At 63.0% G+C, this 42,763-nt stretch carries 30 protein-coding genes, 2 tRNA genes and 1 pseudogene; 24 read left to right on the top strand and 9 right to left on the bottom strand.

Features of this window, described 5'->3' with window-relative positions:
• Positions 1–103: 103 nt before the first annotated feature.
• Positions 104–1,720, bottom strand: a complete 1,617-nt coding sequence (locus tag A7A08_RS15165) for an OpgD/OpgG family glucan biosynthesis protein (protein ID WP_069096302.1) — start codon at positions 1,718–1,720, stop codon at positions 104–106.
• Positions 1,721–2,161: 441 nt separating this feature from the next.
• On the opposite strand from A7A08_RS15165, the gene A7A08_RS15160 reads away from it, so the two are divergent.
• On the top strand, positions 2,162–2,872 hold the full coding sequence (locus A7A08_RS15160; protein ID WP_208430656.1) for a hypothetical protein: 711 nt from the start codon (positions 2,162–2,164) through the stop codon (positions 2,870–2,872).
• Between the two features lie 36 nt (positions 2,873–2,908).
• Here A7A08_RS15160 and A7A08_RS15765 read toward each other — a convergent pair whose 3' ends face one another.
• Positions 2,909–3,247, bottom strand: coding sequence for a Crp/Fnr family transcriptional regulator (locus tag A7A08_RS15765; RefSeq protein WP_169823034.1), 339 nt, complete (start codon positions 3,245–3,247; stop codon positions 2,909–2,911).
• The gene (locus tag A7A08_RS17680) at positions 3,160–3,585 is read right to left on the bottom strand and encodes a cyclic nucleotide-binding domain-containing protein (protein WP_425349039.1); all 426 of its coding nucleotides are present in this window, start codon (positions 3,583–3,585) and stop codon (positions 3,160–3,162) included. Before A7A08_RS17680 ends, A7A08_RS15765 begins: the two co-directional genes overlap by 88 nt.
• A gap of 192 nt (positions 3,586–3,777) precedes the next feature.
• Between A7A08_RS17680 and A7A08_RS15150 the strand changes: the two genes are divergently transcribed.
• From A7A08_RS15150 to A7A08_RS15140, 3 genes are all read left to right on the top strand, one after another.
• Positions 3,778–5,172, top strand: coding sequence for a sensor histidine kinase (locus tag A7A08_RS15150; protein ID WP_069096301.1), 1,395 nt, complete (start codon positions 3,778–3,780; stop codon positions 5,170–5,172).
• Positions 5,173–5,307: 135 nt separating this feature from the next.
• Positions 5,308–6,288, top strand: a complete 981-nt coding sequence (locus A7A08_RS15145; RefSeq protein ID WP_069096300.1) for a sulfite exporter TauE/SafE family protein — start codon at positions 5,308–5,310, stop codon at positions 6,286–6,288.
• 55 nt (positions 6,289–6,343) lie between these two features.
• Complete coding sequence (locus tag A7A08_RS15140; protein WP_069096299.1) at positions 6,344–7,777, top strand: Glu/Leu/Phe/Val family dehydrogenase; 1,434 nt, start codon at positions 6,344–6,346, stop codon at positions 7,775–7,777.
• Positions 7,778–7,846: 69 nt separating this feature from the next.
• On the opposite strand, the gene A7A08_RS15135 is transcribed toward A7A08_RS15140, so the two are convergent.
• Positions 7,847–7,923, bottom strand: a tRNA-Pro gene (locus A7A08_RS15135).
• Positions 7,924–8,160: 237 nt separating this feature from the next.
• On the opposite strand from A7A08_RS15135, the gene A7A08_RS15130 reads away from it, so the two are divergent.
• The 9 genes and pseudogenes from A7A08_RS15130 to A7A08_RS17225 all read left to right on the top strand — a co-directional run bounded on the left by A7A08_RS15130 (position 8,161) and on the right by A7A08_RS17225 (position 16,191).
• Positions 8,161–8,233 (top strand) — tRNA-Gln (locus tag A7A08_RS15130).
• A gap of 123 nt (positions 8,234–8,356) precedes the next feature.
• Positions 8,357–8,812 (top strand): RrF2 family transcriptional regulator, encoded by a 456-nt coding sequence (locus tag A7A08_RS15125; RefSeq protein ID WP_069096298.1) that lies wholly within the window; start codon positions 8,357–8,359, stop codon positions 8,810–8,812.
• A 155-nt stretch (positions 8,813–8,967) separates the two neighbouring features.
• A complete protein-coding gene (locus tag A7A08_RS15120) occupies positions 8,968–10,008 on the top strand; it encodes a sulfate ABC transporter substrate-binding protein (protein WP_069096297.1) in 1,041 nt (346 codons plus the stop codon).
• Positions 10,009–10,011: 3 nt separating this feature from the next.
• A complete protein-coding gene (gene cysT / locus A7A08_RS15115) occupies positions 10,012–10,869 on the top strand; it encodes a sulfate ABC transporter permease subunit CysT (RefSeq protein WP_069096296.1) in 858 nt (285 codons plus the stop codon).
• A gap of 34 nt (positions 10,870–10,903) precedes the next feature.
• Positions 10,904–11,781: pseudogene (gene cysW, locus A7A08_RS15110) on the top strand (sulfate ABC transporter permease subunit CysW).
• A 78-nt stretch (positions 11,782–11,859) separates the two neighbouring features.
• A complete protein-coding gene (locus A7A08_RS15105) occupies positions 11,860–12,897 on the top strand; it encodes a sulfate/molybdate ABC transporter ATP-binding protein (protein WP_069096304.1) in 1,038 nt (345 codons plus the stop codon).
• Positions 12,898–12,954: 57 nt separating this feature from the next.
• Entirely contained in the window at positions 12,955–14,691 is a 1,737-nt protein-coding gene (locus tag A7A08_RS15100) for an SLC13 family permease (RefSeq protein WP_069096295.1), read from the top strand.
• Positions 14,692–14,833: 142 nt separating this feature from the next.
• Entirely contained in the window at positions 14,834–15,895 is a 1,062-nt protein-coding gene (locus tag A7A08_RS15095) for an OprO/OprP family phosphate-selective porin (protein ID WP_083226848.1), read from the top strand.
• Positions 15,880–16,191, top strand: a complete 312-nt coding sequence (locus A7A08_RS17225; protein WP_083226847.1) for a porin — start codon at positions 15,880–15,882, stop codon at positions 16,189–16,191. Before A7A08_RS15095 ends, A7A08_RS17225 begins: the two co-directional genes overlap by 16 nt.
• 91 nt (positions 16,192–16,282) lie before the next feature.
• Here A7A08_RS17225 and A7A08_RS15085 read toward each other — a convergent pair whose 3' ends face one another.
• Both A7A08_RS15085 and A7A08_RS15080 read right to left on the bottom strand, forming a co-directional pair.
• Entirely contained in the window at positions 16,283–17,623 is a 1,341-nt protein-coding gene (locus tag A7A08_RS15085; RefSeq protein ID WP_083226846.1) for an ATP-binding protein, read from the bottom strand.
• A complete protein-coding gene (locus tag A7A08_RS15080) occupies positions 17,623–18,285 on the bottom strand; it encodes a winged helix-turn-helix domain-containing protein (RefSeq protein ID WP_069096291.1) in 663 nt (220 codons plus the stop codon). The genes A7A08_RS15085 and A7A08_RS15080 overlap by 1 nt, the downstream gene beginning before the upstream one ends.
• A 143-nt stretch (positions 18,286–18,428) precedes the next feature.
• Here A7A08_RS15080 and dsbD point away from each other — a divergent pair, with 143 nt between their 5' ends.
• From dsbD to A7A08_RS15060, 4 genes are all read left to right on the top strand, one after another.
• Complete coding sequence (gene dsbD / locus A7A08_RS15075) at positions 18,429–20,306, top strand: protein-disulfide reductase DsbD (protein WP_169823033.1); 1,878 nt, start codon at positions 18,429–18,431, stop codon at positions 20,304–20,306.
• A gap of 11 nt (positions 20,307–20,317) precedes the next feature.
• Positions 20,318–20,938 carry a DsbA family protein gene (locus tag A7A08_RS15070; protein ID WP_069096289.1) on the top strand — a complete coding sequence of 207 codons (621 nt, stop codon included), beginning with the start codon at positions 20,318–20,320 and terminating at the stop codon, positions 20,936–20,938.
• 99 nt (positions 20,939–21,037) lie between these two features.
• The gene (locus A7A08_RS15065; RefSeq protein ID WP_208430655.1) at positions 21,038–21,595 is read left to right on the top strand and encodes a DsrE family protein; all 558 of its coding nucleotides are present in this window, start codon (positions 21,038–21,040) and stop codon (positions 21,593–21,595) included.
• 119 nt (positions 21,596–21,714) lie between these two features.
• The gene (locus A7A08_RS15060; RefSeq protein ID WP_169823032.1) at positions 21,715–22,620 is read left to right on the top strand and encodes a TQO small subunit DoxD; all 906 of its coding nucleotides are present in this window, start codon (positions 21,715–21,717) and stop codon (positions 22,618–22,620) included.
• A 103-nt stretch (positions 22,621–22,723) separates the two neighbouring features.
• On the opposite strand, the gene A7A08_RS15055 is transcribed toward A7A08_RS15060, so the two are convergent.
• A complete protein-coding gene (locus A7A08_RS15055) occupies positions 22,724–23,890 on the bottom strand; it encodes a helix-turn-helix transcriptional regulator (protein ID WP_069096287.1) in 1,167 nt (388 codons plus the stop codon).
• A 617-nt stretch (positions 23,891–24,507) separates the two neighbouring features.
• On the opposite strand from A7A08_RS15055, the gene A7A08_RS15050 reads away from it, so the two are divergent.
• Complete coding sequence (locus A7A08_RS15050) at positions 24,508–25,191, top strand: response regulator (RefSeq protein WP_069096286.1); 684 nt, start codon at positions 24,508–24,510, stop codon at positions 25,189–25,191.
• 24 nt (positions 25,192–25,215) lie between these two features.
• Here the strand turns inward: A7A08_RS15050 and A7A08_RS15045 are convergent, their stop codons facing one another.
• Positions 25,216–26,553, bottom strand: a complete 1,338-nt coding sequence (locus A7A08_RS15045) for a sensor histidine kinase (RefSeq protein ID WP_069096285.1) — start codon at positions 26,551–26,553, stop codon at positions 25,216–25,218.
• A 340-nt stretch (positions 26,554–26,893) separates the two neighbouring features.
• On the opposite strand from A7A08_RS15045, the gene A7A08_RS15040 reads away from it, so the two are divergent.
• The 6 genes from A7A08_RS15040 (at position 26,894) to A7A08_RS15015 (ending at position 41,462) form a co-directional block, all read left to right on the top strand.
• Entirely contained in the window at positions 26,894–34,774 is a 7,881-nt protein-coding gene (locus A7A08_RS15040) for a peroxidase family protein (RefSeq protein WP_069096284.1), read from the top strand.
• Positions 34,774–35,634, top strand: coding sequence for a calcium-binding protein (locus A7A08_RS17505; RefSeq protein ID WP_069096283.1), 861 nt, complete (start codon positions 34,774–34,776; stop codon positions 35,632–35,634). Before A7A08_RS15040 ends, A7A08_RS17505 begins: the two co-directional genes overlap by 1 nt.
• Positions 35,635–35,729: 95 nt before the next feature.
• Entirely contained in the window at positions 35,730–37,616 is a 1,887-nt protein-coding gene (locus tag A7A08_RS15030) for a type I secretion system permease/ATPase (protein WP_083226844.1), read from the top strand.
• Positions 37,613–39,712, top strand: a complete 2,100-nt coding sequence (locus tag A7A08_RS15025; protein WP_069096282.1) for a calcium-binding protein — start codon at positions 37,613–37,615, stop codon at positions 39,710–39,712. Before A7A08_RS15030 ends, A7A08_RS15025 begins: the two co-directional genes overlap by 4 nt.
• A 35-nt stretch (positions 39,713–39,747) precedes the next feature.
• Positions 39,748–41,061: an HlyD family type I secretion periplasmic adaptor subunit gene (locus tag A7A08_RS15020; RefSeq protein WP_069096281.1), complete on the top strand. Its 1,314-nt coding sequence runs from the start codon at positions 39,748–39,750 to the stop codon at positions 41,059–41,061.
• A gap of 68 nt (positions 41,062–41,129) precedes the next feature.
• Positions 41,130–41,462, top strand: a complete 333-nt coding sequence (locus A7A08_RS15015) for a hypothetical protein (RefSeq protein WP_069096280.1) — start codon at positions 41,130–41,132, stop codon at positions 41,460–41,462.
• A gap of 121 nt (positions 41,463–41,583) precedes the next feature.
• Here A7A08_RS15015 and A7A08_RS15010 read toward each other — a convergent pair whose 3' ends face one another.
• Positions 41,584–42,516 (bottom strand): LysR family transcriptional regulator, encoded by a 933-nt coding sequence (locus tag A7A08_RS15010; protein ID WP_069096279.1) that lies wholly within the window; start codon positions 42,514–42,516, stop codon positions 41,584–41,586.
• Positions 42,517–42,763 lie beyond the last annotated feature (247 nt).

Raw genomic sequence — 42,763 nt, 5'->3', positions numbered from 1 at the left:
TCGTCACACTCTCACACTACGACCCAAAGAAAACACGCGTCAGAGACGTCCAACCGGAATAGCCGGCCACGCCCCGCACCAGGGGCGTGGTGGGGTGAGGGAGCTAAGACCGCTGAACGGGCGGGGCGGCTGCCGGCAGGTACTGGTAGAGCCAGGTCTCCGTCAGGGTTTCGCCCTCAAGGGTCAAATAGAGGCGGAGCTCCACCGGCTCCTCGCCATCGACCTCGAGGTCGAAGATCGCCCGCCAGCGGTCCGTGCCGACGACCTTGATGGCGAAAGGATTGTCGACAGTCCCGCGGGACGCATCGACAACCGCCTCCACATCGAAGCGCTGCTTGAGCTTCGTAAGCGGCCCGCCTTCGAAATCGACCACGAACTTCTTCACATTGTCCGGCCGTTCCTGGCCGGGCGTGCCGCCCTGGCCCAGACGCGTCGCGACGACCCGGCCCACATGGGGCGGGTAGGGCTCTTCCGCCACCCAGTGAAGCTTGTACTCGAAGGTATGGGCGCTGCCCGCCGTGATCGGCTCCGCCGGTTTCCAATAGGCCGCGATATTGTCGTAGATCTCGTCGTCGGTCGGGATCTCGAGCAGCTGCACCTCGCCCTTGCCCCAATCGCCCACGGGCTCGATCCAAACCCCCGGCCGCTTCTCGTAGAACGCACCGTCGTCCTGATACTCGGCGAAATCCCGGTCCCGCTGCAGCAATCCGAACCCTCTCGGGTTGTCGTCGGTGAAGCTGCTTGTCCGGGTGACTTCCGGATTGTTCAGCGGCCGCCAAAGCCGCTCTCCGGCCCCCGTCCACATGGCGAGCCCGTCGCTGTCATGCACCTCGGGCCGCCAATCCTTGTTCGGCCGCGGCGTGGTCTCGCCATACCAGTACATGCTGGTCAGCGGCGCGATGCCGAGCCGCTCGATATCCTTGCGCATGTAGAGATTGGCCGTGATGTCCATCACGATCGTCGTCGGCCCGGAGATCACGAACCGGTAGGCGCCGGTGCAGCTCTCGCTCTCCAGCAGCGCATCGACGATCATCGATGTCGCGCCCGCCTCCGGCCGGTGCAGCCAGAAGCCGGAGAAATGCGGAAACTCTTCCGGACGGGCCAGGCCTGTGTCGATGGCGAGCCCGCGCGCCGACATCCCATATTGACCGTCGGGACCGGCCGACCGGAAATAGCTCGCACCGAGAAAGGCCAGCCAATCCGCCTTGCCGCCGGGCTCCATCAGCCGGAAGCCGGCATAGCCAAGATCCGCCGGCAGCTTCTTCCGCATGGCCGCGTCTTTGAAGCTGAACGCATCCGGAGTGTAGCCGATCGGCTGCTCAGCGCCGTTCTCAACGACATGCATTTCGACCGGCGCCTTGAAGTAGCGTCCGAGATGGAAAAGCTGCGCCGAGAAAGGCATGTCCTGGCTCGGCCACAAGGCCATTTCCGGCTTGAAGGCGATCTTCTGATAGGCGTCGAAATCGACCGTCTCGAGAATGTCGGCGGCCTTCGGCGGCGTGTCCTTGTAGGGCTCGGAGGCAAGCTTCTCCGCCCGCGCCTTCAGGATTTCGAACGAATAGGGTTCGGCCTTGCCAAGGGGAAGCGAGGTCTTGTCGCTCGAGGTGGCAGCCGCGGCCTGGGCGAAAGCCGGAAAGGGCAGGGACGCTCCGGCGCAAAGGGCTGCGAGACCGGCAATGACGTCGCGACGGTTCGTCTCGACACTCCGGGAAGAGGCCATGGTCACCTTCCTTCGAAAAGACTCGGCAATATGAATTTGCCCCGAATTCGTGGGGGGCCGATTGGTCGAAAAGAAATGCGGCTACCCGGCGATAACCTTGGTGTCAAGTTGTCGCACCGGGAAAGGTAATCGCTGCGTTGCATGGGTCCGGGACGCCGCTCGTGGGACGCCAGCCTTGAGGATCGGCTTGCGCAGCGCTCGAAGTTGTCCACACAAGTTTGCGCACCCGGCCAATCGCAGCATCCGCCCCGCCGTTTCGGTGATAAGATTGCCCGCTAAGATTCGGACTAACCTGCGATAGGGCTTGAAGAATTTGCGCACCCTCAAGCATCATCGAGGTGGAGGCGGTGCCACCAAATTCGGCTGCCTCACGCTCGTCATGGCGGGGATCCTCGCAGCCGGTCCGGCCGCGGCGACGATAGTGCCGATCTTGCAGAGCAGTTGGCCAATCCCATCGCCAACCTCATCAGCGTCCCTTTCCAGTATAATTTCGATTGTTGCTTCGGGCCGTCCGACGGCGAGCACAGCACGCTCAACATCCAGCCGGTGATCCCGGTCAGCATTTCGGAGGATTGGAACCTCATCACCCGCACCATCGTGCCGGTGCTCGATTTCCAAGCCGCGGCCCCAGGGCTCGATAACGAGTTCGGCCTCGGCGACACTCTTCAGAGCTTCTTCCTCTCGCCGAAATCCACCAAGAGCGGGGTAATCTGGGGCGTAGGGCCGGCCTTTCTCTGGCCCACCGCGACCGACCGCGATCTCGGCACCGGAAAGTGGGCCGTGGGCCCCACGGTGGTGATCCTCAAGCAGCAATCGGGCTGGACCTACGGCGCTCTCGCCAATCAGGTCTGGTCCTATGCCGACACCTCGGGCGGCGAGTTCAGGCCGGAGGTGAACCAGGGCTACCTGCAGCCCTTCATCACCTATACGTGGAAGGACTCGACCAGCCTGACCTTCGACATGGAGGCGACTTTCGATTGGGAGGCGAACGAGCAGAGCATCCCCCTCAATCTCGTGGTCAGCCATATCTACCATCTCGGCAACCAGCCCGTGCAGCTGGGCGTCGGCGGCCGTGCCTATCTCGACAGTCCCGACGGCGGTCCCGACTGGGGCATGCGCGCCGTGGCGACCTTCCTGTTTCCGACGAAGTAGGGCGGCAAACGCTCTATTGCAGGATGAACAAGCGCTCTATTGAGGAATGAAGGTGCCCGGCAGCAGGTCCTCGAAGCGGTCACGGACGATGCGGTAGCAATCGCAGGACACGTTCTCCAGACCCTCGCGGTCGACGATCCGCAGCGACCCGCGCTTGACCTGCAGATAGGCCGCCTGCTGCAGGGTGCCGAGTGTGAGCGAAACGCTCGAGCGGTGCACCGAAAGGATCTCCGCCAGAAATTCCTGGGTCAGCGCCAGCTCGTCGCTGTCGCTTCGGTCCCGCATCATCAGAATCCAGCGGCAGCACCGCGCTTCCACCGGGTGCATGGCGTTGCAGGCGACCGACTGCATGATCTGGCATTGCAGCGCCTCCATGTAGCAGATCGTGGCCTGCCGGAAGCCTGGCTCTGATCGAAGGCGGCCTCGAACGCGGAGGCCGGACATTGCAGCGCGCGGCCCGGCACCTGCGCGACCCACTGGCTGAACGTGGTGCCGCTGCCGATTGCCGAGACACAGCCGGCAATCCCCTCCCGCCCGATGCTCGCAAGCTCCGGAACCCGGCCATCGCTCGCCGGTGAGACGAGTGAAAGAACGGCCGACTCCGGGAAATAGACATCGGTGATCGTATCGCCCGGATTGAGGATTGGCTGCTGCGGACCCCAATCGATCCGCTGGAGATGCGGTCTGAGAATATCCACTGCGCTCTCCGACATGTTGCGGAGGATCCGGTTCGCAAATTCGTTTGATCCAGCCATTCACCTATCCAATCAGTTGAGGTGGAGGGGACCTAGCACTTTCTCCCTCGGCCGAATGTCGGGTGTCCGACAGACGGGGCCCGAATCAACGCGCATATTCCTTTCCATGAGTGGCAGCGGCTTATTTGCTTGTCGTGCGGAGTACCGTGGATGAGCCTGACATATCCGGATCGCTTCAAAGAAGTGCGGTCCGCTGGGGATATCAAGAGCACGCTGCTCACCCTGCTCCCCTGGGCGGGTCTGATTCTGGTTGTCGCCGCCTTTCTCGCCGAGCTTCTGCTTCCGCTGCGAGGCGGTCTCGGGGCCTGCTACGTCCTCGCGGTCCTCACCACCTTCGGCCACTCCAAACGATACGCGACCCTCGCCATGTGCGGCCTGGCGACAGCTTTGGCCGTCGGCGCTCTCCTCGGCTCCGCGGCCACGGGGGAGCCGGTCTGGGCGATCGCCATCAACCGCGCCGTCACCGTGGCCGCCATTTGGGCGACCGGCGCCTGCCTGGTCGCCTTTTCCCGGCTTGCCGAGCAGCTTCGCAGTATGGAGATGGCCGCCGAGGCACGGCAGGCTTGGCTTGCCCAGACCCTCGCCAGCATCGGTGACGGCGTCATCGCGAGCGATGCGGATGGCCGCGTGGAATTCATGAACGACGTTGCGGAAAGGCTCACCGGCTGGTCCGAGGCCGAGGCCGTCGACCGCCCGATCGAGGACGTGTTCGACCTCCGCCACGAGGAAAGCGGGGAGGCTTTGGAGAGTCCCGTGCGCCGGGCGCTCTCGGCGGGTCACATCGTGGTGCTGACGGAGACGGCGGTCCTCAGATGCCGGGACGGCGGGACTCGGCCTCTCGACGACAGCGCAGCGCCGATCCGCAACGACAATGGCGACATCATCGGCGCGGTCATGGTCTTCCGCGATGTCAGCCAGCGCCGTAAGGACGAGCAGCAGATGCAGCTGCGCCTGAACGAGGCGGGGCACCGGATCCGGAATGTGTTCGCCAATGTCCGTGCCATCATGAGCTTGTGCGAGCGCGCGGCCAGCTCGCCGGCAGAACTGGTGAACTGTGTCGATACGCGGATGAACTGCCTGCTGCGCTCCACCGATCGGCTGATGTACGCTTCCGAGGAGGGGAGCTCGGCACGAGAGATCATCATCGATGAGATCGAGCCGTATCTCGAGACCAGCGCAGAGGACCGGCTGCATTTCGCCGGTGTAGACGCGCTTCTTGACGCCAGCGCCTCCGTTTCTCTCGGCATGATCGTCCACGAGCTCGCCAACAACGCATCGAAATACGGTTCGCTCTCGGTGCAGAGCGGGCGCGTCCTGATCCGCTGCCACTGGCAGGATGACGAGACCTTTTCGATCCAGTGGAAGGAGAGCGGCGGGCCGTCGGCGACGGAGCCAACCCGAACCGGCCTCGGCACACAGATCATCGGGGGTCTGGTGCGGTCTCAGTTCCGGGGAAGCTGGGAGCCCGTCTACGGGCCGGAAGGCTTCGCTTGCCATATCGCCCTGCCCATCAAAGGCAGAGCGAAGCCTGCGGGCGGGACCTGAGCCCCGGGGCGCGCCGGGCTTGCCGACTCCGAAACCGCTGGCACGTCTCGGGACTTCCCGGCATCATCCCGGTGCCGGCGGCGTGTTTCGATCCCTTCCTGACGCTTGCCACCGCCGGGCAGTGGCCCGCGCCTCATGTTCTTTCAAAGCTGGATCTTCCGCGCCTGGTACGGCGGCATGATGCTGCTGTGGCTTGCGCTGTTCGGTTGGCTGAGCAGCCTCTCCTTTCTGCTCGACCATTGGTTCTATCCCGCCATCATGGTGCTCGGCGCCTTCGTCGCCGGCCTGACGCCCGAGGGCGGCGGCGCTGTCGCCTTCCCCGTTCTCAGCGTCTTCCTCGATATCGACCGGGCGACGGCGCGCGACTTCAGCCTGATGATCCAGAGCGTCGGCATGACCTCCGCCAGCGTCTGGATCCTATCGCGAAAGGGGGCGGACCTGGCAGCCTACGCCCCGGTTCTGTGGTTCGTGCCCGTCGCCTTTATCGGCTTCGTCGTCGGTATGCTCCTGCTGCAGGAGATCCCAACCTTCATCATCCAGGCGCTCTTCCTCAGCCTGATCCTGACCTTCGCGCTTGCCTACGCCTGGAGCCGTCACCGCGGCACTCGCACCCGGCTGCACGTCTCGGATCTCACCGACCGGGTCGCACTGCTTCTCGTGCTTTTCGCCGGCGGCCTCTGCGCAAGCCTGTTCGGCACGGGCGCCGACATCGTCCTCTATACGCTCCTTGTCACGCGCTTCCGCATGAACGAGAAGATCGCCACCCAGCAGAGCATCTTGCTTATGGCAGCGGTCAGCGTGGCCGGCTCGCTCTATCGCGCTCTCTGGGACGCCGGTCTCACCGGCGAGCAGGTGCAGACCTGGCTGTGCGCCTATCCGGTGGTGCTGATCATGGCGCCGCTTGGAAGCTATGCCCTGAGCCGGGTCCGTACCGACTGGATGCTCTGGGGACTTGTGGCCCTGAACCTCTTCCAGATGGCCTATTTCAATCTGAAGGCGCCGAGCCTGGAGAAAGCACTCGTCTCGGGCTGCTTCTCGTTGATTTTGTTCGCCGTTTTCTGGGTTACCCTCGCGCGCATGGCCGGATCGGAGCCGCGCCGGTCGGACCGGCGATAAACCCGGTCCAGCCGGCGGCGTTTGGGATGTGGCTCCCGTCAGGGTAGTGTGCCCGATGGACTCGATTCGGAATCCCTCGGAGAGAATTGTCCATCGCGGCTTCTTGGCGGATGTGGACGCCATGTTCCTGCGCGCCGCCGAGCTTGTGCCGATGCAGACGGGACTCTCGGAGAAGATCCGCATCTGCAACGAGACATACATCACCCGTTTCGGGGTCCGCCTGCGCGGCAGGATGTACACCTTCGAAGGCTGGCGCGCCGTCCACACGAACCATCCCGCACCGGCCAAGGGCGGCATCCGCTATGCGCCGAGCGTCGACCAGGAGGAGGTCGAGGCGCTGGCGGCGCTGATGAGCTACAAATGCGCGCTGATGGAGCTGCCCTTCGCCGGCTCCAAGGGCGCCCTCAAGATCGACGTCACCGATTGGAGCGATGCCGAGCTGGAGCGCATCACGCGCCGCTTCACCCAGGAGCTCGCCCGCCAGAACTTCATCAGCCCCGCCCTCAACGTTCCGGCCCCCGACGTAGGCACGTCGGAACGGACCATGGTTTGGATGGCGAACGAATATCTGCGCATGAACCCCCAGGACATCAACGCTTCGGCCTGCGTGACGGGCAAGCCCGTCGCGGCCGGCGGCATCGATGGCCGTATCGAGGCGACAGGGCGCGGCGTCTATTATGCCATCCGCGAGTTCTTCAACACCGAGCGCGAGCTGAGCCGCACCAAGCTCCCGAAGACCGTCGAAGAGTGCCGGGTGATCGTCCAGGGCTTGGGCAATGTCGGCTATCACGCCGCCAAGTTCCTCGCAGCCGATGGCTGTAAGATCGTCGCGGTGATCGAGCGCGACGGCGTCGTCAGGCGGGAAAAGGGACTCGATATCGAGTCCCTGAAGAGGCATTTCGATTCTGAAGGCAAGGTGGAGGGCTTCCCCGACGGCAGCTATTCCGAAGACGGAAGCGCCGCCCTGGAGGAGACCTGCGATATCCTCATCCCAGCCGCCCTGGAGAGCGTGATCAATCACGACAACGCCGAACGGATCGACGCAAAGCTCATCGTCGAGGCGGCCAACGGTCCGGTCACCTACGAAGCCGACCGGATCCTAAACGAGCGCGGCATCGTCATCATTCCCGATCTCTACGCCAATGCCGGCGGCGTGACCGTGAGCTACTTCGAGTGGGTGAAGAATATCGGCCATATCCCCTTCGGCCTCATGCAGCGCCGTCAGCGCGAGCACGAGCAGGCCTGTCTGGTGGAAGGTCTGGAGGATGCGCTCGGCCGGAAATTCACGCCGGAGCAGAAGGCGAGCTTCGCCACCGGCGGGACCGAGCTCGATCTCGTCCGGTCCGGCCTTGAGGAGAAGATGCGCTCGGCCTTCGCCAACATGTCCGAGCTGCGTGCGGAACGCGCCGATATCGGCGATCTGCGCACGGCGGCCTACGTTCTGGCCATCACGCGAATCAAGGGAATGTACGAGGCGATCGGCATCTGACCATCGGCGCACCGATCGTCTGTTGCCGTCCAGCGAGCCGCCAGGCGCGGCCATTTTCGGGAATCCCCATGGTCGGAGTGGCAGGATTTGAACCTGCGACCCCCTCGTCCCGAACGAGGTGCGCTACCAGGCTGCGCTACACTCCGTATCCGTGAGAAGCGTCCGTATATAGACGGTTGCCTTTGGCCCTGCAAGGCGTGTGAGAGCGCGCTGTAAGGGGAAGGTGAAAGGCGATTCCGGAAAGCGTTTCACCCCGTTGCGAGCGTCTGTCTCAGCCTGTATGGTCCGCTCCTTCCGTAAGCGCACCGCGATGCTCCGCATCGGGAAGCGCCGCCCGCCGGTCGCCCGGCCGGCTCCCTGCGGAAGCCGCTTTCGAAAAGCGATGGGGCGTGGCCAAGTGGTAAGGCAACGGGTTTTGGTCTCGTGATCCCAGGTTCGAATCCTGCGCCCCAGCCACCCAAGTCTCCTTCCCATTCTGCCCGAGCTCTCGCTCGAGGCTCAGGCTTTCCTGTGTGCGGAAATAGCGTCACGCCCGCGATATTGTCTTCGGCTGCTAACTCGAGTAACTAGATAGAGATTATGATCTCTCAAAAGGCACGATATGCGCTCCGCGCGCTCCTCGCTCTGGCGGGGGGAAGCTCGCCGACCATCGGGGAGATCGCCGAAGGCCAGAAGATCCCGCGGAAATTCCTCGAACAGATTCTGCTCGACCTGAAATATCAGGGGCTGGTCGCCAGCCGACGCGGACGTTCGGGCGGCTACGAACTCCGTATGCCCGCCGATCAGATCACCTTCGGCCGGGTGTTGCGGATCATCGACGGACCGATCGCGCCGCTGCCTTGCCTGAGTCGCACGGCCTACAAAGCCTGTAACGACTGTAAAGACGAGAAAACCTGTGAAATTCGCCAGGTGTTCGCGCGCGTGGCAGAAAGCGCACGCGACGTGCTCGACAGAGTGACCATCGCCGAGGCGCTCCAGCAGCCGGGTCTTGGCGTAATAGCCGATGATGGCGTCTCAGAAGCGAAGAGCGCCTAGACCGGGCGCCAAGCCCGCGAAACGAATTTTCTCAAATCCCGAACATCAAAGCACCGTCCGCATTGTCGGTCTGCGCCAAATTGGTATTTGGCCGACTTGTGAAACTCGACTAGGTTAGTAGTGTTTAATCTCCAACTCGGACAGGAGAGAGAAACATGAACGCCTACCGATCGAACGTGAAGATAAGCCGGCTCCGAACGAGCCTGGCCGCAGCCGGGATCCTCGCTCTGGCAAGCCTTGGGGCGGGCGCCGCCCAGGCCCAGTCGACGTTGCTCAACGTGTCGTACGACCCGACCCGCGAGCTTTATAAGAAGTTCAACGAAGCCTTCGCCGAGCATTGGAAGGCGGAGACCGGCGAGGAGGTCACAATCAAGCAGTCCCATGGCGGCTCGGGCAAGCAGGCCCGTGCGGTGATCGATGGGCTCGAAGCCGATGTCGTCACCCTGGCCCTGGACGCCGATATCGATGCCATCGCCGAGAAGACCGGCAAGATCCCGGCCGATTGGCGCTCCCGCCTTCCCGACAATAGTGCGCCCTACACTTCGACGATCGTGTTCCTCGTCCGCAAGGGCAACCCCAAGGGCATCAAGGACTGGCCGGATCTCGTGAAGGACGGCGTCGAGGTCATCACCCCGAACCCGAAGACCTCCGGCGGAGCGCGCTGGAACTTCCTGGCGGCCTGGGCCTATGGCGAGAAGGCCGGCGGCAACGAGAAGAAAGCGAAGGAGTATGTCTCCAAGCTCTTCCAGCATGTGCCGGTGCTCGATACGGGCGCGCGCGGTGCGACCACCACCTTCGTGCAGCGGGGCATAGGCGATGTGCTTCTCGCCTGGGAGAACGAGGCGTTCCTCGCCCTCCAGGAGCTGGGGCCCGACCAGTTCGAGATCGTCGTGCCAACGCTCTCCATCAAGGCGGAACCGCCGGTCGCCGTGGTCGACGGCAATGCCAAGGCCCATGGCACCGAAAAGGTCGCCAACGCGTATTTGGAATTCCTCTACAGCAAGGAAGGCCAGGGGCTGGCGGCGAAGAATTATTACCGCCCCTCGAAGCCCGCGCTGGCCGATGCGGCGGACCTGAAGCGCTTCCCCAAGCTCGATCTGGTCACCATCGACGCCTTCGGCGGCTGGAAGGAGGCGCAGCCTCGCTTCTTCGATGACGGCGGCATCTTCGACCAGATCTATAAGAAGGGCAGCTAGACCATGAGCCTTGCCGTCTCCACAGGCGGATGGCGATGGAAGGAGCCGAGTGTCATTCCGGGTTTCGGTCTGACTCTCGGCTTCAGCCTCGTCTATCTCGGTCTGATCGTCCTGCTGCCGCTGGCAGCCCTGGTGCTCAGCGCCGCCAGCCTCGGCTGGGGCGGCTTCTGGAGCATCGTGCTCGAGCCGCGGACCTTGGCGGCCCTCCGCCTCAGCTTCCTGACGGCACTGTTCGCGGCATCGGTGAATGCGGTGTTCGGCCTGATCATCGCCTGGGCTTTCGTGCGCTATTCCTTCCCCGGGCGCCGCATCCTCGATGCGCTGGTCGATCTGCCGTTCGCGCTACCCACGGCCGTCGCGGGCATAGCCCTGACGGCGCTCTATGCGCCCAACGGCCCCATCGGCAGCCTGCTGGCGCCCCTCGGTATCAAGGTGGCCTATACGCCCATCGGCATCGTTATCGCGCTCATTTTCGTCGGCCTTCCCTTCGTGGTCCGAACCGTGCAGCCCGTGCTGGAGGATTTCGACCGCGAACTGGAGGAAGCGGCCGCAACTCTCGGTGCAAGCCGGGTACGCACCATCGCGCGGGTGATGCTGCCGGCGCTCACGCCCGCCATTCTCACCGGCTTCACCCTCGCTCTGGCCCGTGCCGTCGGCGAGTACGGCTCGGTCATCTTCATCGCCGGCAACATTCCCTACGTGTCGGAGATTGCCCCGCTGCTCATTGTCATCCGGCTGGAGGAGTTCAACTACGCGGGCGCGACCGGCATCGGTGCGGCCATGCTGCTGATCTCCTTTTCGCTGCTGCTGTTCATTCATCTGATCCAGCTTTGGCAGCGCCGGAGGCTGACCCATGTCTGATGCAATGTCCGAAATCGCCTATGCCGACGGCCGCATGGCCGCGATCGCGCCCTTGCTGCCCGGCAGGGGGAGCCAGCGACGCGCAACGGACGAATCCGGTGCGGCGCGATGGGCGCTCATCGCCATCGCGGCGGCCTTCCTCGGGCTGTTCGTCCTGCTGCCTCTGGGCGCGGTGTTCACCGAGGCCTTCCGCGCCGGCACGGCTGCCTTCTGGGAGGCCATCTCCGAGCCCGACGCCGTCGCCGCGCTCAAGCTCACCTTGCTCGCTGCGGGCATCGCAGTGCCGGCCAACCTCGTCTTCGGCGTCGCCGCGTCATGGGCCATCGCCAAACACGAGTTCCGCGGCAAGAGCCTGCTCAATACACTGATCGATCTGCCGTTCTCGATCTCGCCGGTCATCTCAGGCCTGATCTATATCCTGCTGTTCGGTGCTCAGAGCGCTCTCGGTCCCTGCTGCGCCAATACGGCATCGAAATCGTCTTCGCGCTCCCGGGCATCGTGCTCGCGACCATCTTCGTCACCTTTCCCTTCATCGCCCGTGAGCTCGTTCCGCTCATGCAGGAGCAGGGCACCGACGAGGAGGAAGCCGCCCTGACCCTCGGCGCCAGCGGCTGGCAGACCTTCTGGCATGTCACCCTGCCAAACATCCGGTGGGCGCTCCTATACGGCGTGATCCTCTGCAACGCCCGCGCCATGGGCGAGTTCGGCGCCGTCTCCGTGGTCTCGGGCCATATCCGCGGCGAGACCAACACCATGCCGCTGCATGTCGAGATTCTCTACAACGAGTACAATTTCGCGGCCGCCTTCGCCGTCGCATCGCTGCTGGCGCTGCTGGCCCTTTTCACCCTCATCATCAAGCTCGTGCTGGAATGGCTCTACGCCGACCAGATCGCGGGCGTTCGCCGTCACTAGGAGGTGGTCATGGATGCCTTGGTAACCCCGACACGAGAGAAGGCCACCGCGGATCTGGCCCGCGGCTGGAGCGATCCGGTGGACGTGACGATCGACCGTGTCTCGAAGACATTCGGCACCACGGCGGCGCTGCACGAAACGTCCCTCAAGATCGATGGCGGCGAGTTGGTCGCGCTGCTTGGACCGTCGGGCTCCGGCAAGACCACGCTGCTGCGCATCCTCGCCGGGCTGGAATTCCCCGATACGGGACGGATTCTTTTCGACGAGGAGGACACATCGAAGCTCCGGGTACAGGACCGCAATATCGGCTTCGTGTTTCAGAACTACGCGTTGTTCCGTCATATGACCGTGCTCGACAATATCGCATTCGGCCTAAGCGCCAGGCCCTATGCCCGCCGCCCCAGCCGCGGGGCCATTCGGGAGCGGGCCGAATCCCTGCTGGATCTGGTGCAGCTCGCCGACCTCGGCCGCCGCTATCCGAACCAGCTTTCCGGCGGACAGCGCCAACGGGTCGCCTTTGCCCGGGCGCTCGCCATCGAGCCCCGTGTGCTCTTGCTCGACGAGCCCTTCGGCGCCCTCGACGCCAAGGTGCGCAAGGAGCTCCGCAGGTGGTTGCGGGACATCCACGACGAGACCGGGCATACGACCTTGTTCGTTACCCACGATCAGGAGGAGGCCATGGAGCTCGCCGACCGCGTCGTGGTCATGAGCCAGGGCCGCATCGAGCAGGTTGGCACACCCGACGATATCTACGACCGGCCGAGCTCGCCCTTCGTCTTTTCCTTCATCGGCGAGTCGAGCGTCGTGCCAGTAGCTGTCGCCGCTGGCCGAATCTATCTTGGGTCCGAGGCACTGAATCTCCCGGCCTGCAGCCTCCCGCAGGGAAGAGGGCAACTTTATTTCCGACCCGACGATGTGGATTTCCTGGGCGTTCCGGACGGCACCATCCACGGCACCATCATGGTCATCCGGCGCAGCGGACGCGCCCGGTTGGCCGAGGTCTGGCTGGAGGGCGTGGCACGCAATATCGAGATTGAGCTACCCGCCAATTCCCGGCACAAATTGGGAGACAGCATCTCGGTCTTGCCGCGGCGTTGGCGCTTCTTCCCCGCTTAGCCGAGCGAAGGACCCGGCGCGCCGGCGCGAGCTGGAACGCGGAAATCGGCAGAGGCCATGAGCCCAGAGCAAATCATCTTGCTCCTGCTCCTTGCAGGGCTCCTGTGCGCCTTCGCGGTCGACCGCTTCCGGATCGAGCTGGTGGCGCTGAGCGGGCTCGCCGCCGCACTGTTGCTCGGTCTCGTCCCGCTGACCTCCGCCTTCTCCGGCTTCGCAAACCAGGCGGTAATCACACTCGCCGAGCTGCTGATCCTCACACGGCTCATTTCCCGCTCCCGCCTCATGGACGGAATCACGCGGCGGCTCGCAACCATCACCGAAAGCGAGCCGGTTCTGCTGGCCACGATCTGCGGCCTAGCGGCGCTCACTTCGGTCTTCATCAACAACATCGGCGCGCTCGCACTCTGGCTCCCCGTGGCGTTGGCGCTCTGCAAGCCAGGCGAAACGAAACCGGCACGGCTGCTGATGCCGCTTTCCTTCGCCACGCTCCTCGGCGGCACCTGCTCCTTGATCGGAACACCGGCGAATCTCGTAGTCGCGAGCTTTGACCAATCGTCCACCGGCACGTCGCTTGGCTTCTTCGACATTGCAATCGGCGGCCTACCCGCAACGCTTGTGGGTCTCGCTTTTCTGGTCTTGGCGGGGCCCCGCATCCTAGGGCGGTCCTCCAAGGGAACCGAGAAGGAGACGGGTGCGAACGAATCCGCTTACGTCACTGAACTCCGTATTCCGACGGGCTCGAGCCTGTGTGGCCGCAGCTTCGCCGAAGCCGAAAACGATGGTTGGCAGATCCACAGCCATCTCCGCGACGGGCGCCATGTCTTCGGACATCGCGAGAGGATGCGAATTGAGCCGGGCGATGTTCTCCTCGTTGAAGCCCCCGCAGCCGCGATCGAAGCTCTGACGGTCTCTGGCGACACCGAGTTCAATTCTGCGCCATCGGGAAGCGGTGACGTCATCGAGGCGATCGTGCTCCCCCAGAGCATGATTGTCGGATCGACTCCTGACACTGTTGCGGCCTTCTCAAGTCGCAATATTGCTTTGGTCGCCATCGCGACGCGACATCAAAGAATCGAGGGACGCCTCAGCGATGTGCAGTTCCGGCCGAGTGATATCGTGATGCTCCACGGTGAACCCGACGCAATCGCGGCCGCTCTCTATGAAACGGATTGCCTGCCCCTCGCACCCCAGAGCTTCGAATCCCCGGCGAAAGGAAGTTGGGTTTCCCTCGCCGCCTTTGCCGTCGCCGTGCTACTGGCCGCCACCAATCTGCTGCCGCCGGAGATCGCCTTCGGTGGCGCGATCCTGGCGCTCTCCTTGTTTGGCGCGGCGAACCTTCGCGATCTGGTGGCCGACCTGAATTGGCCGATCCTGATCATGCTCGCCGCTATGATCCCCATCGGGGAGGCAGTGGCGACCACTGGCCTGGCCAACGCTTCGGCCGAAGCGGTCATCGACATGATTGGCTCCGACCATCCCACGCTGCTTCTCGCAAGCCTGCTGTTCTGTGCCGTGGTGCTCACGCCCTTCGTCAATAACGTCTCGGCAGCGGTCGCGCTGGCGCCCATCGCTATTGCGGTAGCGAAAGGGGCGGGAGTCGACCCTGAGCCCTATCTGATTGCGGTCGCGATCGGTGTTTCCCTCGACTTCCTCACCCCCTTCGGTCACCACAACAACGCCCTGGTGATGAGCGTCGGCGGCTACCGCTTCCTCGACTTTCCGCGTCTCGGAGTGCCACTCGTGCTGCTCGCCGGCGGGGCGGCGATTCTGGGTATTCACATCGTCTATTTCTAAGCTGCGCACGGTCCGGCCTGCGCCGTCCGGCGCCCGCGCAAATCCGTTTCCGAAAGCCCGGCGAGAAAGGAAAATCCTCATATTGTAAAACTCTACTCATTAGGTAGTCTTTTAGTGTCTACTTTAGAAGGAGAACAAGAAAATGGGGGCGAATTCAGCAACTTACCTGGCCGCAGGGCTGGGCGCGATGCTGCTGGCCAGCGGCTTTCCCAGTTATGCGAAGGCTCAATCGGCGGCGGAGCTTCAAGCCCAGATCCAGGCGCTGCAGTCCCAGCTGCAGATGCTGCAAAGCCAGGTCAATCAGGCGCAGGCGGCAACGGCACGCGCGGAAGCCAACGCAGCAGCAGCGCGGAGCGCGGCGGCGTCTGCCGCGCCAGCGGCCGATGACGGCAACGACATCTCGGTGAAGTGGAAGGGCGCGCCGGAGATCTCGAGCAAGGACGGGGACTTCAAGTTCAAGGTCCGCGGCCGGGTCTTTGCCGACTACACCAATGCCGATCAGGATGAGACCATCACCGGCGCGCCGGACGTCAACGCCACGGAAATCCGTCAGGCGCGGCTCGGCGTGGATGGCGTGATGTTCTCCGACGTCAAATACCGTTTCGAGATGAACTTCGCCGACGGGGCGGAGATCTACGACGCCTGGGTCAGCTACACGGGACTTCCCGTGGACCTCACCCTGGGCCAGTTCAAGACCTACAACTCGCTCGAGGAGCTGATGAGTTCCAGCTACACGACCTTCATGGAGCGGGCGGCCATCACCGATGCGTTTGGCCTCGAGCGCCAGGTGGGTGCCGGTGCCGATATCAAGCGCGAGCAATGGACCCTCGGTGCTGGCATCTTCGGCGCCAACGCGGCCGACTCCGCCTTCGACGAGGGAAGCACGTACGCTGCTCGCGGCACGGTCGCGCCTATCCTAACTGAGGATAAGGTGCTGCATTTCGGCGCTAGCGTCCGCCATCGCGAGCATGGCGATCTGCCGGAATACCGCTACAGCCAGCGCGCCGACGATTTCCATCTCACCGATCGCTTCGTCGATACTGGGGAGATCGGAACCAGCGATACCCTATGGGGCCTGGAACTCGCCGGGGTATGGGGTCCGCTCTCCGTTCAGAGCGAGTACATGCAAAACAAGGTGGATGCGCCGAGCTTCGGCTTCGATCCCGTCTATGACGCTGGTACGCCGATATCAGCTACTTCCTGACCGGCGAGCACCGCCCCTACGACGAAGGTGTCTTCGGCCGCGTGAAGGTCAAGAATCCCGTGGGTGACGGTGGCTGGGGCGCCTGGCAGGTCGCCGCCCGGTACGACACCATCGACCTGTCCGAGGGCGGCTGCGCCGAATGCGGCACCCAGGACACCTGGCTGCTCGGCGTCAACTGGCACCTCAACGACTATACGCGCCTGATGCTCAACGTCGCCCAGTCCGAGATTGACGGCGGCATCAACAACGGTGCCGATATCACCGGTGTCGCCATGCGTGCTCAGGTGGACTGGTAGGCTCGATCCCGACCCGCTGCTGTTCTGCGCGATTGCAGAGGGGAGAGTGATGCGGCTCTCCTCTCTGTGACCCAAGTTGTCGGATCAGTAGCTACTGCGTCTCAGACAAAAAACGAATCTCTGCGCAAAGGCCGGCTGGCGCGCGCCGAGATAAGACAAGGCGGCCGCCGAGTTTTCGCGCGCAGACATCGACAATCGCAAGGCCAAGACCGCTTCCGATCGGTGTCCGGTTACTCCCCCGGAAAAACGGATCGGTCGCGCGATCGATCTCCTCGTCTGACATGCCGGGACCTTCGTCTTCCACCGCGATTCCGGCGCCGGTCCAACGGATCTCCACCGAACCGCCGGGTGGGGAGTGGTTCTGCGCATTCTCGATCAGATTGCGCAAGGCGAGGACGAGCAGCGTCTCGTTCGTGGCGATGTCGATATCGTCCAAGTCAGGATCGATGTGAAGCCGAATCTCCGGGTCATCGGCGCCTGTCGTATGGCCCGCGACCGCTTCCTGCACCACTTGGGAAAGACGAACCTGATGTGTATCGGCTGTGGCGGCTTCCGCCTCGGCCATGGCGAGTAGTTGGCGCACCAGCCGCGTCGTGCGCGTTACCCCTGTCAGGATATTGCTCAGGGCCGTGCTTCGTACCGACTGCTTGTCCGACTTCAAGGCAATTTCGGCCTGAGTCTTCAGACCGCTCAGCGGCGTCTTGAGCTCATGAGCGGCATAGGCGAGGAACTGGCGCTCATGCCCGCGCATATCCTCAAGGCGGTTGAACAGCTCGTTGAGGCTTTCGATCAGCGGACGGATCTCGGCGGCGGTCTTGGGGCCGGAGTCGGGGAAGGGACGAAGGTCATCGGCATCGCGCCGGCGAAGAGTTGACGCAAGCGACGAAAGAGGCTGAAGACCGCGGCCCACGCCGATCCAAAGGATCACGGCGAGCGCTGGGAGGATAAGAGCCATGGGAATGGCCAATCCCTTGACCACGTCGTTCACGAGGCGCGATCGGATATCGAGATTGTCACCGACGAGAACCTGCACCCCGCGCTCTTCGTTCTGGACGGCGTAGACCCGCCATGTCTCGCCGTCGATGGTTCTCTCGGCGAAGCCCTCTGTGTGGTCCGACAGCCGCTCCGTCGGGGCGCTCGCCGATTTTCCGACGAGATCTCCGCTCAGCGACCAGATCTGGCAGGAGAGCTGGCGTTCGTAAGTCGCATCCTGGGGATCGGGCAGGGGGGCAGCATCCAGAGATGCGACAGCCGTACCGATCTCCTGGCTGTCGATGAGGGATGACACCATGCGCGCGGCCTCCCTCAGCCTGGCGTCTAGCACGCGCTCGACCTGGGCCTCGGTGCTGAAATAAACCCAAGCCGTGGCCGAGAGCCACAGAAGGCCCGTGGCCGCGATCAGGATTCCGAAAAGGCGGGCACGCATCGACATCACGAAGACTCCCGCAACCTGTAGCCAACGCCGCGCACCGTCTCGATGAAGCGATTGCCGAACTTGGCGCGCAGATGATGGATATGGACTTCGACGGCGTTGCTCTCCACGCCTTCCTGGAATCCGTAGAGCTGGTCTTCCAGCTGGCCGCGCGAGAGGATGGCGCCAGGGTGCTCCATCAACGCGTTGAGGATAGTGAATTCCCTGCGCGAGAGCCGGAGCATCTCGCCATCTCTGCCGGCTTCCATCCTGGACGGGTCCAGCGTCACGCCGCCGAATTCGAGCAGCATCTTCTGTCGCCCGTTGGCGCGCCGGATCAGCGCTCGCAGGCGGGCACCCAATTCCTCGAGATCGAAGGGCTTGCCGAGATAATCGTCGGCTCCGCCATCGAGGCCTTCGATCCGGTCGCGGACGCTGTCCAGCGCCGTCAGCATCAGCACCGGGGTCGCATCGCCGCGGCGGCGCATGTCCCGCAACAGCTCCTGGCCGCTTCCGTCCGGCAGCATGATGTCGAGGGCGATCGCAGCGAAGCCGCCGGCGCGCAGCGCTGCATCGCCCTCAGCGACAGAAGTGGCGAGATCGGCCGTGAAGCCGTTCATCTCCAAACCGACCTTCAGGCCGTCTCCAAGTAGCTCGTCGTCTTCGACGATGAGGATGCGCAAGGTCGCTCTCCAGGTTTCAACGTTGTTGCCTCAGATCGTCCGGCGAGCTTAAGGCTGCCTTAAGCTGAGCTCCCCACCTCCCCATCCGACAACGATGAAGGGGTGGTACGATGATCTTTAGAGGCTTGCTCGTCGCATTATGCTTGCTGACTTTGCCCGAGCCGGGGCAGGCGCAAGTCGGGCCGCCGCTCGATGCGGACGAGGCCTTTGCGCTCTCCGTCGACCGGACGTCGTCCGCGGCGCTCCGGCTGAATTGGCAGATCGCCGATGGATATTATCTCTATCGCGACCGTATCGAACTGACGTCCGAAAACGGAGAGCAGGTGGTCATCGACGCGCCGCCGGGAAAGCCGAAGGACGACCCCTATTTCGGCCGGCTCGAAATCTATCATGGTTCGGTAACGGCGACCGTATCCGAAGAGACGTTGAAAGCAGCGAGCGGGTCGCTGACTCTCACCTATCAAGGATGCCAGGAAGACGGCATCTGCTATCGGCCCCAATCCAAGCGTCTCGATCTCGACAATCTTGATTCCCCGTCCTCCGATGGGGTCGGCTTGGCGGCAGCGCCGAGGTCCGGTGAGGGCAGAGGCGTTCCGGATATCTGGCAGCGTCCCGATGCCAAAGAGAGCGCGGCAACGATGCCGGGTTCCGCGGTGGCTAGTTCGAGCGCGAAGTCCGCGCAATCCGCATCTCCTTCTTCAGACGTGGACCTGGACGAATCTGCCGGATTGATCGACGGGCTTTTGAGGGATGGCGGCAGTTTGTGGGTGATTGCGGCTTTCTTCGCACTCGGCCTCGGCCTCGCCTTCACCCCCTGCGTGCTTCCCATGTATCCGATCCTTGCAGGCCAGCTTGCAAGGAATGGAGAGGAGCTCTCCGCCTCCAGGGGCTTCGTCCTTTCGGCAAGCTACGTGTTTGCGATGGCGCTGGCTTTTGGGCTGCTTGGCGTGGCCGCGGCCTGGTCAGGGCAAAACCTTCAAATGGTGCTTCAGTCGAATGTCGCGATTATTGCTGTCGCCGCCATGTTCTTTGCGCTGGCGATGTCGATGTTCGGTCTGTTCGAACTCAGACTGCCCGCAACCTGGTCGAACCGCGTTGCTGCCTTGCCGGTTGGGCGAGGTAGCGGCGTGGTCTCAAGCGCCGGACTGGGTTTCACCTCCGCATTGATCGTGGGGCCGTGCGTGACCGCACCTTTGGCGGGCGGGCTGCTCTATATCGCCAAGACGGGTGACCTGGGGCTAGGGGGCGCCTCGCTGTTTGCGCTGGGGTTCGGCCAGGGAGTTCCCCTGATCGGTCTCGGGACCCTTGGGGCGGGTGCTCTGCCCAAGCCCGGTCCTTGGATGGCGTACGTCACGCGCGGCTTCGGCTTCGTCTTCCTTGCGCTTGCCGTTTGGATGCTCTCGCGCATCCTGCCGGCTGCCGCGTCGCTGTTCCTCTGGTCCGTCCTGCTGATTGGGACCGGCGTCTTCGTCGGAGCATTCGATCAGCTCGCGCATCAAATGACGCCCCTTCGCAGGCTCGCGCAATCAGCCGGCATCATCGCTGTGCTGTACGGCGCGATTCTCGGGATCGGCGCCGGAGCTGGCGGGACAGATCCGCTCCACCCGCTTGGCCATCTGGCAGCGGCCCAGCATGGTCCCGGCAAGACACCCGATTTCCGGGCACTGGAGAACGCGTCTGACTTGGCCGGCCATCTCGGCGAGTCGGAGGAGCCAACCCTCATCTACGTCACTGCCGACTGGTGCGCAGCCTGCCAGACCATCAAACGTCACGTCTTCGCCGATGCCGAGGTGAATGAGCGGATGGCCGGTCTTCAGCTACTCAAGATCGACGTGACGGACATGGATTCGGAGCGGGCCGCTCTGATCCGCGAACTCGGCGTGGCTGGGCCGCCCACCATGCTCTTCCTGAACCGGGAAGGCCAGGAGCCCTTCGGCACGCGACTGATCGGCGAAGTGTCGCCCCGGCAATTCGTCGAAGCCGCCCTTCGTGTGGCCCCTCCCAAACGCACCCCCCACTAAGGAGATGAGACATGAGCTTCGCTCTCGACCGACGAACTTTTCTTGCCGCAACGCTTGTTGGCGCCGCTTCCCAAATCGCCAGCCGCAGCTTCGCCGCATCGGACCCGCTCTCCGAGAAGGCCGTGTTCTACGACCCGGAGGTGCCGGTGTCGGGCAATCCGAAAGGCGACGTAACCATCGTCGAATATTTCGACTACCAGTGCCGCTACTGCAAAGAGGGCTTTCCGGCCGTGGCGAGGTTTGTGGCGGAAGACGGGAATATCCGGCACGTCCTGAAAGACTGGCCGATCTTAGGAACGCCCTCCCTCTATGCATCCCGCCTGACCCTGGCGGCCGGCAAGGCTCATGGAAAAGCCTTCGAGGCTTTGATGCAGACGAAGGCCCGGCTTTCGGAAGAGGCGATCGACGCAAAGCTAGCTGAGGCGGGGTTCGAGGTAGCGAGGCTGCAGCGCGCCTACGAGCAGGATAAAGCCAGGGTCGACCAAATCATCAGCCGCAACAACACCCAGGCCGAGGCCTTCGGGTTCTTCGGAACGCCGGCATATGTCGTCGGAAATGTCGTGCTGCCTGGCGTCGCGCAGCTCGATGAGTTCAAGCGCGCCGTCGACAAAGCCCGCAGTGAAGAAGGCTAACGGACGAACCGGCGGACTGAGGTTTCAGATCGCCGTCTCACCACAGACCCTCAATGGCCGGAACACCGAAAGCCGGTCCAGCAACCACGGAGACCCTCAATGTTTCAGCGGATGAATGCCTGTCTGATCGCCGCCGCCATGCTCGTTTGCCTGGCCTCAGGAGTTGCAGCGCAAGGGGCCGAAACCGGCGACGACGCGTTGATGCCGGCGGTGCCGTTCGGCAAATTTACCCCCGTGCCGAATGGCCATTACCGCCCCGATCCGTCTGAAGTCTACAAGGCGGTGATCCGACTGACGACGAAAAGCGAAGCGGACGATAAGCCGAACCAGAGCCTTGCGAAGGTGGGGAGACTGGTCAATCTGTTCGTTTCCGAGGGCGTACCGCTGGACCACCTCAAATTCGTCGTCGACGTGCACGGACCGGCAACGCCGATCGTCCTGAACGACGAGCAATACGCCAAGCGCTTCGGCACAAAAAATCCCAATCTCCCCCTAATTAAGGCTTTGGGAGAGGCAGGCGTTCCCGTCCATGTCTGCGGACAGGCGCTCGCCGGTCATGAGTTCGAGCAGGACTGGGTCGATCCCAATGTCAGTGTCGATCTCAGTGCGTACATGACGGTCATCCTCAGCCAGGGATACGCGCACCTATCGCTTTAGGTCGTGCAGGACGAGGCTATTGAGACCCGCTCGATCGCCTCGTCGCAAAACTCTTCAAGCCGCAAATCACATCGATTTCTGGGAGTATCGCGATGATCGCGTCGAGCACACGAGACGAAATGAATGATTGGGGGAAAGCACTCGCCTTGCGGGCTTCGTCTTTCTCCATGGGTTTCGTCTTCTTCGCGGGCGCTTGGCGGCGCTTCTACAATGCGCCCGCCAAGCTCGATGTGAACAGCGTCCATTTCCTTGGCAACAAATTGGTGGGGGCGGCGCCGGGCTCTCCCATCGAAAGCGTGGTCCACTGGGTGCTGGCGCGACCGGCGATCGCGGATTTTGCGACCCACGCCCTGACCCTCGGCGAAGGGCTGGCGGGGCTCGGACTGATGCTGGGGGCGCTGACGCGAATCTCGGCGCTGGGAGCGGCGCTCCTGAATATCGCGCTGATGCTGATCTTCGGCTGGCAGGGCTATGAGTGCCTAGACGAGTGGACCATGGCGGCTTTGGGCTTCGCTATCTCGGTCAGCGTGATGGTTTACGGGCCGAGCATTTATTCATTGGATAATATCGTGGGTCTCGACGTGCTACGCAGCCTGTTCACTAGACCTGTGGCGATCGGGCTGACGGTCTTTTCCATCCTCTTCACGGTCAGCTTCTACGCATATTATTTCGGTTTCTGGAATCTGGAGCGGCGCACCGGTGTGTCCGCATATCGCATCGTTGCCGAAGCGGGTCCGTCAGCCGATATAGCCACGCTCTATGTGAATGCAGGAGCCTCGCCAAATGCGGCGTATGTCCGGTCGATCGCCTATCACCTGAAGGATGGACGCGAAGTCGTCCAGCAGGCCGACGAGATCGAGGTCGTCAGAAGCCATTTCGAACCCTGGTCTCAATCCGGCTCGGTCGCCGATGAGGTTCTGCTGCTCCGGCTGGGCTCGAAAACGGATATCCGCATTCCCGCAGGGACGGCATCTGCGACCATCGATCTTATCGGCAATGAGGATCAAACCGTGACGTTCGAGTAGGTGGGGTCGACTCATTTCGAGGCGTTCGCCCCCACTCCCTGAGAGTACCTAGGCCACCTCAAGGACTCGCGGCTTGGCCTGAGATGAATCGATAGCGCTCGATCTATCGTGGCTCCTGCTGCTTGTCGGGCCGTTCGATCGGCGGCGTGATGCTCAAGGTGAGACGGATCAGCTCAGCGCGGCTCCGCGCCCCGGTCTTGCGAAACACGGATCCGATCTGAGACTTCACCGTCTCGTTCGAAACCGACCTCTGTGCCGCGATGTTCTGGGTGGTCATCCCGATCACCAGGAGGCGGCAGACATCCGCCTCAGCCTCTGTGAGCTTGTAGCATCTTGCGACAGCGGGGACTGAAAACGGCCGCGGATTATCCGGGTCGATGATGAAGAGCAGAGCGCCCTTGAGATGGCGGTCGACCTCTCCCGCGGCATCTCGAACGGGAGTGATCTCCAGAAGGAAGGGATAGGCTCGGCTTCGACGCTCCACAGTCAGCAGCTTCTCCGCAATATTGCTCTCCCCCTGCGCGGTCGAGACGGCCTCAACGATGCTGACCTTGAGGGCAGCCGCGGTCTCCGGGTTCGAGCAGACGATATGTTTGTTTCTGCCCAAGCCGATCCCGTCGCCCAGCGAGAAGATGCGGCCGGCTTCCTTGTTGGCGATCACGACTTCGCCCCGGTCAGAGACGACGCACACCCCCACCTTGACGTGATCGAGTGCCGTCAGCACCGCGTGATAGTGAGCGCGCAGGATTGCGAAGGAGCGGTGCAGCTCCACCACCTTTGCCAGATGTGGGAAAACCGCCTGAGCACGGTGCCTTTGCTCTTCGGAAATTCGATCCAACTGGTCGGGAAATTGAAGCGTCACCGTATCGCTCCAACCGGGCGAGCTGTTGAGACGCGCCCCGCCGCGCCGCAGGACGCCGACCCTCTCCTTGAGCCAAGCGTAATCGGGGCGTTCCGCGATCCTGTCGAGATCCGGCACCAGATCCTGATCGATAATGAGGGTGCAGGCGGGTTCGCTCTGTAGCGGCTGCCACCCGTCCTGATCGTATTGCAGCAGGTTCTCGAAATAATATTCGATGTCGCCAGAGGTATAGAGGCCGTTGTGGTTCTGGATCGAAAAGGGTTGCCCCGTTTGGTCCACGGCGAAGAGCACGACGCCCTTCGCGCCCGCGATCTCGGCAACCGCTGCGAGCGCTTGCTCCCAGAATTCGTCTGACGTCACGGCGTCATAGATCCTCGGTAGTAACGAGAGATCCTTGGCGCCGGTCATCGTCTAGTCTCCGAGAGTTTTATCGGGTGGCCGGTGGGCGGTGCAGCTGCGGGGGCGATTTTCAGGCAAAGGTTGCAATTCCGTGGATAAAACTACCGGACCGGAGGCGCCTGCCTTCCGCAGGAAAAATCCTGAAACCCACTGTTATAATTATGCTTTTTCCGGTATCGCGAGCCCCTCTTGCGGCCGGTCGGAAAGTCTAGATTGTGCAGGTTCCGCAGGGGCATACAACCCCAAGTTAAAAATTTATGAAAACTATAACCTCTCCCCCTTTTGGGGGATGCGTAGGTTGTAGAGAGCGGGACAACATCCCTGTCCGCATATGAGGAGCGGCGACGGACGTTCAAGTTTGGAGGTGAGCGGAACCGATCGGGTGGACGCAAATGCAACCAGATTTTCGTGCCCGGCCCGGGCCTGCGGCGTCGCCCGCGCCGGCTGCTTCTTAAGTGGCTCCGGTCGAACACCTTCGGCAAAAGCGGTGTTGCGACCGAATACTTTGAAAGGCGAAGCAGGTTTTTCGTCAGATTGAGTTTAACTAAACATTAACGTTTCGCTTCACTCGGGAGCCAGACGTGTTTTATCGTTTAGGTTGAAGATCGACAGCCAGGAGTAGTGCTGTGTCTCGGAGTACAATCGCAGTTGTCGACGATCATCCGGTCTTTTTGGAGGGCCTCGCAGCCCTCCTGTCATCCCGGAGGGATCTGGAGCTTTTGGCCCGCGGCGCGTGCGCCAACGACGCGGTCTCGCTCGCCGAGCAATATCAGCCCGACGTTCTCGTGATGGACTTGAATCTTCCAGGGAATGCCCTGGAGGCGATCCACCAGGTTCGCAGTTCCGGGTCTTCGACCAGGGTGCTCGTCTTCACGGCCTCCACAAACGTGAACCATGCCGTCAGCGCTCTGGAATCGGGCGCGTGGGGATATGTCGTGAAGGGCAGCACCGCGGCGGAATTTTTCGAAGCGGTCAACTGCGTCCTTCAGAACCAGACCTACATCACCCCGAGTTTCGCCGCCCAGGTCATCAGCGCCCTGCGCGCAGCCTCTGCGCCGGACAATGTGAAGAGCGTCAAGTTCAGCGTCCGCGAAGAGCAGATCATCCAGCTCCTCTATCTCGGCAGGACGAACAAGGAGATCGCGAACAAGCTCGATCTCAGCGAGAAGACGGTGAAGCACTACATGACCCTGCTCATGCAGAAGCTTCATGCCCGCAACCGCGTTGAAGTGGTTCTCGCCGTTCAGAAGCTCGGCGCCGTGCCGCCCTCGGCCCAGCCCCACGCATCGGATATGGCTCTGATCAACTAACGCTCGGCCTCGGCCAGCCTTCGCCTAGTCGTGCGGAAGCCTCACGGTCAGCTCCGCTCCGCCATCGTCGCGGGAGAGGATTTGCAGCGTGCCGCCGCATGCATGCACGCGGTTTCGCAAGCCGAGCAAGCCGAGCCGGGGACGATCCGAATCCCCCGACCGGTCATCCGACAGTCCCGGCCCCCGATCTCTGATCGTCAAAACGATTTCCTGATCGAGGCTTGCGAGTATCACCTCTTGTCCCTTGCCCTCGGCGTGATGGATGGCGTTCATGAGCCCCTCCTGCACGATGCGGTAGAGGCACGTCTTCAGCTCTTCTGGCAGCGCGTGCTCGCAGAGGATTTCCGTATAGACCTGGGTGTCTGTCAGCTGTTCGTGGCGCGAGACGGCAAGACGCACGCACTCTTCCGGGGAAAGCTCCGATAGCTCGGGAAGCACCAGGCCCCTGGACAGAAGCCGCAGCTGTGCAATCGCTTCGCTCAGAAGAGGCCGGGGGCAACCGGCTTGCGCAGGGTTCGCGGTGGAACGCTCGCCGACCGACCCATCGGCTTCCTTGTCGGCCGTCTGCTCCAGCATCGCCAAGCTTAACAGCTGCATGGGGCCGTCATGAATATCGGCACCGACACGGCTGAGAAGATGCTCGTTGATCTGGACCGCGTTGCGACGCGATTCCTCTGCGTCTTGTCGGAGAATGTTGTTCCGGGCGGCAAGCTGGCGCGCGAACCGGTACTGGCGAAAGCGCTTCCTCTGCTGATGGCGAAGCAGAACCGAGGAGCTGCGGAGAAGCGAGAAGAGAAGGATCACGGCCAGCAACGTTATCGCGAGCCGGATGGCCCAGCTGCCGGAGATGATGGCTATCGTCCGCCGATGCAGCTGGTCGAACTCGCCGATAAAGGCGCCGACCGCGATCACCCGATCGGACTTGTCGAAGATGGGGAAGTAGATAGTGCCGAATGTCGGTTCGTTGGTGACTTCGCGGCGGCGTGACAGATGGCTGTCGGTATTCTCGTAGGTCGCGACGACCTTCCCTTCGGCGGCTCGCTTTATGTCTTGAGGATGCAACGCCTCGGAGAGGGGCGTATTCGAAGTGTTGTAGAGGACGGTGCCGCCGGCGGTCAGGATTTGGACCGCCTCGAACTCGGGTGAGCGCCGCCACTCGCCGAACGCCTCGTCGAGTGCCTTGCGGCTCTCGGTGGACAAGCGTCCGGTGGAGACCAGCTCCTCCCGGTAGGGGGCCATGCGCATCTGCACCAGGCTGGAGACGACATCACCGCTATCCCGCCGGAGATTGCTGATGGTCCATTGGGTCTGAAGAATCCCCGAGACGAGCGTCAGGAACAGGTAGATCGCGACCACCGACATAAGGAGGCGGCCGCTGAGCCCGACAGTGCTCCACCGCCGCCCGAGCCTCGATAGCCATCGGCTGATGGGAGAGTCGGACCAAAGTCGGGTCAGACTCCAGACGGAAGGTCCAGTTCGGACCACGTCCGAAGTCCGTACGGATCGTCCGACCTTCCGATCTACCGCCATCTCACGACTTTCACCGAAGATGCCTCAACCATCCTCGTCTGCAGGTTGCAGCCGAGGGCAATCATTTTAGGGACGTGGCGCGTGGGAACAACCCACGATTGTGCAGTGATCGCCAGCCCTGAGGATCAGGCCGCGGAGCGTATTGGCCGCGGAGCCAGAGGAGAGCGGAGACATGGGCGTTAAACTCAACCAAGCCGATCTTGAGTTCATACTGCGTCAGATCAAGATCTCGGAGGCCCATGCGGCCGGCACGCCTCTGACGGAAATCTACGTCGATCCCGAAGGCAATGTCGTCGCGCCCGGTACGCCCGGAGCAGCGCTCGCCATCCCCGATCCTCATGTGCCCTATGGGCTGCGAACCGTCGATGGCACCTACAACCATCTCGAACCCGGTCGCGAAACTTGGGGCGCCGCGGACCAGCCCATGCCGCGGCTTTTCGATCCGAGTTATATCAACGACACCGATGGCGACTCCATCGATTTCGACGGTCCCGGGCCAGCGCCCGCCCTGGTGAATGGGAACTATGGCGCTCCCGGTGACCTAGTGGACGCCGATCCGCGCGAGATCTCCAATCTCATCGTCGACATGAGCTTCAACAACCCGGCCGCCATTGTGGCCGCGCTGACCCACGCGGGGTCGGAGACCATCTACGGCCCGGGCGGCACTCTGGAGGGCGGCGACCTCGACACGGTTCAGACCGCCTATGCGACGCTCATCTCCGTGCTTGGCGATGCCGGCGCGACGGATCTCGACAAGGAAGCGGCCCAAACGGTCTTCGACGATCTGATCGCGTCCCTGGGGATCGAAGCGGCCAACGGTTCGATCATCCTTCCGAACGTCGCCCCGGACGAGGGATTGTCCGCGCCGTTCAACGCATGGATGACGTTCTTTGGCCAGTTCTTCGATCACGGCCTCGATCTCATCACCAAGGGCGGCAACGGCACCATCTATGTGCCGCTCGCCCCCGACGACCCGCTCGTCACTCACGGCCCTGACGGAATCCCCAACAGCGGCGACGAGGTGCCGCCGCAGATGGCCTTCATGGTCCTGACCCGTGCGACGCCGGACGGGGAGTCTCATACCAACACCACGACTCCGTTCGTCGACCAGAACCAGACCTACACGTCCCATCCTTCGCACCAGGTCTTCCTGCGCGAGTATGAGCTCGACGAGAACGGTCATCCCATCGCGACCGGGCGCCTGCTGGATGGCGAGGCCGGAGGCCTTCCCACATGGGCGGACATCAAGGCTCAGGCCCGGGACATGCTCGGTATCGAGCTGACCGACAACGACATTCTCAACCTGCCGCTACTCCGCACGGACCAGTACGGCAATTTCATCCCTGATCCGGTCACCGGCAATCCGCAGCTCGTCATCGGGCTCGGCCCGGACGGCATCCCGAACACGGCCGACGACCTGACGGTGTCGGGCACGTCCACGGATCCAGTGAACACCTTCGCCGCCAACGCCATTCGGACCGCACACGCCTTCCTCGACGACATCGCCCACAACGCGGTTCCGGGGATGTACGACAGCGACGGCGATCACATTCCCGACACGTTCAAGACGGCGGATTCCGATCCCGACATCAGCGGTCCGGGGGATCAGCAGCCGGTCGGAACCTACGACGACGAGCTGCTCGACCGTCACTTCATCACCGGCGATGGCCGCGGCAACGAGAATATCGGCCTGACCGCCGTCCATCACATCTTCCACTCCGAGCACAACCGGCAGGTGGAGGCCCAGAAGGCCACCATTCTCGCCAGCGGCGATCTCGACTTCATCAACGAGTGGCTGCTTGAGGATGTGACGACGGTCCCGACCAGCAGCGCCGGCCTCCACTGGGACGGCGAGCGTCTCTTCCAGGCCGGCAAGTTCGCCACCGAGATGCAGTATCAGCACCTTGTGTTCGAAGAGTTCGCGCGCAAGATCCAGCCCAACATCGACCCATTCGTCTTCAACAACGTCACCGATGTGGATCCCTCGATCTTCGCGGAATTCGCCAACACGGTTTACCGGTTCGGCCACTCCATGCTGACCGATGATCTGCCGCGCCTGTTTGCTGACGGCACCGAAGACGACGTCGGTCTGATCACGGCATTCCTCAACCCCGTTCTGTTCACCCAGAACACCGCCAATGGGTTCGCCATCTCAGCCGACGAGGCGTCTGCTGCGGTCATCCGCGGCCTGACCGGCGTGCAAGGCAACGAGATCGACGAGTTCGTGGTCAACGCCCTGCGCAACAATCTGCTCGGCCTGCCCCTCGACCTTCCGGCGATCAATATCGCCCGTGGGCGCGACACCGGCGTGCCGACCCTCAACGAGGCCCGCGAGCAGCTTTATGCAGCTTCGAGCTCGACCTTCCTCAAGCCCTACGACAACTGGGTGGACCTTGCGGCCAACCTGAAGAATCCGATCTCGGTCGTGAACTTCATCGCCGCCTACGGCACCCACGAGTCCATCACGGGCACCCTCCAGCAAAAGCGCGATGCCGCCATCCTGCTGGTGATGGGCGGCGCGGGACAGCCCGCCGATCGCATGGAGTTTCTGACCTCCACCGGCGCATGGGCCGGCGTCGAGACCGGCCTCAACACCATCGATCTTTGGATCGGCGGTCTCGCCGAGGCCATCATGCCTTTCGGCGGCATGCTGGGCTCCACCTTCAACGCCATCTTCGAAATGCAGATGGAAAGCCTGCAGGACGGCGACCGCTTCTATTACCTGTCGCGGACCCAGGGCCAGAATTTCCTCAACGAGCTCGAGAACAACTCCTTCGCCAAGCTGATCCTGGCGAATACGAGCCTGGCGCAGCCGGGTGCCGACGGCATTCGCGGCACCGACGACGATGTCGTGACCCATCACATCGGTGCGGATGCGTTCGCGAACTATGACCACGTGTTGGAGGTCAATCAGGCGAACCAGCTCGAGCCCGATCCGGTCGGCAACGATCCGATCCTGGAGGCTCTCGGGCTTGGAAAGGTCCAGCGGGACGATCTGTCGACCCCGGGGCCGGATGCCAATTACATCCGCTACACCGGCGGCGAGCACATCGTCATCGGCGGCACCGAAGGCAACGATACCATCATCTCCGGCTTCGGCGACGACAGCATCTGGGGTGACGCGGGCGACGACCGCATCGAGGCGGGCGCCGGCGTGGACCTCGTCAATGGCGGCGCGGGCGACGACATCATCACCGACAGCGGCGATTCCGGCGACTTCCTGAAGGGCGAAGACGGCAACGACGTCATCGCCAACTCCAACGGCCTCGACATCATCATGGGCGGCAGGGGCAAGGATGCCATCTTCGTCGGCGTCGACGACACTGAGGTGTTCGGCGGCGAGGGTGACGACTTCATCCTCGGCGGCGACGGCGTCGACTTCCTGCTCGGCAACGAAGGCGACGACTGGATCGAGGCAGGCGGCGGCTTCGACACCACGGCCGGCGACAACTCGGAGCTGTTCTTCAACTCCGCGATCGTCGGCCATGACGTGATGTTCGCCGGAAACGACGAGCACGATTTCGACGCCGAGTCCGGCGACGACATCATGGTCCAGGGCGAAAGCGTCATGCGAAACGAGGGCATGTTCGGCTTCGACTGGTCGATTTTCAAAGGCGTGAGTTTCGACGCCAGGGCCGATCTGCGTGTCCCGATCTTCACTACCGAGCAGGCCGACATCCTCCGGAACCGCTTCGACAAGGTCGAGGCGCTCTCGGGCTGGGTGCACGACGATATCCTGACCGGTGACGACCGCGTTGCGGGGGTTCCTGCGCCGGGCGCCACCGTGGCGACGACCGAAGGCATCTTCTTCAACGACGGTCTGAACCAGGAGGGCATTGATCGTATCGCCGGCCTGTCGGAGATCGTCTCCCTAGAGCCGGGTCAGGAGTTCTTCGAAGGCAACATCCTGATCGGCGGTGCCGGCAGCGACATCCTTCAGGGCAACGGCGGCAACGACATCATCGACGGCGATCGTTGGCTCAACGTCCGGATCAGCATCCGCGACAATGCCGGCAACGAGATCGGCACCGTGGACAGCATGAAGCACGTCTTCGACAGCAGTGCGCCCAACGTGGCGCTCGGCTGGGCCGGAAAATCGCTCTTTGAGCTGATGGTCAACCGCGTCATCAGCCCGACGCAACTCCATATCGTCCGCGAGATCCTCACCGACAGCAATCCGGACGATATCGACGTCGCCGTCTTCAACGACGTCTTCGAGAACTACACGATCATCGCCGACGACGCGACGCGCACCCTGACCGTGCGCCAGGACACGGTGTCCAATGTGGTCGATCCCGCGACCGGCCGGGCGCTGCTCTCCGACGACACGGACATCGTGCGCAATGTCGAGCAGCTCCGCTTCTCCGACGGCAATGGCGGCTTCGTCTTCATCAACACCTCGCAGTTCTTCAACGAGCCGGCGACGGGTGCACCCGTCATCGACGACCTGACCCCGACCGAGGGCCAGGTCCTGACCGCCGACGTGTCGAGCATCCAGGACGCCAACGGCGTGGGACCGCTGCAATTCCAGTGGCAGATGTCCACGGATGGCGGCGCCACGTGGACGAACACCTGGGACAATCTCCAGTTTACCTCCGATGCCACCTTCGTTCCGAATGAAGGCATCTTCGGCTTCGCCTCCCAGGTGGGAAGCCTCCTGCGGGTGCGCGTCTCCTTCACGGACGGCACCGGCTTCGACGAGACGCTGTTCTCCGCTCCGACCGGGGTCGTGGGCGACAACTGGACCCGCGGTCTCTTCACCGGCAGCACCTTCAACGGCACCGAAGGCGACGATATCGCTCTCGGTGGCGATACCTTCTTCGGGGCCGGCGTCGCCGATACCTTGAACGGCAACGGCGGCGACGACTTCCTGAGCGGGCGTGGCGGTAACGACTCCATCAACGGTGGCGCCGGCAACGACACCATCGACGGTGGATCGGGCAACGACTCCATCAATGGCGGTGCCGGAGACGACAGCATCAACGCCGGAAGCGGCAACGACACCATTGCCCAGCTCAGCACCGACGGCCGGGATATCATCGATGGCGGCACCGGCGTCGATACGTATCAGCTCAACGGTGTGGCGGGCAGCGAGACCTTCACGGTCTACTCTCGTGCGGCTGCGCTGGCCAATATCTCGGGCCTCACCCTGGCCGCGTCCACAGAGATCGTCATCGCCCGCAATGGCGTGGCGATCGCCGAGCTCGACAATATCGAGGAGATCCGCGTCAACACCCTGCAGGTCACCTCTCCGGGCGGTGCAGGGGGCGGCGCCAATGGCGGCGACACCATCCAGGTGATCGGCGACTTCACCGGCACGAGCCTCAACTTCAACACCATCACCATCGACGGCACGCCCGGCGACGACACGATCGACATCACGTCGCTGCAGTCGGCCCATCGCATCGTGTTCAAGTCGAATGGCGGCAACGACACGATCATCGGCGACCTCCGTCCGCAAGACGTGATCGAGCTCCCGAATGGCAGCTCTGTGTCCGACTACGTCGAGACCACCGAGAACGGGATGACCACCCTCTCGAACGGGACCCATTCGATCACCTTCCCGAGCTCCGGCTCGCCGACCGTGGCGGAAGGTCCGCCCGAGCAGGGGGCCTTCGCCCTCACGGCGCGCGACATGGAAGGCCTGAAGAACCTGGTCAACGGCAACCAGCCCTTCGGCGACGAAGACGATGTGGGTGCCGCCGTCGGCGTGCGCGAGCTCCTCGGCAGCAACAACAATCTGGACAACCCGGAATACGGTGCGGCCGATGAAGTTTTCATCCGGCTGACGAACGCCCACTACGGCAATTTCAATCCGGAGACCAACAACCGCGACATCAACCCCATCTTCCGTGGCCTCGATGCGCGTAACATCTCCAACATCCTCGGCACCCAGGAAGCCAACCTGCCGAAGCAGGCCAATAACGCGAATATCTTCTTCATGTCGTTCGGCCAGTATTTCGATCACGGCCTGGACTTCATCCTGAAGGACTCTGCGTTCGGCACCCTGCCGATCGGCGGGGTCGACGGCGGCGGCTTCGACCCGAACAACCCTGCGGACCTGACCCGCGGCGCGGTGGAATTCATCGACGAATTCGGGGTGCCGCAACACCTGAACAAGACCTCGCCCTTCGCCGATCAGAATCAGGCCTACGGCTCACACGAGCTCGTCGGCCAGTTCCTCCGCGAGAGCGATGGGAACCAGGGCTTCGGGATGCACCTTCTCGCCGGCGAGCCCGACCCGTCGGCGCCGGAATATAATCTGCTGCCGACCCTGCGCGAGCTCATCCAGCACCACTGGCAGGCCAACACGATCTTCGTGGACGACTCGCTTCCCGGCGGCGCCATCAGTTTCCGCGACTACTACAGCGACTATCCGATCGATGAGAACGCCACCGGCAGCCTGTTCGACGAGGCCACCGGCGCATACGATCCCGACGTCCTGGAGGCGGTGGTCTCCAACTTTATGGGCAGCGGCCACGCCTTGCTGCTGGACACCAACCCGTACGTGAACCTTCTCGATCACTACGTGGCCGGCGATGGCCGGGCGAACGAGAACTTCGCCCTCACCTCGATGCACACCATCTGGGCGCGTAACCACAACTGGCACGTGGAGAACCTGCTCGAATCCGGCTTCGTCGGAACGCCGGAGGAGGTGTTCCAGGCCGCCAAGATGATCAACGAGGCCGAGTATCAGCGGGTTGTCTTCGATGAGTTCGCCGACATGCTGCTGGGCGGCATGCGCGGTGACGGCACCCACGGCCATCTCGAATACAATCCCGATGCCGACGCCCGCATCTCTCACGAGTTCGCTGCGGCGGTCTACCGGGTGGGCCACTCCCTGATCGGTCAGACCCTCACTGTGCTCGACGAGAACGGCACCACCCAGCAGGTGGCTCTGTTCGACGCCTTCCTCAATCCGTCCAACGACGGTGACGTCTTCAGCGTGCCGCTCCCCGCAGGATACACGCCTCAGCCCGGCTACGAGCAGCTCGGCGTCAGCGCGATCCTTGGCGGCATCGCGGGTCAGCCTGCGGAAGAGGTGGACTTCAACCTCGTCGATGCCGTCCGCAATGACCTAGTCCGCATCCGAGCCGATCTCTTCTCCTTCAACGTGACCCGTGCCTGGGATGTTGGCCTCGGCACCCTCAATCAGGTCCGCATCGACCTGATGGCGTCGGATAGCCCGTATATCCAGGAGGCGATCGGCTTTGCGGGGGATCTCTCGCCCTACGAGTCCTGGGATGACTTCCAGGACCGCAACGGCCTGAGCGATACGGTTATCCAGCAGTTCATGCAGGCGTATCCGGATCTCGTCCTGCAGGCGGATGAGATCGAGGCGTTCGGCGCCATCAATCCCAATATCGCGCTGATCGACAACGGCGACACCACCTTCACCGTGAAGGGTATCGACCGCGTGGATCTCTGGGTCGGCGGTTTGGCCGAGGCGCACATCAATGGCGGCGTGGTCGGCCAGACCTTCTGGGTTGTCTTGCACGAGCAGTTCGACCGGCTGCAGGAAGGCGACCGCCTCTACTATGCGGACCGCTTCGACAATTTCGATTTCTACGAGGAATTTGTCGATAACCAGCAGTTCTCCGACATCATCGCCCGCAACTCGAACCTGGAGAACCTGCCTGAGAAGATCTTCGAAGTCTCCGACACGGAGATCACCTACGACCCGGGCGAGAGCACGGGCGAAGGAACAGGTGAGGGGACGGGCACCGGAAACCCGCCTGACGAGACCCCGCGCACACCCGACGAGGAAATCGGCGCGCCAGAATCTGTCATGGCAGCCGCTGGTGCGGCCAACCTGCCGGCCGGCGCGCCGAGCGCTGGCGCCCCATCCGGGGCCACGAAGATCGTGGGGACGCCGGGACGCGACTACCTAGGTGGGTCTAGCGGATCGCAGATCATTCTGGGCCTTGCTCACTCTGACGTGCTGAGGGGCAAAAGCGGTCACGACACGCTGATGGGCTATTCCGGAAATGACACCCTCTACGGCAGCTCCGGTAACGACAAGATCATTGGCGGCACCGGCAACGACGCCTGATGGGGAATAGCGGCAACGACAAGATCTACGGCCAGTCGGGCGCGGATCGGCTGTCTGGTCACTCGGGCCGTGACACTCTCTTGGGTGGTTCCGGCAACGATAAGCTGTATGGCGGCGACTCTAACGACAAGCTCCTGGGCGGGAACGGCAAGGACTACCTGAACGGTAACCAGGGCCACGACGAGCTATTTGGCCAGAACGGCGCAGATCGACTCCACGGTGGAGGCGGCAACGACCGGCTCTATGGCGGAGACGGTGACGACCAGCTCTACGGTGGAGATGGTGACGACACCCTCGCCGGTCAGGCCGGGAACGACACCCTTTATGGTCATGCCGGAAACGATCTGCTCGAGGGTGGCTCGGGAGCAGACATGCTGAGCGGCGGCATCGGCGACGATGTCCTCAAGGGTGAAGCCGGAAACGACGAGATGTACGGCGATGAAGGCATGGACATCCTCGAGGGCGGCGACGGCGACGACGAGCTGCACGGCGGTGCTGACAACGACACGCTCGAAGGCGGTGCCGGTGTCGACACGCTCTACGGTGAGGAAGGCGCCGACCGGTTCGTGTTCCGCAGTGCCTCGGATGCCGATGGCGATGTCATCGAGGATTTCGAGACAGGCGACCGCATCGATCTCTCCTTCATCGATGCCGATGCCGGGACGGGTGGCGATCAGGCCTTCACCCTCGTAACCGGCTCCGGCTTCAACGCCGCAGGCGCTCTGCGGGTCACTCAGGAGACGCGTGACGGCGTCGATTACACGGTCGTCGAAGGCAACATCGATGGCGGGACCGATGCCGAGTTCAAGATCGACATCAAGGGCCATCACGACCTGAACTCCAATGATTTCAACCTCTAAACCGAAGACCGGCGGAGAGCGGATGATGCCGTCCTCTCCGCCGGATCGAAACCCTAGGTCGGCAATGGACAGAAAGTCAGGGGCGGATTGAGATCATGAGTGCGGACGTCAAGGCACCTTCCGCTTCCCGGCGCGGACACCTCGATCAATTGACCAGAGGCATGCGGAACGTCGCGATCTTCCTCTTCGGGATCTCGGGCCTAATCAACGTCTTGGCGCTCACCGGCGCCTTCTACATGCTCCAGGTCTATGACCGGGCCCTCACGAGCGGCAGCGTCCCGACACTCGCCGCTCTCTCGGTTCTCGCCATCGGGCTTTATCTATTTCAGGGCGGCTTCGACACCATCCGCAGTCAGGTGCTGGTCCGCGTCGGCGCTCGGCTGGACCGGAAGATTGGGCCGATCGCTCATCAGGTCGCCGTTGACATGCCGCGCTTCGGCTTTTCGACCGCGGAGGCGCTGGAGCGCGGACGCGATGTGGACACGGTCCGAGGGTTTCTCGGCAGCCAGGGACCGAATGCCATCTTCGACCTTCCCTGGATGCCGCTCTTCGTCGTCTTCGTCTACCTGCTGCACCCGCTTCTCGGAGCGCTGACCCTCGGCGGAGCTGTCGTCCTTGCTCTCCTGACTGTGGTCACGGAGCTCCTGACGCGCCGCACGGCGTCAAAGACCCAGCAGGCGATCATTGCGCGCAATGCAATCGCCGACTCGAACGCAAGGAATGCGGATGTCTTGAAGGCTATGGGCTTCACCCAGCGCGCCGTGAGCCGCTTCGCCCGCGCCAACGAAGACCATCTCACCCTGCAGACGCGAAACAGCGACATTAGCGGAACCCTGGGCTCGCTCGCCCGGGTGCTGCGCATGGTCCTGCAATCGGCGATCCTTGGCCTCGGCGCCTTTTTGACCATTGGCGGCGAACTGACCGCCGGTGCGATCATCGCTGCCTCGGTCGCCGGCGGCCGCGCTTTGGCGCCGGTCGATCTGGCCATCGCGAACTGGAAGCACGTGGTTGCCGCGCGGAACGCATGGTCCCGGCTCAAGGATACCGTGGTCGCGTTGGAGAGCGCGCGTGAGCAAATCCCGCTGCCGCCTCCGGCGGGCTCGCTGAAAGTTGAGAAAGTCACCGTGGCCGCGCCCGGCTCGGGCAGGGTGCTTCTGAGCGACGTCTCCTTCCAGCTGACCGCGGGCGAGGCCTTGGGGGTGATCGGTCCCAGCGGCGGCGGCAAGACAACCCTCGTCCGAGCGGTAACCGGCGTGTGGCCGGTGCTGCGCGGCAGCGTCCGTCTCGATGACGCCGAGCTCGCCCAATGGCCTGAGGAAGCCCTCGGCCGATATGTCGGTTACCTGCCTCAGGAAGTCTCTCTCATGGACGGGACGATCGAGGAGAATATCTCGCGCTTCGAAGAAGAGCCCAACCCCGAAGACGTCATCGCCGCGGCCAAGGCCGCTGGTGTGTATGAGCTCATCGTGCGGCTTCCGGAGGGATTTAAGACCGCGATCGGCCCCCAAGGAACCTCGCTATCGGCCGGGCAACGTCAGCGGATCGGTCTTGCCCGCGCGCTCTACGGGAATCCCTTCCTGGTCGTGATGGACGAGCCGAACTCCAATCTCGACAGCGAAGGCGAGGACGCCCTGTCGAAGGCGATCAAGGGCATCTCGGCGCGCGGCGGCATCGCTATCGTCGTGGCGCACCGGCCGAGCGCACTGGCGGCCGTCGGGACCGTCGCCATCATCCAGAACGGCAAGATCACCAGTTTCGGTCCGAAATCCGAGGTGCTGCGGATGGCGACCGTAAGCTCGAACGCCTCGAAGGTCGCCGCCGTAAGCGGTTCGGCGCCGGCGGCGGAAGAAGAGAGCGAAGATGTAAGCGAGTCGGAAGGGGGCAACGCCTCAGGCGAGGCCGAGGCGCACTGGCCGCCAGACGGCAACGGCGAATCCCAGCCGGTGCCGTTGACGGCGGCGAAGCGGAGGACAACCGCATGATCATCCAGGTGAAGGCTACGAAACCCGAGTCCGATGGCACGACAGCCGGCGGTAAGAAGTACAAGTTCGTCGATCCCGACGAAGCCTCTTCGCGCCCTTATGCCGTGGGCGCCGTGCTGGCGGTCGTCGTTCTCTACATCCGATCGCTTTTCGGCAATGAAGCCCACGCCCAGGAGTTCGAGCCCCAAACCGAGACCACCTATCTTCATACAGGTAGCCTTGCGCCCGTCCATGAAGAGGAGGAGGGCGAAGGGCTGGGGCTGCAGATCGCGTTGCGTCTGGCAAATCAGAATGGCGATGCGAAACCCGCCTCGGACAATGAGGGCGATGACAACACGGTCGTTCTCAGCGCGAGCAAGGCCGGATTGAATTTCCCGCAGATCAAGTCCAGCGCAGCTCCCACCGGTCAGGGGAATGTGCAGGCGGCCCAACCTTCTCAAGTCGCGAAGGGTCAACCGCCGGCAAACGATAATCTGCCTTCACCTGGCGTCATGATGTCTGCTGCGGCGGGACAAGCCGCTGCCGGCGGTGGTGGGGGAGGTGCCGGCGGAGGCGGGGGCGGCGGCTCGCCGGATGGCCGCGGCGGCGTTCCGGCAAACGAGGATGAAGAAGCGGTCGCCCAATCGAGGCCCTACGCAAATCGCGCCCCGCGCTACGCGGGCTCCGTGCATCTCCATGAGGCCGGGGCAGGCGTTCTGACCCTCATCGCTCTTACGGATCTGCTTCGCCACACATCGGACCCCGACGGCGACCCGCTCACCGTCCTCGGCTTGTCCGCTTCCTCCGGCACGCTGACCGCATGGGGCGGGGGCTGGATCTTCCAGCCGGAAGTGCTAGGACCGGTAAAACTGACCTATACCGTCACCGATGGCTCCCATGTCGTTAAGCAGGTAGCCTTGTTCGACGTGGTTCCGCCCGCGCCCCAGATCGGAACCGCGGAGGAAGACACCATCTCCGGTACCGAGTTCGGGGACATCATCGCCAGCCTCGAAGGCGACGACGTCATCGATTCCGGCGGCGGCAGCGATAAGATTTCTTCCGGCGATGGCGACGATATGGTTTTCGCGGGCCTCGGGGACGACGAGGTCTATAGCGGAGCGGACGATGACGTCGTAAGCGGCGGCGGCGGAAACGACGTCATCCACGGCGGTGATGGCGACGACCGGCTGTTCGGCGAAGACGGCGACGACATCATCTACGGCGAGCTCGGCGCCGATCGTATCGAGGGCGGTGCCGGCAACGACAAGCTCCACGGCGGCGGCGGAAACGACGATATTCGCGGCGGTGCCGGCAATGACGCTCTCTATGGCGGCGATGGCGACGACCTCATGGATGGCGGTGACGGTGACGATCTCGTCTTCGGCAACAACGGCACCGACGTGATGCTCGGAGGACGCGGCAACGACATCATGGACGGTGGCGCCGGAGACGACCTCGTGGTGGGCGAAGAAGGCGACGATGTCATCGAAGGCGGTGAGGGTAATGACACCATCAGCGATGGTTCTGGCGCCGACCTGGTCTACGGCGGCAAGGGCGACGACACCGTCATCGCGGCCGTCGATATGGAGGACGATTGCTACGACGGCGGCGAGGGTCATGACTGCATCGACTACAGCGCCGCGGAAGCCAGCCTGACCGTCGATCTGGTTGCCGGCAAGGTCTCGGGCGAAGAGGTCGGCGAAGACAAGATCTCGAATTTCGAGTCATTGAAGTCCGGCAAGGGCAACGACGATATCCGCGTCGACGACAAGAGCTATTCCCTCTGGGGCGGCGAGGGCGAGGATACCTTCGAGTTCGCCAACCCACAGGCCGGCCAATCCCTCGTTCAGGACATCTTCGATTTCGAGGTCGGCGACCGGATCCGGGTCTCGCGCTACGACATCTTCAAGCACGTGGTGGAGACCCTCGAGGACCGGTTCGAAGACATCTACGGCGACTCCATCGACGAAGACGAGCTGCCCATCCGGATCCAGCACCAGCAGACCGACAATCTCTGGACGACCGTCATCGAGGCCGACTTCGACGGCGACGACAACTACGAGCTGACCATCAACATTCACGGCGACCATCACCTCACGGTCGTGGAGAACGCCTGAGCGGCGCGCGTCGTTGAGGGCTTCGGAAAGTAACCATGAGTAAGCACGACCAGTTCGATTTCGGCGATGGAAGCTTCCGGCTGCGGGGGCGGATCATCGCCGGTGCAGGCTTCGCCGCCTTGCTCCTTGTCGGCGCCGGAGGATGGGCGGCGACCGCGCCCCTGACGGGTGCCGTCGTCGCGACGGGTACCGTGAAGGTCGATCGCGATCTGAAGAAGGTGCAGCACCGTGATGGCGGAATCATCGGCGAGATCAGTGTCAGAGAGGGCGATACGGTCCAGAAAGGACAGATTCTCGTCCGTCTCAACGATGTCCAGACGCGGGCTGAGCTCGCCATCATCAAAGGTCAGCTCGCCGAGCTGAGCATCAAGAGAGCAAGGCTTGTGGCCGAGCGCGAGGGGCAGGACAGCTTCGAGCTGCCGGACCGTGTGACCCGCCTGACCCCGCATCTCAATGGTTTTCTCGACGGCGAGCGGAAGCTGCTGTCGGGAAACGTCAAGAACCGGGTGACCCAGAAGGAGCAGCTCGAACTGACGATCGAGCAGCTTGGCGAGGAGATCAACGGTCTGCTTTCCCAGCAGGAAGCGAAGGTGAAAGAGATCCGGCTTGCAGAGAAGGAGCATGAGAAGGTCATGCACCTTGCAGCCAAAGGGCTCATCGAAGGGCCGCGCGTCTATACGGCGGAGCGGGAACTGGCCCGGCTGCTCGGAGAGCAGGGGTCTTTGGTTGCAGGCATCGCCCGCGCAAAGGCTCGCATCAGTGAGATCAAGCTTCGCATCTTTGCCATCGACGACGAGGCCCGCACCCAGGCGCAGAACGAGCTGAGCCAGCTCGAACCGAAGCTCTCGGAGTTGAACGAACGCCAGATCGCCATTGAGGACAGGCTATCGCGGACAGATCTTCGCGCCCCCATCTCAGGCACAGTCAACGAGGTCAGCGTGCAGACCATCGGCGGTGTCATCACCCCCGCCGAGACTCTCGTCACCATTGTCCCGCGCGATGCGCCCCTGAAGATCGAAGCGCAGATCCCGCCCGCGAGCATCGACCAGATCCGCCTCGGCCAGAGGACCAAGCTTCGCTTCTCCGCCTTCAATCAGCGGACGACCCCGGAGATCTACGGCACGGTGAAATATGTGTCCCCCTCGACGACCTTCGACGAGGCGACGAAGCAGCCCTTCTACGTCACCAATATCGAAGTCTCCGAGGCGGAGCATAAGCGCCTTGGGGATATCACCCTGAAGCCCGGCATGCCGGTGGACGTGTTCATCGCAACAAGCGAGCGCACGGCCTTCTCCTATTTCATGAAGCCCCTGACCGACCAGTTCTCGAAGGCATTCACCGAGCGCTAGAGGAGACCGAATGACCCGGGCCTCAGCGAGGCCGGGATCTGAAGCTTGCGAGCGTGGGAAAGGACCAAATGGCGAAAGAGAAAAAAAAGCTTCCGGTGGTCGATAGCGAGAGCGTGCGCGATGTCTACGCCGATACCGTCGTATCGACGGGCTTCTTCAATGGCACGTGTGTCGTGACGTTGGGAGCCACCCGTTACGTCCCCGAGCGGACGAACGAAGCACCGCAAGAGGGCGCCGTGCCTTCCGTCTACGTGACGGCCAAGCTTGCAATCACCCCCAGCGCCGCCGTCGAGCTGGTCAGCATCTTGGGCAATATGTTCAAGACGCTTTCCCACGCTGAGAAGGCGACCCAGAAGACAGCGGGCGAGATGAAGCCGTCCGAGACGGGTTCGAAGCATTAGAGGCATGAGCTTCGCTGCCGTTCGCGTTGCCAAATGCCGATATCGGAGCGGATGATAACCGGGGCAGGGCGTACCATGGCACGACCGGCGCCGAGCCTAGGCTAACGCTCCCCGGATGGGATCACGCGGGCTCTGGGCTCCGGGGCCTTGAGGGCTCCAGGCTCTGGCAGTTCTCCTCGATCAGCCTCTGGAAGGCTTGCTCCGCCTTGGTGAGCCCGCGCTCCTTGTGACGGAGCGCGAAGAATTGGCGCTTCGGCAATGGGAAATCGAGAGCGATAAGGCGTCCGGACGTAAGCTGGGATTCGACCACGAGTTTCGAGAGCACGGTGATGCCCGCGCCGGCCTCGACCGCGGCACGCACAGCCTCGTTGGAAGGAAATGTCAGCGCAATCTCCAGTCCGGGGGCGGCGATGCCGGCGCACGCAAGCCCTTCTTCCATCAGAGCGCGGGTACCGGAGCCGGGCTCCCGAAAGATCCAGGGGTGACCGCGGAGCGATTGCGCGGAGGCCTTTGCTGTGCCCCAGCGTTCAGGCGATACGACGAGCAGAAGCTCATCCTCGGCGATCGGGATCGACTCCAACTGAGGATGCTCGACCTCCCCTTCGACGAAACCGATCTCGGCGCTCCCCTCGACGACCTTTGCGGCGACGCCCTCTGTATTTCCGATGGCGAGGGATAGAGCGATGCCGGGATAGACATCGTGATATTGCTGCATGAAGGGGGGTAGCCAATAGCTCCCCACTGTCTGGCTTGCCGCCAGCCGCAACCTGCCGCGTTTGAGACCCGAGAGTTCGGTCAGCGCCACACCGGTATGTTCGGCGCGGGCGAGCAGGGCTTTCGCCTCGGGCAGAAACTCCAGCCCCGCCTGGGTGAGCTGAATCCGGCGCCCGACTCTGTCGAACAGCCGGATGCCGTAACGCCTTTCAAGGCCGGAGATGGCGGCGCTGACGGCGGACTGGGTGAGATGGAGATCCTGCGCAGCTCGGGTCACATGCTGCCGGTCGGCGACGGCACTGAAAATGCGGATTTGCTCGAGGGTGAGCGCTAATCTCATGACCGAGGCTCCTTGGATCCAAGTCGCAGGAGTCAATGATCGCGAGGCGCGATCAATCAATCCATATCATAATTTCTTATGAACCGTTCAGTACAATAGATTTATCGCGCAAAAAGGCGCAAGCACCCCTAGCGCGGGTCGGATGCCGCCCGCCGAGGATCGATGACTTGCTATTTCTGGGTGTTCGAACCGCGATCAGCCGCCGGTCGTTGACATAAATCTGGGTACGGACGGTTTCTTGTCCCGT

This window comes from Methyloligella halotolerans (assembly GCF_001708935.1).
Classification (GTDB): Bacteria; Pseudomonadota; Alphaproteobacteria; order Rhizobiales; family Methyloligellaceae; genus Methyloligella; species Methyloligella halotolerans.
This window is presented reverse-complemented; position numbering and strand designations above follow the sequence as displayed.

Bases quoted from the DNA above. Each gene is read 5' to 3' on its own strand.
- A7A08_RS15150 (WP_069096301.1), top strand. From the start codon at position 3,778: ATGAGCCTGACATATCCGGATCGCTTCAAAGAAGTGCGGTCCGCTGGG.
- A7A08_RS15055 (WP_069096287.1), bottom strand. From the start codon at position 23,890: ATGACCGGCGCCAAGGATCTCTCGTTACTACCGAGGATCTATGACGCC.
- A7A08_RS15070 (WP_069096289.1), top strand. From the start codon at position 20,318: ATGAGCTTCGCTCTCGACCGACGAACTTTTCTTGCCGCAACGCTTGTT.
- A7A08_RS15140 (WP_069096299.1), top strand. From the start codon at position 6,344: ATGGACTCGATTCGGAATCCCTCGGAGAGAATTGTCCATCGCGGCTTC.
- A7A08_RS15765 (WP_169823034.1), bottom strand. From the start codon at position 3,247: ATGGAGGCGCTGCAATGCCAGATCATGCAGTCGGTCGCCTGCAACGCC.
- A7A08_RS15020 (WP_069096281.1), top strand. From the start codon at position 39,748: ATGAGTAAGCACGACCAGTTCGATTTCGGCGATGGAAGCTTCCGGCTG.
- A7A08_RS15125 (WP_069096298.1), top strand. From the start codon at position 8,357: ATGATCTCTCAAAAGGCACGATATGCGCTCCGCGCGCTCCTCGCTCTG.
- A7A08_RS15120 (WP_069096297.1), top strand. From the start codon at position 8,968: ATGAACGCCTACCGATCGAACGTGAAGATAAGCCGGCTCCGAACGAGC.
- A7A08_RS15085 (WP_083226846.1), bottom strand. From the start codon at position 17,623: ATGTCGATGCGTGCCCGCCTTTTCGGAATCCTGATCGCGGCCACGGGC.
- A7A08_RS15095 (WP_083226848.1), top strand. From the start codon at position 14,834: ATGGGGGCGAATTCAGCAACTTACCTGGCCGCAGGGCTGGGCGCGATG.
- A7A08_RS15100 (WP_069096295.1), top strand. From the start codon at position 12,955: ATGAGCCCAGAGCAAATCATCTTGCTCCTGCTCCTTGCAGGGCTCCTG.
- A7A08_RS15165 (WP_069096302.1), bottom strand. From the start codon at position 1,720: ATGGCCTCTTCCCGGAGTGTCGAGACGAACCGTCGCGACGTCATTGCC.
- A7A08_RS15015 (WP_069096280.1), top strand. From the start codon at position 41,130: ATGGCGAAAGAGAAAAAAAAGCTTCCGGTGGTCGATAGCGAGAGCGTG.
- A7A08_RS15025 (WP_069096282.1), top strand. From the start codon at position 37,613: ATGATCATCCAGGTGAAGGCTACGAAACCCGAGTCCGATGGCACGACA.
- A7A08_RS17680 (WP_425349039.1), bottom strand. From the start codon at position 3,585: ATGTCGGAGAGCGCAGTGGATATTCTCAGACCGCATCTCCAGCGGATC.
- cysT (WP_069096296.1), top strand. From the start codon at position 10,012: ATGAGCCTTGCCGTCTCCACAGGCGGATGGCGATGGAAGGAGCCGAGT.
- A7A08_RS15065 (WP_208430655.1), top strand. From the start codon at position 21,038: ATGTTTCAGCGGATGAATGCCTGTCTGATCGCCGCCGCCATGCTCGTT.
- A7A08_RS15145 (WP_069096300.1), top strand. From the start codon at position 5,308: ATGTTCTTTCAAAGCTGGATCTTCCGCGCCTGGTACGGCGGCATGATG.
- A7A08_RS15040 (WP_069096284.1), top strand. From the start codon at position 26,894: ATGGGCGTTAAACTCAACCAAGCCGATCTTGAGTTCATACTGCGTCAG.
- A7A08_RS15045 (WP_069096285.1), bottom strand. From the start codon at position 26,553: ATGTCGGTGGTCGCGATCTACCTGTTCCTGACGCTCGTCTCGGGGATT.
- A7A08_RS17505 (WP_069096283.1), top strand. From the start codon at position 34,774: ATGGGGAATAGCGGCAACGACAAGATCTACGGCCAGTCGGGCGCGGAT.
- A7A08_RS15030 (WP_083226844.1), top strand. From the start codon at position 35,730: ATGAGTGCGGACGTCAAGGCACCTTCCGCTTCCCGGCGCGGACACCTC.
- A7A08_RS15010 (WP_069096279.1), bottom strand. From the start codon at position 42,516: ATGAGATTAGCGCTCACCCTCGAGCAAATCCGCATTTTCAGTGCCGTC.
- A7A08_RS15060 (WP_169823032.1), top strand. From the start codon at position 21,715: ATGAATGATTGGGGGAAAGCACTCGCCTTGCGGGCTTCGTCTTTCTCC.